At 59.1% G+C, this 55553-nt stretch carries 58 protein-coding genes and 1 pseudogene (1 of these 59 running past the window's edge); 38 read left to right on the top strand and 21 right to left on the bottom strand.

Features of this window, described 5'->3' with window-relative positions:
* Positions 1 to 123: 123 nt before the first annotated feature.
* Both HGP12_RS17590 and HGP12_RS17595 read right to left on the bottom strand, forming a co-directional pair.
* Positions 124 to 777 (bottom strand): ImmA/IrrE family metallo-endopeptidase, encoded by a 654-nt coding sequence (locus HGP12_RS17590; RefSeq protein WP_168879495.1) that lies wholly within the window; start codon positions 775 to 777, stop codon positions 124 to 126.
* 170 nt (positions 778 to 947) lie between these two features.
* Entirely contained in the window at positions 948 to 1292 is a 345-nt protein-coding gene (locus tag HGP12_RS17595) for a helix-turn-helix domain-containing protein (protein ID WP_168879496.1), read from the bottom strand.
* Between the two features lie 229 nt (positions 1293 to 1521).
* On the opposite strand from HGP12_RS17595, the gene HGP12_RS17600 reads away from it, so the two are divergent.
* Genes HGP12_RS17600 through HGP12_RS17610 form a run of 3 tightly spaced genes read left to right on the top strand, consistent with a single transcriptional unit; the run spans position 1522 to position 4012 of the window.
* A complete protein-coding gene (locus HGP12_RS17600) occupies positions 1522 to 2274 on the top strand; it encodes a multiubiquitin domain-containing protein (RefSeq protein ID WP_168879497.1) in 753 nt (250 codons plus the stop codon).
* On the top strand, positions 2271 to 3683 hold the full coding sequence (locus HGP12_RS17605; protein WP_168879498.1) for a ThiF family adenylyltransferase: 1413 nt from the start codon (positions 2271 to 2273) through the stop codon (positions 3681 to 3683). The genes HGP12_RS17600 and HGP12_RS17605 overlap by 4 nt, the downstream gene beginning before the upstream one ends.
* On the top strand, positions 3668 to 4012 hold the full coding sequence (locus HGP12_RS17610; protein ID WP_168879499.1) for a DUF6527 family protein: 345 nt from the start codon (positions 3668 to 3670) through the stop codon (positions 4010 to 4012). Before HGP12_RS17605 ends, HGP12_RS17610 begins: the two co-directional genes overlap by 16 nt.
* 6 nt (positions 4013 to 4018) lie before the next feature.
* Here HGP12_RS17610 and HGP12_RS17615 read toward each other — a convergent pair whose 3' ends face one another.
* Positions 4019 to 6241, bottom strand: coding sequence for a S8 family peptidase (locus HGP12_RS17615; RefSeq protein WP_168879500.1), 2223 nt, complete (start codon positions 6239 to 6241; stop codon positions 4019 to 4021).
* Positions 6241 to 7365 (bottom strand): ATP-binding protein, encoded by a 1125-nt coding sequence (locus HGP12_RS17620; RefSeq protein ID WP_168879501.1) that lies wholly within the window; start codon positions 7363 to 7365, stop codon positions 6241 to 6243. Before HGP12_RS17620 ends, HGP12_RS17615 begins: the two co-directional genes overlap by 1 nt.
* 160 nt (positions 7366 to 7525) lie before the next feature.
* Between HGP12_RS17620 and HGP12_RS17625 the strand changes: the two genes are divergently transcribed.
* The 3 genes from HGP12_RS17625 to HGP12_RS17635 all read left to right on the top strand — a co-directional run bounded on the left by HGP12_RS17625 (position 7526) and on the right by HGP12_RS17635 (position 10309).
* Positions 7526 to 8017: a gamma-glutamylcyclotransferase family protein gene (locus tag HGP12_RS17625; RefSeq protein ID WP_168879502.1), complete on the top strand. Its 492-nt coding sequence runs from the start codon at positions 7526 to 7528 to the stop codon at positions 8015 to 8017.
* Positions 8018 to 8344: 327 nt separating this feature from the next.
* Positions 8345 to 9136: a hypothetical protein gene (locus HGP12_RS17630; protein ID WP_168879503.1), complete on the top strand. Its 792-nt coding sequence runs from the start codon at positions 8345 to 8347 to the stop codon at positions 9134 to 9136.
* 114 nt (positions 9137 to 9250) lie between these two features.
* Entirely contained in the window at positions 9251 to 10309 is a 1059-nt protein-coding gene (locus tag HGP12_RS17635) for an RES family NAD+ phosphorylase (protein ID WP_168879504.1), read from the top strand.
* A 77-nt stretch (positions 10310 to 10386) separates the two neighbouring features.
* Here HGP12_RS17635 and HGP12_RS17640 read toward each other — a convergent pair whose 3' ends face one another.
* Positions 10387 to 11490: an RHE_PE00001 family protein gene (locus HGP12_RS17640; RefSeq protein WP_168879505.1), complete on the bottom strand. Its 1104-nt coding sequence runs from the start codon at positions 11488 to 11490 to the stop codon at positions 10387 to 10389.
* Positions 11491 to 12019: 529 nt separating this feature from the next.
* Here HGP12_RS17640 and HGP12_RS17645 point away from each other — a divergent pair.
* Together HGP12_RS17645 and HGP12_RS34825 are read left to right on the top strand one after the other, a co-directional pair.
* The gene (locus HGP12_RS17645; protein WP_168879506.1) at positions 12020 to 12631 is read left to right on the top strand and encodes a phosphotransferase-like protein; all 612 of its coding nucleotides are present in this window, start codon (positions 12020 to 12022) and stop codon (positions 12629 to 12631) included.
* Between the two features lie 1306 nt (positions 12632 to 13937).
* Positions 13938 to 14408: a transposase gene (locus tag HGP12_RS34825; RefSeq protein ID WP_409527226.1), complete on the top strand. Its 471-nt coding sequence runs from the start codon at positions 13938 to 13940 to the stop codon at positions 14406 to 14408.
* A 129-nt stretch (positions 14409 to 14537) separates the two neighbouring features.
* Here HGP12_RS34825 and HGP12_RS17655 read toward each other — a convergent pair whose 3' ends face one another.
* Positions 14538 to 15794 carry an MFS transporter gene (locus HGP12_RS17655; protein WP_168879508.1) on the bottom strand — a complete coding sequence of 419 codons (1257 nt, stop codon included), beginning with the start codon at positions 15792 to 15794 and terminating at the stop codon, positions 14538 to 14540.
* 371 nt (positions 15795 to 16165) lie between these two features.
* Here HGP12_RS17655 and HGP12_RS17660 point away from each other — a divergent pair, with 371 nt between their 5' ends.
* From HGP12_RS17660 to HGP12_RS17675, 4 genes are all read left to right on the top strand, one after another.
* Positions 16166 to 16423 (top strand): type II toxin-antitoxin system VapB family antitoxin, encoded by a 258-nt coding sequence (locus tag HGP12_RS17660; protein ID WP_168840115.1) that lies wholly within the window; start codon positions 16166 to 16168, stop codon positions 16421 to 16423.
* Positions 16420 to 16824 (top strand): type II toxin-antitoxin system VapC family toxin, encoded by a 405-nt coding sequence (locus HGP12_RS17665; RefSeq protein WP_168879509.1) that lies wholly within the window; start codon positions 16420 to 16422, stop codon positions 16822 to 16824. Before HGP12_RS17660 ends, HGP12_RS17665 begins: the two co-directional genes overlap by 4 nt.
* On the top strand, positions 16821 to 17996 hold the full coding sequence (locus tag HGP12_RS17670) for a site-specific integrase (protein ID WP_168879510.1): 1176 nt from the start codon (positions 16821 to 16823) through the stop codon (positions 17994 to 17996). The genes HGP12_RS17665 and HGP12_RS17670 overlap by 4 nt, the downstream gene beginning before the upstream one ends.
* Positions 17997 to 18447: 451 nt before the next feature.
* On the top strand, positions 18448 to 18657 hold the full coding sequence (locus HGP12_RS17675; protein ID WP_168879511.1) for a hypothetical protein: 210 nt from the start codon (positions 18448 to 18450) through the stop codon (positions 18655 to 18657).
* 43 nt (positions 18658 to 18700) lie between these two features.
* Here the strand turns inward: HGP12_RS17675 and HGP12_RS34505 are convergent.
* The 5 genes and pseudogenes from HGP12_RS34505 to HGP12_RS17700 form a co-directional block, all read right to left on the bottom strand.
* A pseudogene (locus tag HGP12_RS34505) lies at positions 18701 to 18907 on the bottom strand (LLM class flavin-dependent oxidoreductase); the annotation flags it as partial.
* 226 nt (positions 18908 to 19133) lie between these two features.
* Positions 19134 to 19505, bottom strand: coding sequence for a PsiF family protein (locus tag HGP12_RS17685; RefSeq protein ID WP_168879512.1), 372 nt, complete (start codon positions 19503 to 19505; stop codon positions 19134 to 19136).
* A 111-nt stretch (positions 19506 to 19616) separates the two neighbouring features.
* On the bottom strand, positions 19617 to 19838 hold the full coding sequence (locus HGP12_RS17690) for a hypothetical protein (protein WP_168879513.1): 222 nt from the start codon (positions 19836 to 19838) through the stop codon (positions 19617 to 19619).
* Between the two features lie 192 nt (positions 19839 to 20030).
* Entirely contained in the window at positions 20031 to 21158 is a 1128-nt protein-coding gene (locus HGP12_RS17695) for an S-(hydroxymethyl)glutathione dehydrogenase/class III alcohol dehydrogenase (protein ID WP_168838865.1), read from the bottom strand.
* 50 nt (positions 21159 to 21208) lie between these two features.
* Positions 21209 to 22042, bottom strand: coding sequence for a sugar phosphate isomerase/epimerase family protein (locus tag HGP12_RS17700; RefSeq protein WP_168879514.1), 834 nt, complete (start codon positions 22040 to 22042; stop codon positions 21209 to 21211).
* Between the two features lie 230 nt (positions 22043 to 22272).
* On the opposite strand from HGP12_RS17700, the gene HGP12_RS17705 reads away from it, so the two are divergent.
* Complete coding sequence (locus HGP12_RS17705; RefSeq protein WP_168879515.1) at positions 22273 to 23202, top strand: sugar ABC transporter substrate-binding protein; 930 nt, start codon at positions 22273 to 22275, stop codon at positions 23200 to 23202.
* Positions 23203 to 23391: 189 nt separating this feature from the next.
* The gene (locus HGP12_RS17710) at positions 23392 to 24426 is read left to right on the top strand and encodes a sterol desaturase family protein (protein ID WP_168840124.1); all 1035 of its coding nucleotides are present in this window, start codon (positions 23392 to 23394) and stop codon (positions 24424 to 24426) included.
* 182 nt (positions 24427 to 24608) lie between these two features.
* Here the strand turns inward: HGP12_RS17710 and HGP12_RS34830 are convergent, their stop codons facing one another.
* Both HGP12_RS34830 and HGP12_RS34835 read right to left on the bottom strand, forming a co-directional pair.
* Positions 24609 to 25106, bottom strand: coding sequence for a hypothetical protein (locus HGP12_RS34830; RefSeq protein ID WP_409527223.1), 498 nt, complete (start codon positions 25104 to 25106; stop codon positions 24609 to 24611).
* Positions 25107 to 25292: 186 nt separating this feature from the next.
* Entirely contained in the window at positions 25293 to 25433 is a 141-nt protein-coding gene (locus HGP12_RS34835; RefSeq protein WP_409527224.1) for a LacI family DNA-binding transcriptional regulator, read from the bottom strand.
* 178 nt (positions 25434 to 25611) lie between these two features.
* On the opposite strand from HGP12_RS34835, the gene HGP12_RS17720 reads away from it, so the two are divergent.
* From HGP12_RS17720 to HGP12_RS17730, 3 genes are all read left to right on the top strand, one after another.
* Positions 25612 to 25929 (top strand): MocE family 2Fe-2S type ferredoxin, encoded by a 318-nt coding sequence (locus HGP12_RS17720; RefSeq protein WP_168840125.1) that lies wholly within the window; start codon positions 25612 to 25614, stop codon positions 25927 to 25929.
* Positions 25926 to 27206, top strand: a complete 1281-nt coding sequence (locus HGP12_RS17725) for an NAD(P)/FAD-dependent oxidoreductase (protein ID WP_168879516.1) — start codon at positions 25926 to 25928, stop codon at positions 27204 to 27206. The genes HGP12_RS17720 and HGP12_RS17725 overlap by 4 nt, the downstream gene beginning before the upstream one ends.
* 128 nt (positions 27207 to 27334) lie before the next feature.
* Positions 27335 to 27568: a tautomerase family protein gene (locus tag HGP12_RS17730; protein WP_168879517.1), complete on the top strand. Its 234-nt coding sequence runs from the start codon at positions 27335 to 27337 to the stop codon at positions 27566 to 27568.
* On the opposite strand, the gene HGP12_RS17735 is transcribed toward HGP12_RS17730, so the two are convergent.
* Both HGP12_RS17735 and HGP12_RS17740 read right to left on the bottom strand, forming a co-directional pair.
* Positions 27550 to 28254, bottom strand: a complete 705-nt coding sequence (locus HGP12_RS17735) for an HAD-IA family hydrolase (protein WP_168879518.1) — start codon at positions 28252 to 28254, stop codon at positions 27550 to 27552. The genes HGP12_RS17730 and HGP12_RS17735 overlap by 19 nt on opposite strands.
* Positions 28251 to 29171 carry a sugar-binding transcriptional regulator gene (locus HGP12_RS17740; protein ID WP_205926524.1) on the bottom strand — a complete coding sequence of 307 codons (921 nt, stop codon included), beginning with the start codon at positions 29169 to 29171 and terminating at the stop codon, positions 28251 to 28253. The genes HGP12_RS17735 and HGP12_RS17740 overlap by 4 nt, the downstream gene beginning before the upstream one ends.
* A 228-nt stretch (positions 29172 to 29399) precedes the next feature.
* On the opposite strand from HGP12_RS17740, the gene HGP12_RS17745 reads away from it, so the two are divergent.
* The 8 genes from HGP12_RS17745 to HGP12_RS17780 all read left to right on the top strand — a co-directional run bounded on the left by HGP12_RS17745 (position 29400) and on the right by HGP12_RS17780 (position 38613).
* A complete protein-coding gene (locus HGP12_RS17745) occupies positions 29400 to 30341 on the top strand; it encodes a tagatose-bisphosphate aldolase (protein WP_168879519.1) in 942 nt (313 codons plus the stop codon).
* Positions 30334 to 31743 (top strand): ROK family protein, encoded by a 1410-nt coding sequence (locus tag HGP12_RS17750; protein WP_168879520.1) that lies wholly within the window; start codon positions 30334 to 30336, stop codon positions 31741 to 31743. The genes HGP12_RS17745 and HGP12_RS17750 overlap by 8 nt, the downstream gene beginning before the upstream one ends.
* Positions 31744 to 31970: 227 nt before the next feature.
* Positions 31971 to 32960 carry a substrate-binding domain-containing protein gene (locus HGP12_RS17755; RefSeq protein WP_168840131.1) on the top strand — a complete coding sequence of 330 codons (990 nt, stop codon included), beginning with the start codon at positions 31971 to 31973 and terminating at the stop codon, positions 32958 to 32960.
* A gap of 109 nt (positions 32961 to 33069) precedes the next feature.
* Positions 33070 to 34134 (top strand): ABC transporter permease subunit, encoded by a 1065-nt coding sequence (locus tag HGP12_RS17760; RefSeq protein ID WP_168879521.1) that lies wholly within the window; start codon positions 33070 to 33072, stop codon positions 34132 to 34134.
* Positions 34127 to 34873 carry an ATP-binding cassette domain-containing protein gene (locus tag HGP12_RS17765; RefSeq protein WP_015343065.1) on the top strand — a complete coding sequence of 249 codons (747 nt, stop codon included), beginning with the start codon at positions 34127 to 34129 and terminating at the stop codon, positions 34871 to 34873. Before HGP12_RS17760 ends, HGP12_RS17765 begins: the two co-directional genes overlap by 8 nt.
* A gap of 277 nt (positions 34874 to 35150) precedes the next feature.
* Positions 35151 to 36668 (top strand): histidine ammonia-lyase, encoded by a 1518-nt coding sequence (hutH, locus tag HGP12_RS17770; protein ID WP_168879522.1) that lies wholly within the window; start codon positions 35151 to 35153, stop codon positions 36666 to 36668.
* 112 nt (positions 36669 to 36780) lie between these two features.
* Positions 36781 to 37785: an ornithine cyclodeaminase family protein gene (locus HGP12_RS17775; RefSeq protein WP_168879523.1), complete on the top strand. Its 1005-nt coding sequence runs from the start codon at positions 36781 to 36783 to the stop codon at positions 37783 to 37785.
* A gap of 51 nt (positions 37786 to 37836) precedes the next feature.
* Positions 37837 to 38613, top strand: coding sequence for a phosphate/phosphite/phosphonate ABC transporter substrate-binding protein (locus HGP12_RS17780; protein WP_168879610.1), 777 nt, complete (start codon positions 37837 to 37839; stop codon positions 38611 to 38613).
* Positions 38614 to 38659: 46 nt separating this feature from the next.
* Here HGP12_RS17780 and HGP12_RS17785 read toward each other — a convergent pair whose 3' ends face one another.
* Positions 38660 to 39256: a nucleoside 2-deoxyribosyltransferase gene (locus HGP12_RS17785; protein ID WP_168840135.1), complete on the bottom strand. Its 597-nt coding sequence runs from the start codon at positions 39254 to 39256 to the stop codon at positions 38660 to 38662.
* A gap of 223 nt (positions 39257 to 39479) precedes the next feature.
* Here HGP12_RS17785 and HGP12_RS17790 point away from each other — a divergent pair, with 223 nt between their 5' ends.
* The 3 genes from HGP12_RS17790 to pepT all read left to right on the top strand — a co-directional run bounded on the left by HGP12_RS17790 (position 39480) and on the right by pepT (position 42947).
* Positions 39480 to 40727 (top strand): adenylate/guanylate cyclase domain-containing protein, encoded by a 1248-nt coding sequence (locus tag HGP12_RS17790; RefSeq protein WP_168879524.1) that lies wholly within the window; start codon positions 39480 to 39482, stop codon positions 40725 to 40727.
* A 245-nt stretch (positions 40728 to 40972) separates the two neighbouring features.
* Positions 40973 to 41497, top strand: a complete 525-nt coding sequence (locus HGP12_RS17795; RefSeq protein WP_168840137.1) for a DUF992 domain-containing protein — start codon at positions 40973 to 40975, stop codon at positions 41495 to 41497.
* A 217-nt stretch (positions 41498 to 41714) separates the two neighbouring features.
* Positions 41715 to 42947 (top strand): peptidase T, encoded by a 1233-nt coding sequence (gene pepT / locus HGP12_RS17800; protein ID WP_168879525.1) that lies wholly within the window; start codon positions 41715 to 41717, stop codon positions 42945 to 42947.
* Positions 42948 to 42974: 27 nt separating this feature from the next.
* Here the strand turns inward: pepT and HGP12_RS17805 are convergent, their stop codons facing one another.
* A complete protein-coding gene (locus HGP12_RS17805; protein ID WP_168879526.1) occupies positions 42975 to 43592 on the bottom strand; it encodes a hypothetical protein in 618 nt (205 codons plus the stop codon).
* Positions 43593 to 44056: 464 nt separating this feature from the next.
* On the opposite strand from HGP12_RS17805, the gene HGP12_RS17810 reads away from it, so the two are divergent.
* From HGP12_RS17810 to HGP12_RS17825, 4 genes are read left to right on the top strand one after another with little or no spacing between them, the layout of a single operon-like run.
* Positions 44057 to 44554, top strand: coding sequence for a spore coat U domain-containing protein (locus tag HGP12_RS17810; RefSeq protein ID WP_168840140.1), 498 nt, complete (start codon positions 44057 to 44059; stop codon positions 44552 to 44554).
* Between the two features lie 25 nt (positions 44555 to 44579).
* Positions 44580 to 45299 (top strand): molecular chaperone, encoded by a 720-nt coding sequence (locus HGP12_RS17815; protein ID WP_168840141.1) that lies wholly within the window; start codon positions 44580 to 44582, stop codon positions 45297 to 45299.
* Positions 45271 to 47685, top strand: a complete 2415-nt coding sequence (locus HGP12_RS17820) for a fimbria/pilus outer membrane usher protein (protein ID WP_168879527.1) — start codon at positions 45271 to 45273, stop codon at positions 47683 to 47685. The genes HGP12_RS17815 and HGP12_RS17820 overlap by 29 nt, the downstream gene beginning before the upstream one ends.
* Before the next feature lies 1 nt (position 47686).
* Entirely contained in the window at positions 47687 to 48649 is a 963-nt protein-coding gene (locus HGP12_RS17825) for a spore coat protein U domain-containing protein (RefSeq protein WP_168840143.1), read from the top strand.
* 85 nt (positions 48650 to 48734) lie between these two features.
* Here HGP12_RS17825 and HGP12_RS17830 read toward each other — a convergent pair whose 3' ends face one another.
* Both HGP12_RS17830 and HGP12_RS17835 read right to left on the bottom strand, forming a co-directional pair.
* Positions 48735 to 49037, bottom strand: a complete 303-nt coding sequence (locus tag HGP12_RS17830; protein ID WP_168879528.1) for a hypothetical protein — start codon at positions 49035 to 49037, stop codon at positions 48735 to 48737.
* Between the two features lie 30 nt (positions 49038 to 49067).
* Positions 49068 to 49286 carry a hypothetical protein gene (locus HGP12_RS17835; RefSeq protein ID WP_168879529.1) on the bottom strand — a complete coding sequence of 73 codons (219 nt, stop codon included), beginning with the start codon at positions 49284 to 49286 and terminating at the stop codon, positions 49068 to 49070.
* 281 nt (positions 49287 to 49567) lie between these two features.
* Between HGP12_RS17835 and HGP12_RS34155 the strand changes: the two genes are divergently transcribed.
* From HGP12_RS34155 to HGP12_RS17850, 5 genes are all read left to right on the top strand, one after another.
* Positions 49568 to 49789: a GNAT family N-acetyltransferase gene (locus HGP12_RS34155; protein WP_246703464.1), complete on the top strand. Its 222-nt coding sequence runs from the start codon at positions 49568 to 49570 to the stop codon at positions 49787 to 49789.
* A 51-nt stretch (positions 49790 to 49840) separates the two neighbouring features.
* Entirely contained in the window at positions 49841 to 49948 is a 108-nt protein-coding gene (locus HGP12_RS34160; RefSeq protein ID WP_246703465.1) for a GNAT family N-acetyltransferase, read from the top strand.
* Positions 49945 to 50106 carry a hypothetical protein gene (locus HGP12_RS34165; RefSeq protein ID WP_246703466.1) on the top strand — a complete coding sequence of 54 codons (162 nt, stop codon included), beginning with the start codon at positions 49945 to 49947 and terminating at the stop codon, positions 50104 to 50106. The genes HGP12_RS34160 and HGP12_RS34165 overlap by 4 nt, the downstream gene beginning before the upstream one ends.
* Before the next feature lie 95 nt (positions 50107 to 50201).
* Positions 50202 to 51161: an acetylxylan esterase gene (locus tag HGP12_RS17845; RefSeq protein ID WP_168879611.1), complete on the top strand. Its 960-nt coding sequence runs from the start codon at positions 50202 to 50204 to the stop codon at positions 51159 to 51161.
* Positions 51158 to 51886: an esterase family protein gene (locus HGP12_RS17850; RefSeq protein WP_168879530.1), complete on the top strand. Its 729-nt coding sequence runs from the start codon at positions 51158 to 51160 to the stop codon at positions 51884 to 51886. The genes HGP12_RS17845 and HGP12_RS17850 overlap by 4 nt, the downstream gene beginning before the upstream one ends.
* A 58-nt stretch (positions 51887 to 51944) precedes the next feature.
* Here the strand turns inward: HGP12_RS17850 and HGP12_RS17855 are convergent, their stop codons facing one another.
* Positions 51945 to 52133 (bottom strand): hypothetical protein, encoded by a 189-nt coding sequence (locus HGP12_RS17855; RefSeq protein ID WP_168879531.1) that lies wholly within the window; start codon positions 52131 to 52133, stop codon positions 51945 to 51947.
* Between the two features lie 352 nt (positions 52134 to 52485).
* On the opposite strand from HGP12_RS17855, the gene HGP12_RS17860 reads away from it, so the two are divergent.
* Positions 52486 to 54822 carry a glucose/quinate/shikimate family membrane-bound PQQ-dependent dehydrogenase gene (locus HGP12_RS17860; protein WP_168879612.1) on the top strand — a complete coding sequence of 779 codons (2337 nt, stop codon included), beginning with the start codon at positions 52486 to 52488 and terminating at the stop codon, positions 54820 to 54822.
* 14 nt (positions 54823 to 54836) lie between these two features.
* Here HGP12_RS17860 and HGP12_RS17865 read toward each other — a convergent pair whose 3' ends face one another.
* Positions 54837 to 55553, bottom strand: partial view of a DUF763 domain-containing protein gene (locus HGP12_RS17865; protein ID WP_168879532.1) — the 3' portion only. Its footprint extends 573 nt past the window's final position; only the last 717 of its 1290 coding nucleotides appear in the window; its start codon lies off the right edge, out of view; its stop codon occupies positions 54837 to 54839.

Genomic DNA, 55553 nt, shown 5'->3' on the forward strand with positions numbered 1-55553 from the left:
ATCGGCGACCTGTTACCGTTCAACTTCTCCGGCACCTCCGCGGCCTAATAGAGCTGCATACCGCTCCCGATACGAGGGCGATTTAGCCGTGACGAAGCCGCCAATGCGCATGGAAAATAGCGCTTACAATTCGACGACATCACCGTTCTTGTCTTCAAGTCGCAGGGTTCCAGGCCGGGACATGCGTCGACCAGCAAGTGGTACGAACTCCGCAAGCGGGCTCAATCGGTCAACATGTTCGGGCAGTTTCAACTCACCAAACCGCTTCTGGAAAAGCGGCGAGAGTTCTACGCGACGGAGCCCGGAACGCATCCCGAGAACAGGGCATATTTCTACGGGGTTGAGGACAATCACAGCGCACGGGCGCTCATTCCGCCGGACATATTCCCTCATAGAGGCATAAGCGGACGCACCAAACTTTTTGCTCAATGCGAGCGGGACTTTTATGCCGAATGCACTGTCGGCCGCCATTTCAGCGAAGCGCCCGTCTTGAAACAGGACGACCGAAGCGAAGATGTTCGCCTCGCGCTCAAACTGGTCGGAGACATCCGGCGACAGCGACCTATCGCAATCCTGAATCCAGCGAAAAAGCTTAGATTGATGTGGGATGTGCTTGTGACCCGCCTCGTGAAGCTTGAGGAAATTCTGCTTGGATTCGGCAACAGTGTCATCGACATGGATCAGATCTTCCTGAACGTCGAAGATGCCCCTCACCTTCTCGATTGCAGATTTAATGAGGCTTGCCGCCCGCTCTCCGAATTCGCGAGCGTGCCGCATGAGCGAACGCGCTCATCGGCGCGACACGAAGCTTTGCGGCATCTAGCAGGTCAGGGACCGGCGTGGGTAGCCGGTCCCATGCGCTTGCCTTGTTCAACAGATCCGTCGCCGCGCGGTGAATTGCTACATACTCACTCGCCGTGAGCGAACTGTCGTCAGGCTTCAAAGGGTCAATCCTTCTTCGAACGCAAATAACCAAGGTATCTAAGCAGTTCCGATTCCTCGGCTTGCGTTAGGTGTAATTCAGCAAAAGTCGCCGCCCTCCCGTGGCGCTCAACATCGGTACGCGTCGTCGTTATATAACCTGCTAACTCCATCAGCTTATCGTAGTCCACGCCATAAAGGTTCGCGAGGGCATAAAGGATGTTTGGGGACGGCTTCTGAATTTTTCCGTTCTCAATCTGACTTAGATAAGCATTTGAGACTTCTTTATTTGTCGCCTCTTCGACAGCGCGAAGAGTAAGCTTTCTATCTGTGCGGATTGACCCGAGATATTCTCCAAGGGTGACTTTCACGACTCTCCTCTTTCGATGACAGCGCCTCGAGCGCCGGCGCTGCCGGTGGATTTCTCGGCGCAAGGCATTTTATCTCCGTCGCTTGATAAGTCAAGCATGCGTGCTAGATGCTATTTTTATCAAGCATGCTATTTCTATGCTTGACAAACTTAGCGCGCTTGAACGATGATGCATTCACTGGCCGACCGCGGTGGGATGGTCAGTCCAACCACAAACCCACGAGGGTAAAATGCACATCATCGGAAATGAAAACCCGGCCTCCCGCATCGAGGATCTTCTCGAAGGCATCCTTGATGAGATCATCGAATTGGAGGTCTACGCCAAGGAGGGCAAGCGCCCGCCCCTCGCAAAGGGCTACCGCTTCAAGATCAACGACAAGTCGTTCGTCTGGGACAAGCCGTGTATCACAGGCCGCGAAGTTCTCGTTCTTGCCGGACTGACCCCGCCGGAGAACTATACGCTTCGCGTCAAGCTCGCCGGCCACAAGCCGCAGAAGGTGGAGCTTGACGAGAAGGTGGACCTCCGGCATCCAGGCACAGAAAAGTTCCGCGCTATCCGCAAGGAACAGACCGACGGCGAAGTTCAGGGGCGGCGCGATGCGCCGCTCCTGGACGCCGACATGGCCTTCCTGGAGGTCTATGGTCATCGCTTCGATATCGTCAAGGACGGCTCGACGTGGGCCATCCTTCATGACTTCCAGGTGCCCTCCTGCTTCGACCACAAGAGCGTGTCGCTCGCGATCCGCATCGAACAGGGTTACCCCATGACCCCGCTCGACATGCTCTACGTCTATCCCAAGCTGTCTCGCATCGACGGGCGCGAGATTCCGCAGACGCAGGTCGAACAGCCGATCGAAGGCAAGATCTTCCAGCGTTGGTCGCGTCATCGCTCCGGTGCGAACCTGTGGGTGCCCGGCGTCGACTCCCTGGAAACCCACGTCTTCCTCATCGAGGAGATTTTCGAGCAGGAGGCTTCCCGATGAACGTTACCCTCAGCATGACGGTCGACCAGCATGAAATGCTGGGTCATCATCTCTTCCCCGGCGACGGCCTTGAGGCCGCCGCCCTCCTGCTCTGCGGCGGAAGCGGTCATGGAGACCGTTACCGCCTTTCCGTTCGCGACGTCGTCTTGCTCGATCATCACAAGTGCAAAAGGCTCGACGACCGCATCTCCTGGCCGACCGACCTGATTATTCCTCATCTCGATCATGCGGAAGAACTCGGCCTGAGTGTGGTGAAGGTTCATTGCCACCCCGGCAACTTCCCGCAGTTTTCCGAAATTGACGATGTCGGTGACCGCGAGCTGTTGCCGGTGGTCCGCTCCTGGGTAGGCACCGACATTCCTCACGGCAGCATCGTCATGCAACCCTGTGGACGGCTGTTCGGCCGCTATCTTTGGCAAGGCGACGAGATGCGGTCGATGGATATGATCAGCGTTGCAGGGCCTGACATTCGGCTCTTCCCCTCAAGCGCCCACAATCGCAACTCTCCGTTCGCCCGATCTCAGGATCAGGCCTTCGGGGATGGAACGACGGCAACGCTCGCTAGACTGCGCGCCGGCATTGTCGGTATTTCGGGAACCGGCAGCCCGTTGCTTGAACAGCTCATCCGCCTCGGCTTCGGCGAAATCGTTATCATCGACCCCGACACGGTCGAGGAGCGCAATCTGAACAGAATCTTGAATAGCAGCATCGCCGATGCTCGCGCGGGCCGTCTCAAGGTCGATGTAGCCGAGGCCGCAGCGATCGCAACGGAGCTTCCGACGAAGATCATCAAGGTCCCGTCGACGTTGATGTCGCCGGCGGCGATCCATGCCCTATCGGTCTGCGATGTTATTTTCGGTTGCGTCGATACGCATACCGGGCGCTTCGCGATGAACCTGGTCTCGACATACCATATCATTCCGTATTTCGACGTCGGCGTCATGCTCGATGCTGCCGGTGATGGAGATGAGGCGGGGAGAATTCGCGACATCCTGGGCACAATCCACTACATCGTCCCCGGACGGTCGAGTTTGATTTCCCGAGACGTGATCTCGCTTCGCACCGTTGCGCAGGAAGGTCTGGCCGATTCCGATCCCGAAGCGGAAGCACAGCAGGTTCGCGACAAATATTTCCGCGGCTTGAGCGTCAGCCGGCCTGCGGTGATCAGCATCAACATGTTCGCAGCAGCCTTGGCGGTGAATGATTTTCTGGCACGGATACACCCATATCGCCAGATGCCGAACAGTGATGTAGGCTCGATAGAGTTCAGCTTGGGTCGGTTGCGTCTGACTGCAGACGAAGAGCTGGAAGATTGCGCACTCCTGCGCCCTTGGCTCGGCCACGGCAGGATTTCGCCGCTTCTTGGCTTGCCGGAACTTTCGGAGGCGCGTTCATGCCGTGGTTCCTAGATGCCGCTCAATACCTGGCGGGGACATTCCGCGTACTGCTACGCCGCCCGTACCGCGGCGTAGTCCGCGAAGGTAGCATGCCGCGGTTTGTCGCCCCGAAGACCCTCTACATTTTGAACGAAGACGGCGACCCGTGGCAGGCGACGATGATGTGCCCATGCGGATGCGGCGCTGTCCTCGAGATGAACTTGGTGCCTGACGAGAAAGCCGTCTGGCGCGCGAAGGTGGAAAAGGATGGAACAGGCACGCTCCACCCTTCGGTCTGGCGGCAGGTTGGTTGCCGCTCCCATTTTTTCATTCGTAACGGAAAGATCCGCTGGTGCGATTGATGCGGACTACCTGCGGATCGGAATTTCGACAACCGGACGCAGCGGTTCGAGCTGCGTCTGATACCGGCGAACAATCTGATCGTAGAGATCCGCGACGCGCTTTGCCTTAACGCTCACAACTAGGGCGTAGCGTAACTCGTCTTCTGGTTCGAAATCTCGGCTTTCGAGGCGGGCATTATAGTGGATGTCGAAGGCCGGATTACGCAGACTTTTTCCAAGAAAACCGACAGAGGCGTGGAGCGTGTTCTCCCATTTCCAGGCGTCCCGGCGCAGATCCCCCTCCGTCAAGCCCTTCTGGGCTTTGCCGAAGAAGCTCTGCGTATCCGCATGCATTTTCTTGTCTTCTTTTCGCTTTGTATCTTTTGGACGGAAGGCAATTTCCAAGCCAGCCCGTGTGTAGTTACCCGGATGATGGGGGTCAGTCAGGGTCTTATAGCAGATCGTCGCCGTTATCTGGACCTTGCCCTCTATTTCAGCGACCGGAACCGGGATCGGTGCCCTCACGTAGCTGCGTGCTGAGATAGTACCCTGATAGATGACGCGGACGGTGTCATCGTCGCACAACAGGATGTCGTCCATCGTTCGGGCGACCCGACCCCGACCGACTTCTTCAGCAGAAATCGATGTTTCCTCCGCCGTATGAACGAGCAATGCTCTTACTGCAAGCATGTCGACATTGGCGCCAAGATGGGCCTTCACGCCAGCGGCTATCCTCAACAGGCTCGGTGCGGCAAAGGAAGTTCCTCCGGTCACCTCGAGCTGTGGTCTTCCGTCCAAGCTTGCAACCAGGAACGGTCGCTGCAGCGAGCCGCCGAAATCGACAAGATCAGGCTTGATGAGACCTGGGCTTCGGCCAGGACCGACAGAACTATATGGCGCCCGTGCCCAAGTAGCGTCGGGGCTATCGGCGGCGCCAACGGCCATCGCGTTTACACAGTCGGAAGGCACCTGTATCCTGTTGAACCCCAGTGCCGCATCCCGCTCTCCGTCATTTCCGACGGCGATCGTTGCCAGGGTATCGTTCCTCGCAAAGCGGTCGTCCAGCACCGCGGTCCACGCGTGAACATCGTCATCTTCAATAGGAAGATTCGGCCCGAGACTGATGTTGACTAGATCGAACTGCCGAGCAAGCAGCGTCTGGTCGATCCGATAAAGCACCTCGTAAAGCCCATCCGGATCCTGACTGGGGTCGGTGTCGAGAACACGATAATGCTCAACCGGCGCGTAAGGTCTTGGAAGCGGTTTGGTCGGGTCGATATGGCCGAACAGAAACGCCGATGTGACATGCACACCGTGACGGCGAAGATCCTCATGCGAGCTGCCGACGCCAGTCGTATCGATTGGCGTGGTCCAGGCTGTTACCGGATGATTGTCTGGCACACCACCATCAAAGATGGCGACCCTGATTGCCGGATCCATTGGCGCTTCCGATGGATATTGAATCTGAGGCGAAGGGGTCGCGGCCGCCCGAATAGTTGGTCGGAGCACGCGAAGGGTCGGCATCTGCCGAAGTGCGCGGACCGCGGTAAATGTCACAATGTCCTCGGCGCGTTCACTTGGCGCGGTCAACTCGACAAAGCAAAGCCCGCCAGCATAAAAGCGGTTGTCCATTGGGGCATCGATCCCAAGCTCCGAAAGATACGCTCGGAACGCGCGAACGATTTTCTGTTCGCCAAGAAGTTCATCAGTGTGCAGCACCGCTTCAAACGTCACACTCCCCTTTTCCGGCAGATGGCCTTTCAGCTTGTCGTCTGCGTCAGGAGCACCAATTTCCTCGATAGAGATAATCCCGTTCGTTGCGGTGGACGCGTTATTCCATTGAGGCATAGCTGAGCTCCAGCTGCGCAGCGATGCCCTTGGCCCCATCACAAAGATTTCGGTGGTCAGGGTTTCTTCTGCCGGCCGTCCAAGCGATCGCTTCTGCGGCGTGATCGATCTCGTACGGCTCCCGACGGCCTCAACGCCGACTTGCTGGAAGAGCTCCTTCGGATAGAACGACTTTGCGATGTATTCCGGGTTGAGAACTACCGACAGAACTGCCTTGTCATCGGGGCATGCCGCTGCTGGCAAACTGTCGACCAGAGACACCGCACGGCTCAGCATCGGTGCCAAGCGCGAACGAGACTCGAAAAACGTGTAGGGATGCTGTTTGGGGGAACCACCTCTGACGCCTGTGACAGAAGATACAAGGCGCTCGCCTTTTCCCAGGAGAAAATTCTGCGTCGCCATCAACCACCCTTTCGTTTGCGCGGGCTTGCTTCAGCCCGCGAATGACTGCGCACGGTGTCCCGGGCGACGCCGGTTAACTTCTGCACGCTCCGCTGGGAAAGCCCACCATCAACCAACATCGTCGCAAGATTGATGCGCTCCGACTTTGACAGCTGATCGGGCGAAATGAGAGCTTGTAAATGGGTCTCCAGCGGATCACCGGAAATCGCAGCTGCCCGACGCGCACGTTCTACAGATTGCCTGATGTCACTGAATGATTGACCGTGAAGTGCAATCGAAAGGACATTCGCCCAGTGATCGGCGTTTTCATCATGGGGCTGAAGCAAGCCATTGACGAGCTCCTGAATTGCCGGTCGTTCTGGCATCGGAAACTCAACTTTCATCTCGAAGCGTCGCCAAATAGCTGGGTCGAGCAGGTCTGGATGATTGGTGGCTGCTAGCAACAGCCCAGTCGCCGGCCAATCATCGATCTGTTGCAAAAGTACAGTCACAAGCCGCTTGAGTTCGCCAACCTCGTCGCGGTCGTCCCGACGCTTCGCAATTGCATCGAGCTCATCTAACAGGAGAACGCAGTCCGCCTGCTTGGCATAGTCCAGTACTTGGCGAAGATTTGCGCCGGTACGGCCGAGATAGCTGCTCATAACCGCGGCAAGATCGAGGATCATCAAAGGCTTGCCGAGCCGTTTTGCCAACCATCTTGCGGCAAGAGTCTTGCCGACCCCGGGCGGGCCGACGAAAAGTGCGGTTCTGGTCGGATCAAGCCCTGCGGCGTCGAGTGCTTCAAGCCGACCCCGTTCCGCAATCAGCTGGTCAAGCGCCGCGGAAACCTCCGTGGCAAGCACTGGAGGATGATCGAGCTCGATCGTCTCCTCAATCTTTAGAAGATGAAGGCGCGAATCTGAATCAACCGGCATTGGGACTTCCGCCATCCGGCGCAACGGGGTTTCTTTCGAGGGCGATTCTCGCAGTAGAGCGGTCAGCGAATTGGATAGCTCGGGCTTATCCGCCCGTGTCTTGCGCGCAATGCGTTGCACCAACATCTGGATATCCTGAGCTCGACCGGCGAGAGCCAGGCGCGCAAGGCTGATGATGTCGGAATCGAGATCCGCTTTTGCCGTCGTCATGTGTTGAAATCCTCGTATGCTGGCAACCAGTCTTACCTAAAGTGGACGAGAATTCAATAGCGAATGGTAAATTTCTTCCACTTGGATTGCAAGAACCTGAAAAATATGGATTATATGATGGCCTATAGGATTGGTCTGGACATTTAAAGATGGAGGCAACATGCTCTACTTCGCCTATGGGTCCAACATGGATCCGGATCAGATGATGGAGCGTTGCCCTGACGCGAAGCTCGTTGGCCTTGGTTATCTGCCGGATCACATCCTGTGTTTTCCGCGTCGATCGAAAAACCGCGGTTGCGGCGTGTCGTCGGTCACTCCGCAGACTGGCCATGATACCTGGGGAGTGGTTTGGGAGCTAAACGACAAAGATTTTGCCTCGCTCGACATCAACGAGGGCTATCGTCGCGACAGGGAGTCGTCCGCAAACGCCTACAATCGACTAACCGTCAAGATCAATTTGAACGGGGAGTGGATAGATGCCGATACCTACCTCGCGTCGCCCCAGGAAGGCTTGCATCTCCCGAGTCTCGCCTACCTGGACCACTTGCGGAACGGCGCGAGCCACCACGATATCCCGGAGGTATATCGGACTTACCTCGCCGGACTGCCCGACGATTCCTTAAATTCAAATAGTTCCACGCCTCGACTTTGATCTAACGCCCGGAACCCCTGAAATGGCGTTCAAGCTAAAATCACAGATTATGCCCTGGTCGCTTTCCGTGATGGGGGATGTAGGGTAGGAATTTTTGAAACAATCCTCTCAAAAGATCAATGCAGCACGTAAAAATCACTCGAACTCAGCACCCGGTCGGTCATGGCGGTTTCCACTCGGGATTGATCTCGATAGTCGAGGGAAGGCCTGATGGCATCCGCACGACGAGCGACCGTCCAATCGCCAGTTTTTCCTACGTCTACGATTGTGGCTCGGAGCGAAGCGACGCCTTCAACAGCGAACTGTCCCTCTATCGTGCGGCATCCCTTGACCGATGAACAGCTCATCCCTGCTGACCCGACATCTCGTGATTTCGAAATCGGCTACTTTATTGCAGCGTCCGGTTCCTATCTACAGCTTGAGTGGCAAGCCGCTCGAGGCGACCGTTGGCGCAAGGGGGACTGGATTCTTCTCCCCTATGTTCATCCGGTTGTTGATCCAACCCGCAAGCGGTTTTTGACGGATGTCAAGAAGGCGATCGGCTTACGCGGAAGCGACAAGGTCAAGCTCGCGGAACGGCTGCTCCAAAAACTGCGGTCTGTCGAAAGCGCCAAGAAGCTTATCGACATCTATAGCCGGCATTTTGCAGGAGGTCACAATTCGATTTCCATGTCCCTTTATTCGGGGCCATTGTCCAGGCGCTCGGAAGAAGGCAGGGATCCTACCAATTTGCCCGGCGGATGGCATTCTTCTCTCGAAGAGCCAGCTTATGGTCGGTTCTTTTGGCGGCAGGGCGGCAGTGGCTGGTTAAGCACGGGCGACGCCGCACTGCGCCAGGATAAATGGCGACGACCTTGGCAGGAATTCTTTGGTTACTTCGGGGAGCGCATTGCTGTCATGACCTTGCCGCATCACGGCTCAGCAAACAATTTTCACTCCGATATTGTAGACTTCAGCGGTTTGCAGTTCGCGCTTGCAACCACCGTCGAAGCCCGAAACCGAGTTGCCCGCCTCAGAGAGACGCTCGGCGAGGTGGAAAGCAAAGGCATCCGCACCCGCGTCATCGATGACGAAAGATTGGCTCGCTTTACCGTCACCTGCGAGCGGAGCATGTCTTGAATGTTCTGTGTGAAGCCAAACTGAGCGCTTGGCTGATGCGTCGCAGTCAGCTTCGGCCCGATAGCATAAATCGCGCCGCTAAACCCTTTGCCGCTTTAAACCGGAATCAATGATATGGATAGTTTCTCGTCTGACGAAATATCTGCAGAGCCCTCGGAAGAAATATATGTGCCCGACAATGTGGTTGGGCCGTTCATGCCGGTTACGCAGCACGACATCAATTTTTTCAATGATCTTATCGCGCAAGAAGTGGACTCGGCCTACACGTCGAGTATCTGCTGCTGCGATGCCTGCTACGACGACTTTCAACGCTACTGGCCGGGCGTGGCGTACCGGGAAATGGAATTCCAGACGCAGTCGATGAGCCTGTTCTGGTTCATCGAGTATTCGCGGATTGTTGACTGCTACACTCCGACCGAACTCTCTACGCTCCGGCATTTTGTCGAATGTTCGCGCTGTCACGAAAACATTGCGGGCAATATGTGGCTGTACGAGCATCGGTTCAGTGACGCCGAAGAGTTGGAAGAAGCCATTGAGGAACTGACGGTGCTTGGAAGGCGGACGCCTTTTCTGATCCTCGAACATGAGCTTGCAAGGCAGCTTCTGGAGGCGATCCGCCAGCATGCCTCGACAGTCTCGCCCGCGCCACTTCCTCAGCTTCTCTATAGGGCGAGAGCAGCCGCTAGTATGATAGAACTCGGCCAGTTGCCGAGTGAAATCCAATCCTACGGTGCGGCGCCGCCTGAATATGTGGCCGAAGGGCGCTTCAATCATGCCGGCTCGCCAATGATTTATCTAGCAAATACGGCGAACACGGCTCTGAGGGAAATTGGCGAGCCTGACAAAGATTTCAACGTCGCCGCACTGGCGATCGATCAGCCGTTGAAAGTTTTCGACCTCGTCGACATCGAGGAGGAAATTTCATCCTACGAGCTTTTCGGAGCTGTCGCCAACTCCGCTTTGCTCGCGGCGCCCCGTACAGGCAAGGGTTGGCTGAGGCAGCAATATGTCTTTTCGCGCTTCGTAGCCGACTGCGCAAAGTCAGCCGGCTTCGACGCTATTCGATATGGGTCGACAAAGGATCCTTCGGGCTGGAACTACGTGTTGCTGGAACCCAGCGAAAGCGTCGCCCGGCTCGTAAGCTGGGAGGGTCTACGCTCGAACTTCAGATAGGCCTCAGCCTTTTGCAGTTCTAAGATTGTACATCGAGAAGAAGTTGGCTGCATCGATCAACAAGTTCATAGCCGCAACTACATCACACCCCACGCCCGAAACCTCCCCCTCCCCGTCATCTCGCGCAGGCCGAGTTCCAAAACGATCCGCCGCGCCGCCTGCGGCGTCACCTCGAGTGTCTTCGCCACCATCCCGGCCGACACGAGCGGTTTCGCCATCACCAGCTCGACCAGTTCCGGCAGTTTTAAAGACGTCCGGCGTCCGTCCAGCTTTCGGTCCATCATCGTCTTCGCCAGCGTCAGCCGGTCATGCTCCTTGAGGCCGATCTCGGCGGCCGCCAGAAGCCCATGGGCGATGGCGAGCAGCCGGGTTTCGCGATCGCGATGCCGGCGCCGATCGACGGGAATGGTTTTCAGGCCGAGATTGATTGCCGCGAGGTGCGCGCCTGACGTGATGCCGGCCTGGCGCAGGATCGACGCCGCCAGCAGCCGACCGAGCCAAGGGGCGTGCTGAAGGACGGACTGCTCGTTCCAGGCATCGAGGGCGACGATCGCCTGCAGCACCGCCGGCAGGTTTTCGGCCTGGCGCAGCACGCCGCGCCATTCGTCGAGCCGGGCATCCTCGTCCCAGTCGAGGTCATAGACGAATGGATCTCGTTCGCGAGTATCCGCACGCCCCGGCCGCTTCGCCTGTTCGATCGCCGCTTCCGAACGGGCCAACACCGCATCGATGGCGGCATAGTCGACGCCGGGAAGCCCTTCGGCTTCGTCGATGTCTCTCCCCTCACCTTCTGCATTAGCCGTTACTGCGGACCGAACGACCCCGGCCGGCTCCGAAGCCTCAGCGCCGACCGAATTGATGTCCGACGTCTGTCGCAAAGTTCGAATACCCTCTGCGGACAAGGCCCAGTCCGGTGACTGGCCAGAAATGCGCCGGCGGGTGCGCAAGACGTCGCGGGCGATTGTCAGCTCGTGGGTGGGCGTGCGGATATCGCGGGTGGCGTCGTGGAGGACGAGGTCCTCGAGATGGACAAGCTCACCGTCGATCCACAGCGACGCGCACGCGTCGGCAAAGTGGGATCGTTCGATCCATCCGTGGCCGACCGGCGAACGGGCGATGCGCTCGTCGAGACGCGTCAGCGCGACACCGGCGTCGAACGCCGGCCGCATCAGGGCTGTCATGGTAAGTGGAGCAGATTTTCTGGCAATGCAGAACCGCCTGCCATGCACAAGCAGCTTCCAATTGCGATGGACAGTGAGATCTGCTTATTTAAGATCAGAATTTACAAGTGGCTGGACAACAAAAGGCTGCGTTTGAGATGGCCCCTTATCTGCTATTATTTTTCATCTTCGTCACATGCGGCCTCGTCAATATGACACGCCCTCGAAACTCCATTCGACCAGTAAGTGATCGAGACATCGAAAACGCTTACAAAGAAGCCTTCAAAATTGAATCCAAGGAGACGGCAGAGCGCCGAAAGCTCATAAGCCTGCTTCTGGTGATTGCATTGCTAGTCGACATGCTCCTCATCGTGTGGCTAGTTCACTTCGCCTAATAAAGTAGGCTTGCTAAACGCGAAAGGTCCGCGGATGCGTGGGGTAGCTTCGTCTCCCGAATTATGTGGAAAATTCTGGAAAGCGCGGCGGCCATTGCTGCATCGGGAAAATCCCCTATTGTTTCTCTGCGGATCATGGAGAGGCTAGCCCCATTATGCGTGTTTTCGTTTTGCTGATGGGTTTTCCTGGCGTCGGAAAGCTGACAATTGCCAATGAGTTGAGCGCCCTCATTTCCGCAAAAGTCATCGATAACCATTGGTTCAATAACCCCATATTCCGCCTCCTAGACGACGACGGGACCACGCCGCTTCCAAAAGGGATATCGGAATACACCGGGAGGATCCGACAAGTCGTCCTGGACGCAATTGTTGCTTACAGCCCTCCGTCAACAAACTTCATCTTCACCCAAGCTCTTACCGAAAATGACGAGCGTAGTGTTCGCACGTTTCAACAGATCGTCGATGCCTCACAGCAATGCGAGGCTCTAATGGTGCCCGTCAGATTGCTTTGCGACGAGGAAGAACTGGTGCGGCGCGTCTCCACGCCCACACGTCGGGATCGGCTAAAATCTATCGACACACGAGCATCCAGAGAGAGAAGCAGCAAAGCTCGTGTCCTCAAGCCTTCGCATCCATTTATCCTGGATTTGGACGTCACGTCCAAAACCGTGGAAGCTAGCGCAATAGCAATCCGGCAGCATATAGTTCGGGTGACCGTCGGCGACTCCGGTTCGCCCCCGACGGCAGATGCGGCCCTCTTGCAATAGGTCCGATATGCCCTCGTGGGATTATTTTCCATCGAGCAGCTCCAGAGAAACGTGCACAAAGGTATTCTCCAGGGGCGAATTGTTGTTCCGGGGATTCCGCCACAAGGGCAAATCATGATTCAGTCTGGGGATGGCAAAGAGACGGCTCCCCGCACCTGAACATGCCGACACGCTGTCGCTGAAGGCGTTGCGTAGTCTGGTGACTGGCCTTTTGGAGCGGGCTGAACAGGCCGAGGCTCGCCTCGAAAAGCTTGAAGCCGAGAACGCGGAGCTGTGGCTGGAAAATACCCAGCTGAAGGTTGAGAACCAGCAACTGCGCGACGAGATCGCCCGGCTGAAAAACCTGCCGCCAAGGCCGCCGTTTCGCCCGTCCGGCATGGATAAGGCGACCGACATCAAATCTGGCGACAAACAGGTGGGCAAGAAGAAGCCGCGCGGCCCGAAGCTCGATATGAAACGGGTCAGCCGGGAAGAGGTTTTACGTGCAGACGTTCCAGCCGGCTCGCGGTTCAAAGGCTATAAAAGCTGTTTCGTGCGGGAACTGGTGCTGTCGGCCGAGCTTGTTCATTACCGACGCGAATGCTGGGTGACTCCGGACGGCAAGACGGTGCTGGCACCGCTGCCCGCGGGGATCATGGGCGGCTATGGAGCGAACCTCAGGCGGTTTTGCCTGATGCTGCACGCGCAAGGACAAGTGACGACTGGGCGGCTGACCACGCTGTTGAACGATATCGGCGTCGAGATCTCCAAGCGTCAGGTGGTGCGTCTTTTGACGAAGGAGCTGGATGGGTTTGTCGCCGAGGATTCGGCGGTCTTACATGCCGGCCTTGTCTCGGCCCCTTATGTTACGGTCGACGACACCGGCGCCCGTCACGCGCACGGTAACTTTTATACGACACAGATCGGCGGCGAGCATTTTACCGTCTTCCGCACGACGAAATCGAAATCACGGCTGAACTTCCTGTCGCTCCTGCGCGGCAACTATCAGGACTATGTCCTCAACGACGCGGCGTTCGCCTATCTGGAAGACCGCCGTGTTGACCCGGCGCTTGCTGCCGAACTGCGCGGCGTCGCGCAGCGGCACTTTTGTAACCAGGTGCCGTATATGGAATATTTGGCGCGCAGGGGTGTCGACATTTTTGACCGTCAGGGGATCGGTGTCTTGGCCGAAGCAGGCCTCTGGGGGTGTATCCGCCATCATGGGCTCGTGGGCGACGTGGTCATCGTCTCCGACGATGCCGGTCAATTCCGGGTCGGCAATCATGCTCTGTGCTGGGTCCACGGGGAACGGCTGTTACAGAAGCTGATGCCGGCAAAACCAAAGGAGGCGCGCGCTGTCAGCTTCATTCGCGACCTTGTATGGCGCTTTTACCAGGCGCTGAAGGCCTGGAAACAAAAGCCGTCACCGCAGGCCATCCCGGCTTTCCGACGACGGTTTGACCGGATCTTTACCATGCGCACCGGCTATAACGCGCTCGACGCATTACTGGTGCGTCTTCACCGGCGCAAAGACGAATTGCTGAAGGTGCTCGAGCGGCCGGAAATCCCGCTTCATACCAATGCCTCGGAGAATGATCTGCGAACCTTCGTCACCAAGCGCAAAATCTCCGGCGGCACGATGTCTCGTGACGGCCGGATTGCCCGCGACACCTTGCTCGGCCTGATGAAGACCTGCAAGAAGCTCGGGCTCTCCTTCTGGCACTACCTCGGCGACCGGCTCGGGATCCCAGGCCAAGTCATCTCGCCGCTTGCAAGCATTCTTGTGGCAAAGGCCTGAGAGCTGCGATCTGGCAACGGGCGTTGTAAAATATCCGACGCGGTCACCTCGGGATGCCTCTGCATGCAGATCATCGATATCATGGATTTGCAGCTCCCCACTCCAAGTTCCACGCTGGCTCTCGCCGTGTTATTCATCAGCGACCAAGTCATTCGTCTTGTCCACACGCCGCCTGACGACGAGCAATAAAAGTGCCAAGCAGGCGGTGGCATAGCCACTAACCAGATAAGGTGCGGCTATTCCAGCAACTTCCGCTATTCCGGCCCCTAGCGGAGGCGCAGCCATCATCGCCGCGGCGCTGAGCCCTTCACCTACTGCGGTAACTCGCCCCAAGAGTTCCAGTGGGGTCTCCCTCTGCAATACCACTCGATAAGGCACGAAAAAGCCGGCGCTGGCCAAACCCGTGGCAAAGAGGAGTACACAAAAGACGGTGGCCGACACCATGACATCGCCGCGCCCGACGTGCCCCATGAATGCAATTAGCAGCCCTCCGACAAGCCCCGATACGATCATCAACTGAAAAGGATCGCGTTGCCCAAAAAATTGTCCGAGAAGCAACGCACCAACCACTCCACCAGCGCCTGCGCATGCCACGGATGCTCCCAGCAGGGCGCTGGAAAATCCGATTTCTTTTACCAACAGTGCAATGAGTCCATCATATAGAAATATCAGAAAATAACCGAACGCCATCGCGACAATGGCGGTAGCGAGGACCGGCCTACGGCGAATATGCACGAGGCCATCGATAAACTCTTGGCTAAACCTTCCCCGATCCTCCGTCGCGCGATCCGGCCGCAGGCCGCTAGGCAAACCAAGGAGGATCAACGCTGCTATCAGTGACAAGCCAGCGTTCAGCAAGAAAATCTGTTGCAGCTCGAGGAATACGGTCAAGATCCCGCCCAACGCTGGGCCGACAATCTTGGTTAGTTGGTTGATTACGTGGCTGAGACTATTCGCCGACAATAATCGATCTGGAGGAGCAAGAAGCGGAATTGCAGCTTGCTTCGCGGGTGTGAACAGAGCGTCAGCGCTGGATTTAATGATAACGCATATAAGGAGCGCCACCAGATTTGGCGCCAGAACAAACGCCGCCGTTGAAATCGCGCGTATAACGTTGCTAGCAATCAGCAGTGTTCGCTGATCAGCTCTATCCACCAGAACGCCAACGGCAGGGGCCAGAACGACATACGGCAACGCGAGTGCCAATGTTAGGCTCGCAACGCCTATGGGTCCAAGGTGCCATTGGAATGCCACAAGCGCGCTCAACGCCACAAAGTCCAACCAATCGGCGAGATCAGACGGAATCTGGGCGAGGAGCAGTCGACGCAGTTTCGGCATAGTGAGCGGAGCGAGGCTATCAGGAAATTGCTTCAACGCGATCACCATCTTTATTGATGTTCACCATAAGGCCCCCTCGCCACGTGCTCCGGGCATCTCCTTACCCGCCGCGGCCAATCATGGTAGAAGATAGGGCACGGCACAACTGCTCAAGGTCAAGGCACTGCCACCGGATTTGCCCCATTTACCCTCATCATTGGGTAGCTTTTCCTTTGTTAACCATATGAATTAACGCTGCTGTTTCCTGATAATGAATCGAAATCGGCGTTTGCTTCCGTTCGTCATACGGAATTTTTCTATGTCTATAACTATCGATAGTATTCAAGTATCGATAGTGAGCCATCTGACCATCGAACCTTGCTATCTTCGCCACAAACACCTATCTTAGCGTCATGTCATCCGTGCCAGGAGCGCTCAAAATGTCCGAACCGCAGCTTTCCATCCGCAGCAGCAAGGCACGCGATCTTGCGCACGCACTGGCTAGACGCACGGGCCAACCGATTAACAAGCTCGTCGAGATCGCGCTCGAGCACTACGATCAAGAACTACGGCAAAAGCCGGCACAGACGCCAGCCGATACGCTTTGGGAGTTAATGGCGGAGGGCCGACGGTCCGTGCCATCCGGCACCACCTCCGCCCACGATGATCTCTACGACGAAAACGGTTTGCCGAAATGATCGCCGTCGATACGTCGGTGATTGTGGCCACGTCACTGGGAGAGCCAGAAGCTGAACGATTTCATGCGCTCGTCACCCGTAGGGAAGTCGTCATTGGCTGGCCGACCTTGCTTGAGGCACGAATGGTGCTCAGCGGCAAGAGCTTTCCCAACGCTGCAACCATCATTTCACAGCTCGTGGCGTTGCCAAATGTGACCGCGGTGGCCTTTGGCGAGCGGCATTATTATGCTGCCGAGAAGGCCTTCGACCTGTTTGGTAAAGGTCGCCATCCAGCCGGCCTTAATATGGGCGACTGCTATTCGTACGCCGTTGCCGCGATTGCCAAGGCGCCCTTGCTATTCAAGGGGAATGATTTCGGGCGGACGGACGTGAGATGTCATCCCGCGTCGGTTACCCAATGACAAGCAAGGCTATCGTCGGCGCCTCGCCCGCCGATCCGGTCCAAAGCCGCGCCGAAGAACTGGACGCGCTCGACGCCATCCTGCCATTCGCCCGCCGCGATCAGCTGGCAACGCTGCTGACGGACGACGATATCGCCACCCTCAAACATCTGGCCAAGGAGGGCATGGGCGCCAATACGTTGCGCGCATTTGCCTCCGATCTCGGCTACCTCGAAGCCTGGTCCGAGCTGTCGACCGGCGCTCCCCTGCCCTGGCCGGCGCCAGAAAGCCTGCTCCTGAAATTCGTCGCTCATCATCTCTGGGATCCGGTCGAACGCGCCGAGGATTCTTCTCACGGCATGCCTGATGACGTCGAGATTGGATTGCGCGCCAAAGGCCTGCTGCGTGTCGAGGGCCCGCACGCGCCCGATACTGTCCGCCGGCGGCTGACCTCCTGGTCGATCCTCACCCGCTGGCGCGGATTGACGGGATCTTTTGCTGCTCCGTCTCTAAAGAGTGCATTGCGGCTCGCAGTCCGCGCCGCGGCGCGGCAACGCCGCCGCAAGAGCAAACGAGCGGTCACCGCTGACGTTCTGACAAAGCTGCTGGCCACCTGTAATGGCGAGCGCCTGGTCGATCTCCGCGATCGCGCCCTGCTGCTGACGGCCTTTGCCTCCGGCGGCCGCCGGCGCTCCGAAGTTGCCGACCTGCGGGTCGAGGATCTGATCGACGAGGAACCGGTGCATGCAGATCCGAAAGACCCCGCCTCCCCTCTCCTACCGTGTCTCACCGTCAATCTCGGCCGCACCAAGACAACAACGGCCGAAGACCAGGTACATGTCGTTTTGATTGGTCGACCGGTCGAAGCACTGAAGCGTTGGCTTGTGGAGGCCAAGAGCGAGAGCGGGCCGCTCTTCCGGCGGATCGACCAGTGGGGGAATATCGACAGGCGGGCGCTGACGCCGCAGTCGGTCAATCTGATCCTGAAAAGCCGGTGCAAGCTGGCTGGCTTGGATGCAGAGATGTTTTCGGCGCATGGGCTGCGATCGGGCTATCTGACCGAGGCGGCGAACCACGGAGTCCCGCTGCAGGAGGCCATGCAGCAGTCGCTGCATAAGTCAGTGCCGCAGGCTGCGAGTTACTACAACAATGCCGAGCGGAAAAACGGGCGAGCGGCAAGACTGGTGAGCTAGGAAATCAATCTGGGGCGAGCACATGCGGTATTCGACTGGCCAGCCTATACTGGTAGGCGATTATGTTATGGTCAATGGTATGGCTGGGATAGTTGCGTGTCGAATTGGCACGCCGCCGCTTATTGGCCATAGGTGACCGCTGCGCGGTTGGCGATGGCGGAGCCGTGCGGCGCTTCGTGTGGCATCTGACGGAGACCGAGAATCTCGATGTGACGCTGCCTGCTGACAAGGTATTGGCAAATATCCCCACCGAGCAGCACCAAAAACTGCAGGACGCGGTACGCAATCACGCCCCATATCGAAGAAGGTCCTGGTGCTCCATTCATCACCATCAAATAAGCCACACTCTCGAAAATCGATATCGGGAACCGAGACTAGAGGTAAAGAGTTTGGCCTTTAACCACCAAACTGATTGGCGGTTCATCGAAGCACAAACCATAGGAGAATACCGATGATCAGTGAAGCCGATCGTGATCCGCGTCATCATACGCAAAAGATGCAAACGCGCCTGCAGGAAACCATGGATCATCTGCGGGAAGACCTTCAAAATGTGGACGAGCCGCAGTTGAAGGCCATGTTCGAAACCGCAGCAGAGGTTCTAGGGGGCCTAAAAAAAGCCTTTGGCGACTACGAGAAGAAAAACGAGGCTGCATGGAAGTAGCCCATCCCAATCGGCAGAAGTGCTGGTTCGCATGAGATGCGCTTTTGGCGATATGAAGCGGATGCCGCAGAGGCAGCACGATCGCGCCCGTTGCCCGGGCGATCCTGGATGTCGAGACCGCCAAAGCTTCGAGAAAAACCCATGGACCGGCATGGCCGATCGGATCGGGATAGCTTTCGCTATTGAAGGGAACGTCCTTCACCCATAAGGCGTCGAAACCCAATCTATCCGCTTGAGCGGCAACCCCCAGCTAAGGGGTTCTCTCCTGTGCCGGCAGAACAATGCCGAATGAAAGCCGACCTGGATGGAAAAGCACCTTACGCCCTGACTCTTGTTGCCTCTGGCAGGGAGATAAAGCGACGTGCCGTCGCGAAAAAGGGCCAGCGTCGGGTTTTACGCGGCAGCCTGGCATGGTCGGCCTGTAGAGGCTGACCATGCGTGGAAATGGCATTCCGATCGAAGCTGGTGTCGGCAGCTCAGCTTGCGGCGATGCACTGCTTGACGAAATCGCGCAGAGCCTTCTTTTCCAGACCCTTGGTCGTGCCTTGATCATGGCAGGTCTTACGCTTCTCCAGAACCGGATACTTCTGCTGCAAGCAGCCTTTGACTGCATCCTTGCGTGCCTGGCCCTTGAGGCCCTGCCCTATCGCATCTTGCCGGCAGGCCTGCCGCGCCGTCTTGATTTCATCCTTCGACGGCATGGTCGAGGATGGTGCCGCAGTGGCGGGAGTCGTCGTAGAAACAGGCGTAGCGCTCGTCGCTGGTGTCGTCGTCTGCGCGAAGACCACTGTTGCGGATGACAGGACAAAGAAAGCGGCGACGGCCGCATTTAGCAGCTTGCGGGTCATGGGCATATCCTTTTGGCTGAAGGCCATTCATGTTCAAGCCGCCGGCCCACATTGCGAGGGCGGCGTCCTTCTTGAACGATCGCTGCCACCTTATCCGTCGCTACAAACCTATTATTTTCTCACCGACCTGGGCCGCACTTCCTCTGCTTGCCAGAAAACAAGACGCGCTGAAGGAGGATCTTTGAAATTGATCGTTTGCATATTCGTGCGGATCAGCCGGCGAAATCGCGAGGCGTTACGTGCGCCCCAAACGCTGAGGAAGAGCTCTCCCGTTGCATCATTCTTAAAAACGACGGCTCCGCCGAATATGGAAGAAAGCCCGGCTTCGCCCATGACGCCTCCGCCACCGAAAAGCGCAATGACGTAATCCCGCGGAGCAACGGTGACGAGCGTCGGGCTCCGCGGAACAAACTGCTCACTTCGAAAAATATAAACTGGGCAAACGAATTCCCTCATGTCGCAAGCATAGGCTGAGCCTACTTTGCTACAAGTCCTTCAGGAAACTTAGCCGATTTCGTTTCTTTGTCAGTACACCACGACGCCCCTGACACTCTTTCCGGAGTGCATGAGCTCAAATCCCTTGTTGATGTCTTCGAGCGGCATGGTGTGGGTGATCATGGGATCGATCTCGATCTTGCCTTCCATGTACCAGTCGACGATCTTCGGCACATCGGTGCGGCCGCGCGCGCCGCCGAAGGCCGTGCCCATCCACGAGCGGCCGGTCACCAGCTGGAACGGCCGCGTCGAGATCTCCTGGCCGGCGCCGGCAACGCCGATCACCACCGACTTGCCCCAGCCGCGATGGCTCGCCTCCAGCGCCTGGCGCATCACCTTGGTGTTGCCGGTGCAGTCGAAGGTATAGTCGGCCCCGCCGATCTGGTCGGCGCCGCGCTTCGTCATGTTGACGAGATAGGGAACGATGTCGTCGCCGACTTCCTTCGGATTGACGAAATGCGTCATGCCGAAGCGCTCGCCCCAGGCCTTCTTGTCATTGTTGAGATCGACGCCGATGATCATGTCGGCGCCGGCCAGCCTCAAGCCCTGGATGACGTTGAGGCCGATGCCGCCGAGACCGAAGACGATCGCCGTTGCCCCCATCTCCACCTTGGCGGTGTTGATGACCGCGCCGATGCCCGTCGTCACGCCGCAGCCGATATAGCAGATCTTGTCGAAGGGGGCGTCGGGATTGACCTTGGCAACGGCAATCTCCGGCAGCACGGTATAATTGGCGAAGGTCGAGCAGCCCATATAGTGATGGATCTTGTCCTTGCCGATCGAGAAGCGCGAGGTGCCGTCCGGCATCAGGCCTTGGCCTTGCGTCGCGCGGATCGCCGTGCACAGGTTGGTCTTGCGCGACAGGCAGGACGGGCATTCGCGGCATTCGGGCGTATAGAGCGGAATGACGTGGTCGCCCTTCCTGACCGAAGTCACCCCCGGTCCGACATCGACGACGATGCCGGCGCCCTCATGGCCGAGGATGGCCGGAAACAAGCCCTCAGGATCGGCACCCGACAGGGTGAAATCATCGGTATGGCAGATGCCGGTCGCCTTGACCTCGATCAGCACTTCGCCGGCCTTCGGCCCCTCAAGCTGAACCGTCATCACTTCTAGCGGCTTGCCGGCGGCAATGGCTACGGCGGCGCGAACGTCCATGAAAATCCCTCCAAAATCAATAGTCTACAGCTTGTATCTCGCGTGATTTGTTAGCGTGATATCCTTGCCCACAAATCAAGTATTTCCTGCCTCATAAGCAGGGATTCCTCCCAACGGTCGGTGGTATCTTCGCCGTCGCGCCCCGTAATGGCATAGGGTTTCGGTCCCAATTCGCAGGTGAAGGCGAGCGTCGCGTCCTTGTCGGCGCGTTTTCGCCAGCTCTTGAAGCCATATTCCCACCAACCGAGGAAAAGATCGACCCATGGCCTATGGTGCGGAAAGGAGATCTCGATTTGGACCTGCTCGCGCGAGGCGACGCGGCCGTGGAAGGCCCAGGAACTGTCCAGAATCCGGTGGATGAGCGCATGGTTCTCTTCGGATACCGGCCAGGCGAATTCACGCCCGACGAGGAAATGGGAGATGTCGCCCAGCAGCCGCAGTTCAGGCAGCCGATCGAGCAGATCGAGCGTGAAGAACAGATCCGTCGTCATCCGGTCCCGATGCGTCTCGATCCAGACGTCGATACCGGCCTCCTCCCCCAGACGCTGCCAGCCTTCCAGCAACGGAATGCAATCCTCCAGCCGCCGCAGCCGCACGTCAGGCTGCAGACAGATGTGATGGACATCGTGTTCGGCGGCGACCTCGAGCACCGGCTTCAGATCGTCGACAGTCTTGGGAAAGCACTGACCTTCCGCCTGCAATCCATGCTGCTTGAGCAGACCCGCGACGCGGGAAACGACGTTACGGTCGTACCAATGGGTGCTGATGCCGTTAAAGCCGGCGGCCGCGATCTTTTCGATATTCTCTTCCAGAGAAAGCTCCGGATGTCGAGCACTGCGACGCTCCATGGACCAGAGCGACTGGAATATGAGCAAGTTTTGCATAGGTCCTCCCGTACCGGTGGCTTGCTCAGATCACGAATCCGAAGCCTTTACCAGTCGCCGCGGTGATGGCTTTTGATCATCAGCGCGTTTCATTGCAAAGCGGATGTATTCGCATGTCGCGGCGGTCGCGGCGTGATGGTTTTTCATCAAAATACTTTCGGACGCCGATTGGCTTCGTCGGTAACTCTTCCCGAGCGGTCGCTTGGGCCGCTGTTTCCTGGGAGGAGAACATGCTGAAGTTTTTGAGTGCAAGCGCGCTTGCGCTGGTACTGTCGTCGCAAGCTTACGCCGCCGATCGGATTGGTGTTTCGATGGGCTACCTGACGACCAATTTCCAGACCTTGGTCGCCAATGGTATGCAGGACTACGCCAAGACCAAAGGCCTCGACCTGCAGGTGGTGGATGCCGCCAACGACGTCAACAAGCAGCTCGATCAGGTGCGCAACTTCGCGGCGGGCGGCGTCTCGGCCATTATCGTCGACCCGGTGGATTCGGACGGCACGCCGGCCATGAGCAAGATTGCACAGGATGCCGGCATTCCGCTCATCTACGTCAATATACAGCCAACGGATCTGTCGACGCTCGGAAAGAAGCAGGCTTTCGTTGGATCGAATGAAACCGAATCCGGCACGCTGCAGACGAAGCAGGTCTGCCGCATGCTCGGCGGCAAGGGCGATGTCGTCGTCATGGTCGGCGACCTCACCAGCCAGGCGGCACGTCAGCGGACACAGGACGTGCATGACGTGCTGAAATCAAGCGAATGCAGCGGCATCAAAGTCGTGCGCGAGCAAGTCGGCAACTGGAGCCGCGTCGATGGCGCCGATCTTGTTTCGAACTGGCTGACCTCCGGACTGTCGTTCCATGCCGTCATCGCCAATAACGACGAGATGGCGCTCGGCGCGATCTCAGCGATCAAGAATGCCGGCGGCTCGACCGACAAGACGATCGTCGCCGGCATCGACGCGACGCCGGACGCACTGCAGGCAATGAAATCGGGAGACCTCAAGGTCACCGTGTTCCAGGACGCCAAGGCTCAGGGCCGCGGCGCCGTGGATACGGCCCTGAAGGCAGCCAAGGGCGAGCAGATCGACAAGGAAGTCTGGATCCCCTTCAAGCTGGTGACGAAGGAGAACATGGTTCAGTTCGAAAGCCTCAACTGAGCAGGGAGGCGTCGGCAACTTAGAGCACCATTGCCGGCGCGGAAATGAGAGGCTGCCGGCCTCCCCTTCCCTGATTGTGGCCCGGCGAACGTCCCGTCGCCGTGAGCAAATTTCATCAAATCAATGCTGTCGTTTCGAACCGGCGTCGCTGACACTGACCACATAGTTCCACTCACAGGGAAGCACATCATGGACGACACGCTCTACGGCAGGCGCGACAAGCGCGGCGACTGGAAACCCAACAAGCTTCTACAATATCCGCCTGTTTTCATCTGGCCGGCGAAACCGGCCGCCTTCCTGAAATGGTTCTTCGGCTATCCAGGCTATCTGATGCCCTGGAATGTGGTCTATGCGATTGTCGCAACGCTGCTGTGGCTCTACGCGACGCCCTCCATGGAGACCATGAAGACGCTGGCGCCGGCCTGGATCGCCTATCTTCTCCTGCGCAATGCCGCACTGGTCTTCCTGTTCTTCGGCGCCTTTCACCTGCGCCTCTATATGCAGAAGAAGCAGGGCACGAGCTTCAAATACAATAGCAAGTGGCCGTCGAAGGATAATTCCGCCTTCCTCTTCAGCAATCAGACCGTCGACAACGTGATCTGGACTTTCGCCAGCGCCGTACCCTTATGGACGGCCTTCGAAGTGCTGACGCTCTGGGCTTTTGCGAACGGCATCATTCCCTATGTCGGTTTTGCCGAACACCCGATCTATTGCACCGTCATCATGCTGCTGATCCCGGCGTTCCGCGATCTGCACTTCTATCTCGTGCATCGCCTGATCCACTGGCCTCCGCTGTACCATACGGTCCATAAGCTGCATCACAACAACGTCAATCCCGGCCCCTGGTCCGGGCTCGCCATGCACCCGGTCGAGCATCTGTTGTATTTCTCGGGCGTGCTCATCCACTGGATCGTACCGTCCAATCCGATCCATGCCCTGTTCCATATGACGCATACCGCCCTTGCGCCCGCGCCCGGCCACGCCGGTTTCGACAAGATCGTCATCGGCGAGGATGCTGGGATCGATACCCATGCTTATGACCATTACCTCCACCACAAGTTTTTCGAATGCAATTATGCCGACGGCGTCATTCCGCTCGACCAATGGTTCGGCACTTTCCACGATGGCTCGAAAGAAGCCGAGGACCGCATGAACAAGCGCTTCATGGAACGCGCCAAGAAATATGCTGAAAAGCAGGCGCGCCGCTCCGGCACGCCGGGCTAGCGGAGAGGCAAAGCATGGCCGGGCTCCTCCGTTCGGGACAACGATCTCAAGGACTTGCCGAGGGAGCTCCGCGCTCCATATGCGACGATTGGGCTCTCCCCCCGCCACCGGTCGAACCGGCCGTTGATGACGGGAAATGCCGGAGCCTGCGGCCCTCCTTCCGCAGGCTCCGGCCCTGTCACTTAGGGGTGACTTGAGGTGAGCCCGATATTTTCCACCGTATAGGTCAGGAACGGTACAGGGTCCTTGTTCACAGGTAGATCAATGATCCCCATCGCGAGAGAATCGTATTCAGGGCGCGCCTTGCCTGGGGTTTCAGGCGCCTGATCGAAAACGAGCGTCATCAGGCCCGATGCGATGAAGTGGCGGGTTTCATCGTTGAGCTCATGCGTTATCCAGACGAGTTCCCTTCCCCGTTGCTCCTGAAAGCGCTGAAGCACCGAGCCGACACCGAGATTGGCGCCGCCGGCATTGTAAATACCGATAGTATCCGGGCAGCGGTGAAGCGCCTGCGTCATCATCTCGGCGGACTTCACGTCGTCATCCCGGCCGGTGAGATAGGAGACGATCTGGACGACCTCGACGCCGGCGGCGCGGGCCTTTCTGAGGCTCTCACGGATTGCCGGATGATCGACGGCCGCAACGATCAGGCCGTGGCGGCGAATGCAGCTATTGGCCACATGCGCGGCGAATTTCTCGGGATCATTCTCCTCAAGGAAAGTCCGATGGATCGTGATCGAGCTATCCGACGAAGCGGCGATCCGCTCGAAGGCTCGGTTGAGCCTGCTGAAGAACGGCGATTCCGGCCTGACCAGGATCACCTCGATGCGGATCGTGCCGCGATAGAGGCTTGGAATAAGCCCCTTCTAGCCCAGCCGCTTAGCTGCCAGCACCACCTTTTCCGCCGTTTGCGGCCTGACGCTGCCGCGCTCGTTGAGAACGCGCTCCACCGTTGCAAGGCCAACGCCTGCCGCCGCCGCGATATCCACCAGACGGTTCTTTTTCATTCCGCTCCTCCTTGAGGAAAAATGATCATAATCGGCGTGGAATGTGAAGGGCAATCTCGCGCATGCTTGGAACCAGCCGGGAGGAGAAAACGATGCGCGATCAAGGCGCAACGTCAACTTGCTCCCAAGAGTTGGCGACGGTTTTCGCGCTTTGCGAGATTGCAATGAGGAGGAAGAAATGACCACATGGGTTGATGCATGTGCTGCCAGCGAAGTCGATCAGGAGGATGTCGTCCGCTTCGATCACTCCGGACGAACCTTCGCCATCTATCGTAGCCCCGACGACGAGTATTTCGCGACCGATGGCCTTTGCACGCATGAAAAGATCCATCTGGCTGATGGGCTCGTCATGGACGACATCATCGAGTGTCCGAAGCACAATGGCCGCTTCAGCTACAAGACAGGCGAGGCTCGCGGCGCGCCGGTGTGCGTCAATCTGAAAACCTACCCGGTCAGAGTGGAAGGCGATCGTATCATGATCGGGATCGAGGCATGAGCAGCGATACGGGTATCATCATCGTCGGTGCCGGGGAATGCGGCGCACGCGCCGCGTTGAGCTTGAGGGAGAATGGCTATCGGCAGGCAATCACCCTTATCGGCGACGAGGTTCATCTCCCCTACGAGCGGCCGCCTCTTTCCAAGCAGGTTCTGCTCGACGAAGCCACGCCGCAAGCGTCGGCCGTTCTCAGCGATATCATGCTCGGCGAGCGGGCGATCCGGCATATCATCGGCGCATCGGCGAGCGACATAGACATCGTGGGGAAACAGTTGGTCCTCTCGGATGGCCGGGCACTGCCCTATGACAAATTGCTGCTGACGACAGGCGCCGCACCCCGGCGATTGTCGAACGCACCCACCAGCGGACGCATATTTTATCTGAGGACCTTCGACGACGCGTTGGCGCTTCGTTCCAGGCTGCGGGCCGATATGCACGTCGCCGTGCTTGGCGGCGGCTTCATCGGCCTGGAGGTCGCCGCCTCGGCGCGCAGTCGCGGAGCCAAGGTAACGGTCATCGAGTCGCAGGAGCGCATTCTCAAGCGCGGTGTGCCCGAGCCGATTGCCGAAACGATGACTGCCCTGCATCGGCGTAACGGCGTCGTCGTGAAATGCGGCGTGACGGTTCTCGGGCTCGAAGCGGACGAACAGCGTGTTGCCATCTTCCTCTCCGAGGGAGATATGATCTCGGCGGATGTTCTGGTCGTCGGAATCGGCGCGCAGCCGCGCATCGAGCTTGCCGCTCAGGCCGGGATTGCGGTCGACAACGGCATTGCGGTCAACGAGCGCCTGGAGACGTCGGTGACGGATATCTATGCCGCCGGTGACCGCTGTTCGTTTCCGCATCCCCTATACGGCGGACGCCGGCTGCGCCTCGAAGCCTGGCGCAATGCGCAGGATCAGGGCATCCTTGCAGCCGCCAATCTGACAGGCGCGGCGCGCAGCTATCAGGCCGTTCCCTATTTCTGGTCCGACCAATACGATCATACGCTTCAGATCGCCGGCCTCGCCGATGAAGGACAAATGGTCGTTCGACGGGACCTTGGCGACGGCGCATTCATCCTGTTTCATCTTGATGGCGAACGGCGGCTGGTCGCCGCAAGCGGCGTCGGTCCCGGCAATAAAATTGCCAGGGACATCAAGCTGAGCGAGATGTTGATCGCCAAGCGCGTCATTCCGCCGATCGAGGCTTTGGCGGCCAGCGTGAACCTGAAGTCTCTCTTGCCAAACGCAGCGCAAGAGATCGCTGTTTTGTCAATTCATGAGCAGACGACATAAGTGCTTGCCGTCTTCACTCCCTAATTGCGCAGGCTAACCTCACTATATCTCTTTCTGCCCTGACGGGCTGGCTGTGACGTGGTCGTCGCATTGTTGGACCGGCAGCATCGTCTACGAGGAGAATATTGATGCCCCATGTGATCTTGAAAATGGTGTCGGGACGAACCGAGACACAGAAGCGAACCGTGGCTGAACGCCTGACCAGAGTTATCGTCGAGACGCTCGGCGTCGATGACGACTCGGTGTCCGTCGCGATAGAAGACGTCGCCATGGCCGATTGGACTAAAAGTGTCTATGTCCCGGATATTCAAGCCAAGCCCGACACAATCTATAAGAAGCCCGGTTATGACCCATTTCCATAAGGTGGACGGGTCGGCATATTTGAGAGAGGCTTTCCAGAGAGACGCAGAGCGCCGCCCGAGCCGATGTCCAGAGCGAGCCTCTCATAATCCTCAACGCTCGGATGCCGCGTCAGCAGCGGTGCCCGATGGGTCGCGCTGATGACGAGCACGGAAGCACCTGACGCTTCCGCTGCCTCTATGCCTGCAAGTGCATCCTCAAAAACAAGACAGTTTTCAATAGGTTGTTCCAATGTTTTCGCAGCAAGAATGAAGCAATCCGGTGCCGGCTTGCCGCTCTGCACATCCTCGCCGGCGATCAGAACCGGCGGCCAGGGGAGCCCGGCTGCTTTGAGGCGAACCCTCGCTAACTCTCGCGGAGCGGAAGTCACGATCGCCCACCGGTCTCGCGGCAGGCTTTTCAGGAAGTCGATGGCGCCCGCAATCGGTTCGACGCCGGCAACGTCATCGATTTCGGCCTGCGTGAGGATTCTGGCCTCTTCGGCGGGATCGATCCCCGACAGGCCAAGCCGGGTAATCGTCTCGATCGCCTTGCGGCCGTGAACGGTCGCCAGCAGACTGACGGCGTCGACGCCGCGTCTCTCCGCCCATGCGGTCCAGACCCGTTCGCCGTTCGCAATCGAATTGAGGACGGTTCCGTCCATGTCGAACAGGAAGGCGCCGAATGAGCGGTCGTCAAAGCGCATCATGATCGATCCTCGGCTTTTTGATTGGATGACAGGCGATCGAGAATGGCTTGAGCGGTGTTGGCGTCGGTGACCAAAGCATTGATCATTCCCGATCGGGCCGCTCCAATGATGCCGCTTGCCTTACCAGGGGTCGCTGCGACCGCGATACAGAGCGGCACCTTGCGCAATTGCTCGGGCGAGGCCGCAATCATGCCCTCCTCTCCATCCCAATGCAGGACTTCGCCGGCCTCGGTGACATAGTGGCGAAGGACGTCGCCGGCGGCATGGCTCAGCGCCTTTTCGCCCGGCAACGCCGTTTCCGAAGGGTTTGCGGCATGCGTCAATCCGACACCGACGATCGCTGCATCCAGCCTGTCCCAAAGGGACGTCACCTGTTGCACGGTAGGGTCACCCAGAAACGCGTCCCGGAGTTCGGCCGAGGAAATATACGGCGCATGCAGGAAGTGCGGCACGCCTCCCATTTGGGCTGCCGCCTGGCGCACGAATTCATTGATCTGGAAGTGTGGAGCTGCCTGCTGCATGCCGCCGTTCAGCGCGACCGTGACAATGCCGGGCAATTGCGGCAGGCCGGCCAATGTCACCTCGCGAACCGCCCTTCCCCAACCAATGCCCAAGGTCGAACCCGAGCGCAGGCCGGCCTGTTGCAGAAGTGAGCCGACCGGTGCGGCGAGCGCGCTCAGCACGTTTGACGACGACGCATCGATCACGGCGGCGGTGCGCAATTTCAGGCCGTCGATCAGCGCGGCACTCAGATCCTCCGCGGGTGAAAGATCGATCACCTCTATCCTGACGATCCCGATCGCCCGGGCTCGCTGCAGCAATCGCGAAACCGTCGCCGTCGATAGACCCAACTTCCTGGCGATATCCACCTGCGACATGTCGGACTGGTAATGCAATTTGGCGACCGTATGCAGCAAAGCGCGATTTGCCGCAGCCTCCTGCGATTGAGACGAATTCAGGTTGAAATTCCTTTCTGCAATGTGTTACAGATACGGCACTTGAGGAGTTATCGCTTAAAAAGGCCGGTTTCGCAACGTTTATACCGCGCATGAGAGCCCTCAATTTCAAGAGCAATGCCCTCTTCGGGGAGTGGAGAAGGCGTGTGCGGATGGGTGCCGTTTCGAAGCGGCTGGAGGAAGAATCATATGACGAAATTGACGACAGCGGAGATGCGCGGCTACCAGCAGATTTGTGGTAGCGACGGCGCCATGATGGTGATTGCCTGCGATCAGCGCGGCGGCATGCGCAGCCTTCTGGCCAAGGACCCAGCCGAACAGGCAGCCATCTCAGACCAGGTGCTGGGCGACACGAAGGCCGATATCGCCCGCTTCCTGGCAAGCAAGGCGTCCTGCGTGTTGGTCGATCCGATCTGCGCCGTGCCGGCGCTGGTCGATGACCGCGTTCTTCAACGCGATACCGCGCTGCTGATCGGCCTCGATGCGTCGGGCTGGGATACCTCGCCGGAGGGCTATCGTCTGTCGAAGCTGGTTCCCGGCATTTCCGCGCGCCGCGTGCGGCAGTTAGGTGCGACCGGCGGCAAGATCATGGTCTATCTGCGCTCGGATCGCGATGCGGCGAATGTCCATAATATGCAGATCCTGAAGCAATGCATCGAAGACTTTGCTCACGAAGATCTTTTGCTTGTTGTTGAATTCCTGACCTACAAATTCGAGGGTGAGGACGAGGCCGAGCATAAGGCGAAGCTGCCCTCTCTGATCGTCGGTGGCAGCAAGATCTGCCTGGATCTTGGCGCAAAAGTTCTGAAGATCCCCTATCCGGGATCGTCGGAGGCCTGTGCCGAAGTCACGCGCCTTGCGCGCGACGTGCCGTGGGCAGTGCTGTCGGCCGGTGTCGACCATGCAACCTTCCTGACGCAGGTGGAGGATGCCATGCGCAACGGCGCCTCAGGCGTCATCGCCGGCCGTTCGCTGTGGAAGGATTGCATCTCGCTCGACCGTTCGGTGACGAAAGATCGGCTGGAGACGGTCGCGGTGCCAAGGCTTCGCGAAATCCAGGCCGTCATCGCAACGCACTTCAAGGGCGCAGGCTCGCACGGCGCTGATCAAAGGCAGCGCGCCCATGGCTGACATCGCCATCGGCGTCGATATTGGCGGCACGAATATTCGTGCCGCCCTCGTCTCCGCTCGCGGCGAGATTCTTGCCAAACTGTCGGAACGAACCCCGACCGATCCCTTGCAGGTGCTGGAGCGCGTCGTCGCAATGGCACGCGAACTCGACAGAGCCGAAGTCTTAGGGATCGGCGTTGGCATACCCGGGCGGGTCGATGTCGACAGTCGCGAGATCCTGTCCGGCGGCATCCTCAACCTCGCCGGCCTCGACTTCGTGCGGCGGATCGAGGCAGCCCTTGGAAAGCCGGTCGTCGTAGAGAATGATTGCAGCATGGCGCTGATTGCCGAAATGCGGATCGGTGGCGCCAAGGGCTATCGGAATGTCGCGATGTTGACGATTGGGACGGGCATTGGCGGCGCTGTCGCCCAGGCCGGGCGCATTTATCACGGACACAGGGCAGCCGGACAGCTCGGCCACATCTGCGTGTCTCAGGACGGTCCGCCCTGCCCTTGTGGCCGGCGCGGTTGCGTCGAAACCTTTAGTTCCGGAACCGCGCTGCGGCGTCACATCGCCGAAGCGGGATTGTCCGTTGTGACGATCGGGGAAATTTTCAGCATGGCAGCCGATGGAGACGAGACAGCGGTGCGCGTCTTGCGCCAATGGGCAGTCCCCTTGCGGGCTGCACTCGACAATATCGCGGCAACGATGGATCCCGAAGTCATCCTGCTTGGCGGCGGGCTCGGCTGCGACGCGGCGCGCGCGCTTGCAGACCTGCCGGCGGTAGCACCTTGGTTCTGCCCCACAATATTGCCGGCGAAACTTGCCGACGATGCCGGCGTGATCGGCGCAGGCCTGTCGATTTTCGTCGATGAAGTCGCGCAGGGAAAACGGGCCGTCCTGGTCAACGGCGTGCCGGCCTCTGGGAAAAGCCGTCTTGCCAAGGCTTTGTCCCAGCGAACCGGCTGGCCGATCCTGTCTCTCGACGGTATCAAAAACCCCTTTCTCCAGCATATCGGACCAGTCGACCGCGACTTCAACCGGACCCTGGGAAAGGCGAGCTATCAGGCGATCTGGTCTGTCATCACGCAGGCTCCGGCCGGCTCGACCTTCATCGTCGATGCCTGGTTCGGTTTCCAGCCGAAAGCCCAACTCGAAAGCTATATCAGCGCCGCGAAGATCGGGCATGTCGCCGAGCTATGGTGCAAGGTGCCCGGGCCGGTTGCCGGCGAGCGTTACGCCGGCCGACTGGAGCATCGATTGCCAGGCCATCCGGGTGCCGAATATGTACCGGAACTGATAGCACTTGCCGATCGGGCCGAGCCGATGGGCTGCGGTGCCGTGATGACGGTGGACCAGACCAAGGAGCCGGACATGAACGCGATCCTGGCCTGGGTTTGGCGTGTGTTCGACCGCGAATAATAAGTCGCCGTCCGGGATGGACGGGACAAATGCGTGATGATGCCGAACGTCGTGCGACGCTATGTCTCCCGGCGGATAATGATATTGCGGCTACCATCGAATTGTTTAAGTATATCAATTGGGTAAAAGAAATTCCTTGCAGAAAAAAATTGCTTGACGCGCCGTGGTAACCCACTGATTATCGCTGTGCCGGACAGGGGAGGTTCGGTCTCAAGAGGAGGAAAATTATGGAGCGCCGCTCATTTCTTAAGGCTTCGGCCGTGGCATCGCTCGCGACAGGTGTTGCGGCCGTCGCCGGCACCACCAGAGCAGCAGACAAGAAGTTTACGATTGCCCTTATTCCGGGTCTGACGACCGATGCTTTCTACATCACTATGCGCAAGGGCGCCGAGGCCGCGGCCAAAGCCGTCGGTGCGACGCTGGTGTTTCAAGGCGGCCCCGATTTCAACCCGGTGACACAGGTGCCGGTTCTCGACGCGGTGATCGCCAAAAAGCCCGACGCTATCCTCATCGCTCCAACTGACAAGGATCAGTTGGTCCAGCCGCTGAAGAAGGCCGAGGATGCCGGCATCCCGATCATCACCGTTGATACCTTCATCGGTACGGGCGTGTATCAGACGGGCAAAGGCGATGCCGATTTTCCGCTGGCCTACATCGCTTCTGACAACCTGCTCGGCGGCGCGATTGCCGCACGAGCGCTGGCAAAAGCCGTCGGCGAAAAAGGCAAGGTCTACGTTTCCAACGTCAAGCCCGGTATTTCAACCACCGACCAGCGCGAGCAGGGCTTCAAGGAGGAAATGAAGAAGTATCCGAACATCACCGTTCTGGAGACCCAGTACAACGATGACGACGCCAACAAGGCGGCATCGCAGCTGCAGGCGGTCTTTGCCCGCAACTCCGATCTTGACGGTGTCTTCGGCGCCAATCTATTCTCCGCCCTCGGTGCCGCCAACGGCGTGCAGCAGGCTGGCCAAACGGGCAAAATCCGCGTCGTGGCCTTCGATGCGCCGACGTCGATCGTGGACAACATCAACTCCGGCCTCGTCGATTTGGCAATCGCACAGCACCCGGCTGAAATCGGCTATTTCGGCGTGATGGCAGCCTATGCGCACCTGACCGGCAATTCGATCCCGACGGCGATCGGCACCGGCTTTACGGTCATCGACAAATCGAACGTTACCGACAAGAATGTCGCGAAGTTCATCTACTCCGATTAGTCCGGAGATAGTCTGTGCCTCGCCGAAGGGCGAGGCACATCATCCAACGATGATAGAGCGAACGGCGCCCTAAGCTTCGCGCCTTCAACGCTTCAGTTTGGACCAGTCCATGACAATCGACAATGCAGAGATCCGCAAGGCGGATCACCACGTGGCGCCTCAGGCGGACCACGGCGACCAAGCAAAAACCTTCCTAAATCGCATCGCGCAATTGCGCGCGTGGCTCTTTCTTGCCGCGCTGATCGTTGCTTTCGAGATCTGGGCGCGGATCGATTTCGGCGGCACCTTCATCGGCTCGAGCTTCAACTGGCAGTCCGTCGCGGTCTTCGCGGTGGCGCCGCTGCTGCTAGCGATCGGGCAGACCTTTGTCATCATTTCCGGCGGCATCGATCTGTCGACCGGCTTCATCATGGGCCTTGCCGCCGTCGTCGCCGCGCATATCGCCACTATCGCCGGGCTCTACATGCCCCTGCCGATAGCGATGGTATTCGGCATTCTCGTCGCCATGCTGGCCGCCGCAGTCCCCGGCTTGATCAACGGTCTGCTGATCTCCCGTCTCAAGGTTCCGCCATTCATCGGCACGCTTGGCATGTTCGGCGTCGCGCGTGGCACGGCCTTCCTGATTGCCGGCGGCACCACCGTGCCGGTCAAGAATTCTTATTTCGCCGAACTCGGCAATGGGCGGTTCTACGGCGTGCCCTATCTCGTCATCGTCACGCTCGTCTTCGTGGTGATCATGCATTACCTGCTGAGCCAGACACGTTTCGGCCAGCATAACTACGCCATCGGCGCCAATGCGCAGGCCGCGCGCCGCGCCGGCATCGACATCAAATCCCACCTGCTGCGGCTCTATATTCTTTCGGCCGTCTGCGCAGGCTTGGGCGGCGCGCTCTATGCGGCCCGTTTCACCGCGGGCGCGGCCCAGGCAGGCGAGCCTCTGCTGCTCGATAGTGTGGCTGCCGTCGTCATCGGCGGCGCGAGCCTGTTCGGCGGTTCCGGCACGATCGTCGGCACCATTGCCGGCGCGCTTGTCATCGCCGTCATCCAGTACGGCCTCGTCTTCATGAACGTGGAGCCGTTCTGGCAGTTCATCGCCGTCGGCATCGTCATCATCATTTCGGTGCTTATCGACCAGGCTCAGCGCCGGTTCAGCGGAGCGAAACAGGATGAATAGTGCAACTCCCCTCCTCGAGGTCCGCAATCTCTCGCGCTATTTCGGCGCGGTGCGTGCCCTCGACAATTGCTCCATGGTCGTGCGGCCCGGTGAGGTCGTGGCGCTTGCTGGCGATAACGGTGCCGGCAAGACGACGATGATCAAGGCGATCTCCGGCGTCTATCCGCCAACCGCGGGCGAAATCCTGATCGAGGGCAAGCCCGTCACCTTCTCGTCGCCGCAGGATGCGCGCGAGAAAGGTATCGAGACGATCTACCAGGATCTGGCGCTGGCCGACAATCTGACGATCGGTTCTAACATCTTCCTTGGGCGCGAACCGATGAAGAAGCTCTTCGGCTTTCTGCCAGTTCTCGACCGGAAGGCCATGGCGGAAGCGGCGCGCAAGACGATGGCGGAGCTCGATTTCCATGTGAAGCGGCTTGACGCACCGGTCAGCAACTTCTCCGGCGGCCAGCGTCAGGCGGTCGCGATCGGACGCGCGGTTTATTGGAATGCCCGCATTCTGGTCATGGACGAGCCGACGGCGGCGCTCGGCGTGCCGGAACAGCGCAAGGTCGTGGCCCTGATCAAGTCGCTGAAGGCGCAAGGGCGCGGCGTCATCTTCATCTCGCACAACCTGCAGGACATTTTCGCGGTCTCCGACCGTATCGTCGTCCTGCGGCGCGGGATCGTGGCCGGCGAACGCAACATCGCCGACACCAATCACGAGGAAGTCGTCAGGCTCATGATCGGCGGTTAAGCCGTCATCGAACCAATTCCGTTCAAATCAAAGTGATAGCGATAACGTCTGATCGCTATCACTTTTTTGTTTGCATCAGGCCCCTTGGCGCTGCCTGAGCTTTTTCCGGCCGAATATGCCTCGCAATGAGATAGCGTGTTCTTCAATCGATATGACTGTCGCCGGCCACGTGCCGTGCTATGCGTAATATCTGCTATTCCGACGACCAATATCGCCTGGAAGAGCGTTCCGGCGAAGATCGCGGGATACCGAGCGCACGTCTTTGAGGCAAGCAGGAATGAGCAGGACGGATAATATCGTATCCTTCAACGGAGCGCCCCCGACGGCCAACGATATTGCTGCAATCGCGCGGCGCAACGCCAGGATCGCGATTTCGCCTGACGTCAAAGACAAGATCGCCGCCGCCCGCGCTGTCGTTGAACGCTATCTGGCGGCGGACCGGCCCGTTTACGGCTTGACGACAGGATTGGGCGCGAGCGTCGACACTCGCCTCGCGACCGACGACCTGATCGCCTTCCAATTGCGCGTGCCGCAGGCGCGTGCAGTCGGGGTCGGGCCAGCGTTGCCGCGCGAAGCCGTGAGAGCAATGATGGCCGCGCGCATTGCAGGGATGGCGGCAGGCGGCTCCGGCGTGTCGCTCCCGGTTTTCGCTGGTCTCGTCGCTGCTTTGAATGCCGACTTTCATCCAGTCGTGCCATCGCTCGGCTCGATCGGTGCCGCCGATCTCGCGCCTTTGGCGCATATGGCACGGGCTCTGTTAGGAGATGGCGAAGCCGAAGTGGATGGTACGATGATGCCCGCATCGGACGCTCTCTCGAAAGCCGGCCTGAAACCGCTGCCGATCGCGCCAAAGGATGGTCATGTACTCGTCGTCGCCAACAGTCTTTCGGTCGGCAAGGCCTGCCTTTGCATCGAGGATATTGAGCGGCTGTTTGATTGGTCGCATGCGGCTGTTGCGCTGAATTTCGAGGCCTTCCGGGCGAATGTCTCGGCCTTCGACGATCGCGCGCTGGCGGCCCGGCCGGCCTTCGGCCAGCGCGAGGTGGCGGCGAGATTTCGCGAGGTGCTTTTCGGAAGCTCTCTCCTCATGGATGGCGCGGCGCGGCGTCTGCAAGACCCTTTGAGCTATCGCTGCGCTCCACAGGTATGGGGCGCCCTTCTCCATGCGATCGGCGAGGCCCGCGCCGCGACCGAGATCGAACTTGCAAGCTCGAGCGACAATCCTGTCGTGCTGGCCGACGAAGGGCTTATCCTGTCGCATGGGAATTTCGACATGACGGCCTTCGCTCTGGCATGGGAGCGGCTCAGCCAGGCAATCGCTCATTGTGCAGCGGCGACCGCCTATCGAACCATGAAGATTATGTCACCAGGCATATCGGAGCTGCCGCGCTTCCTGACGCCGCTCGGACAGAGCAGAACCGGTTTTTCCACCGTGCAGAAAACGGTCTCGGCACTCGAAGCCGAGATACGGCATCTGGCGATCCCGGTCTCGCTCACGCCCATTCCCGTTGCGGACGGCCTCGAGGATCAGGCATCCATGGCACCGAGCGTTCTGTCTAAGATCGAAGCGATGATTGAGCGGTTTCGCTATCTCGTGGCTATCGAGCTTGTCGCATCCGCCCAGGCCGTCGAACTGCGCGGTGTAGCGGGCGAGCTTGGTGGCGGGACGCAGCACGCCTATCGAAAAGTGCGCGAAATGGTCGCGCCGCTGGAGGAAGATCGTGCGCAGGGGCCTGATTTTCAGAGACTGTCGGAATTCATCATGAATGCCGATGCCAAGGAGACGAATTCTTGATCGATATGGCGGCAGAGTGGCCTGCTCCGTCACCTCGCGTTTCCGCAGGCCGCCCGTGCGGCCCTCATTATTCGATAGACCGGAGCGGCCGTGAAAGGCCTGGAGAACGGCAATGCAGGAAATCTGGATCGACTATCTGAATGCCATCGACGCCAAGGCGCTGGCGCTTTCCAACGACGAAATTCTTGACGCCGTGACCAAGGCACTCGATGCGCAGGGGCGTGGGGAGACCGTCATCGAGCCTCGCGTTCACCTCGTGCCGGAGAGTTCCGACAAGGGCCATTTCAACGTGCTGCGCGGCTATGTGAAGCCGCTCGACTACGCCGGCGTCAAGGTCGTCGGTGATTTCGTCGACAACTACAAGCAGGGCCTGCCCTCGGAAATGGCGGTTCTCAATCTGTTCGATCCCCGCACCGGCGTGCCGAAGGCCATCATCGATGCGACAGCCATCACCGACATGCGCACCGGCGCCGTCACCGCCATCGGCGCGCGCCATCTCGCCCGCAAGGACAGCAAAATCCTCGGCCATATCGGCGCGCGCGGCACCTCCTATTGGAACGTGCGGCTGCTCGATCATCTCTTCGATTTCGATGAAATCCGCGTGCATTCGCGCCGTCCAGAAAGCCGCGACGCCTTCGCCGCGCGGCTGGAGAAGGATCTCGGCAAGAAGATCGTCGTGACGGACAATTGGGAGGATTGCCTGAACGGCGCCGACATCATGATCGAGGCGAGCCGCCTGCCGGAGCCGACGCCGCTCTTCAAGACGGCATGGGTCAAGAAAGGCGCCTTCGTCGTTCCCTACGGCACGATGAGCGCGCTCGAATTCGACCTGACCGATATCATGGACAAGGTCGTGGTCGATGACTGGGGGCAATGCGGTCCCGGCCGCCCCTTCGGCGCGCTGCGCCGTCATGTCGACGAGGGCAAGGTGACCGCCGAAACACTGCATGCCGAGATCGGCCAGATCGTTTGCGGCGCTAAACCCGGCCGCGAAAGCAATAACGAGACCATCCTTTTCTGGCATCGCGGGCTCAGCACGACCGACGTCGCGCTCGGCGCGGCGATGGTCGAAAAAGCAAGGCGCATGAATATCGGCCAGCGCCTCCGGTTCGCGTGACGAGCCATGACAATGTCTCCCGCCCCTGTCCCGCCCATTGCCTGTTCGCGAATGTACAATCTGAGCCCGAAAATATCTGGGCTTTGGGATTGTCTTTTTCGTTGGCTTGCGGATCGGTCTCACGTCGAACTGGAGATTATAACCCATGCCGCCCCGGCGCCGCTTTCCGAGCTATGGACGCGGCTGGACATGGGCGCCGTCTTCATGTGCGGCTTTCCGTTCTCCAGACTTGCGAAAGCCGAGCGTCCGCTGCCGCTTGCGGCGCCCGTTTCGCTGGCGGACTGGGCAACTGGGCAGCCGGTCTATGCCAGCCATATCGTCGCCGCGCGTGACAGGCCGCTTGCGGAGGCCGATCTTGCGATGGCGCGCTGGGGTTGGACCGTGCGCGACTCGCAATCCGGCTACAATGCGCCACGCGAATTCTTTGCAGCCCTTGCCGATGGACGGCCGCCAAGCGAGACCTTTGGCCCGCTCCTTAATCCGCGCGGCGTGGTCGAGGCGATCCGCTCAGGCGCCGTCGATGTCGGTGCGATCGATGCCTATGCCTACCAGCTGCTGGAGATGCACGAGCCAGAAACGATTGCATCATTGCGGGTCGTCGCCACGACCAAGCCGGCGCCCTTCCCTCTGCTGGTCGCCTCCCGACAGCAATCCCCCGAAATCGTCGCCTCGCTTCGCGCCGTTCTCCTTGGCGCACACCAAGACCCGCAGGGGCGCGATATCCTTGGGTCACTCGGCCTGGCTGCGTTCGCGGAACCGGATATTGCCGCGTATGAGCGGCTGCCGGCGCGAGCGCGTGCCGTCGATGAAGCTCTCGGGACCTGGTGAAGTTTCGGGCGAGCCTTCGTCGCTTTCGCTCAGCGAAAGGAAGCGTTCAATAGGCGGCACATCCCGTGCCGACGGCTTGCTTCAGCAGTTTGCCGGCGGCAACACGAAGGCATTCCTCGAACGCGGTCAGATCCAGAAAGAGCTGATCCGTCGCGACCTGGCGCGTTATGATGATGCCGTCGCGGGCCGCGATGCCGCCGTCGAGCATCAGATTGTCGGCCATGTCGAAATTTTCCAGCGCCATTCCGTCGGGACCACGGTGCCGTCCGTCCGGACCGAGGCGAACGTCGCCACCGTAGAGCCCGCTCACACGCTCGAAATGGTTTTCGGTGCAATTGGAAAATGCGAATGCCGGGCAGCCGCGTGCGCACATGAAGCCGAGCTCGAACGCCGTGCCGACATCCGCCGCAATACCGCGATACGGCGTCAGGTTGGCGATGATGAGATCGGCACTCGACATCAGTGTCTCGTTGATCGCGCTGATGGCAAGACCACGCTGCCGGCGGGTCTCCGTCTCCGGCACCACCAGATCACCGGGCGAAACGGGTGTAAATCCGTAGCTGCGAGCCAAAGCGATCTTGCGATCGAGGATTTCCCTTGCGTTGGGAAGAAAGACTTCGGGCCCTGCCAGATATGCTCTCAATAGCTTTGCCTCTCGATACGATATTGCACCGCGGGAATTGCGGAACCATATGAAGCCCTATGGCCGATTCAAGCCTCTTCTGCCATAGCCGGAAACATAATTTACGAAAACGCGAAATAGAGGCGATTGCCGTTCCCGGCCGCTGGCGAGGCGCGTATAGTCGCTCAGGATCGAATGACGCCGACGGCCTGCGGCAGGTGACGGAATTTGTGGGGTATAGGAAATGCAATCTTCCATTGAGGCAATTGCCGATTCATCACATGACGACCGAGGCATCTGGCCAACAAAGCAAAGCAAGATTCTCGATTGGCTGATGAACGATGTGCGCGACCAGCGTTTCATCGACAACATCCTCGTCGAACTATGCGAGAAGCTGTTGGTCGCTGGGATTCCAGTCGCGCGATCGACCATGCATTTCAGGACGCTGCATCCGCAATGGGCCGGCGCACGGATCCTCTGGCGCACAGGCATGAAAGAAGGCGATATTGCGACGTTCAGCTATGGTGTCGAGAACACGCCGCAGTTTCTGGCAAGCCCCATCAACGAGATCTTCAACGGCGCAACCGAGGTCCGCCAAAATCTCGAGGTTTCCGACGGGAGCCAGTTTGCCTATCCGCTCTATAGGGAACTACACGCGGAGGGATTGACCGACTATATCGCTTGGCCGATTTATCACACCCTTGGTAAGCGCCATATCGTCACCTTCGCCACGGATATGCCGGGCGGCTTCACCGAGGCGCACATCACTGTGCTCAGGGATTTGCTTCCAGCCCTGACCATGGTGACCGAGATCAGGTTGAAGAACATCATGGCGCGCACGCTGTTGCGCACCTATGTCGGTCCGCATGCCAGCGAACAGATCCTGGCAGGCGCGACGACACGCGGAAGCGGCGCTACGGTGGGCGCGGCCATTCTTATCTGCGATCTTCGCGACTTCACGAACATCTCCGACATGTGGCCACGAGACGATGTCATTGAACTGCTCAATGGCTATTTCGATGCCATGGTCGAGCCGATCGAAAAGCATGGCGGCGAGATCCTCAAGTTCATGGGTGATGGGTTGCTCGCCATCTTTCCGTTGAGCGATCCCAATGCATGTCACAATCTTCTTCTCGCCATCGGCGAGGCGCAGGCGGCCGTGGGAGTACTCAACGAGGAAAACCGCAAGCATGGCCGCGAAGTGCTGCGCTACGGCGTCGGAGTGCATGTCGGCGATGTGATGTATGGCAATATCGGCTCGCGCACCCGTCTCGATTTCACCGTCATCGGCCCGGCCGTCAACATTGCCTCGCGGCTGGAATCGCTGACCAAGGAGGTCAAGCGGCCAGTGCTGTTGTCGAAGGCATTCGTCGATATGGCCGCATGCCGGCGCGACATGGAAAGCCTTGGCTCCTTCCCTCTGAAGGGTCTTGGCGAGCCGGTCGATGTCTACGCCTTCGCTGCAAAGGAAAGGTTGCCGGAAGCCAGCTGATCGCCGTATTAAACTGCCCGGCGGAGCGGCGATTTAATACGGCGCGACTCAGTCGGTTGCAAAACGTGAAATGACCGGGGGTGCCGCTGCGGATCGAGTTCCCTATATTGTGAAGTGGATCATGACGATAGCCGCCTTATTTTGGGGATCGTTCTGCGCGTACGTACGTTTAGTAAGGGTTGATTCTATCGGCTCGACCACGAGGGTGCCTGCCACCCTATAATACTCTGACAAGGAGAAAACAGATGAGAAAAATTTTGACCCTGGCGTTTTCAGCTGCATCTTTGATCGTTGCAGGCACGGCGGTGGCACGGGCGGCTGACATGCCGACGAACTATCGCGAAGAAGAGCCGGATCAGCGCAACGGCGTGAAAATCGGCTACCTCGAGTGCGAAATCGGCGGCGGTGTCGGCTATGTGCTCGGCTCGGCAAAGGAGGTGGATTGCACCTTCCATTCGACGGTTGGACGCGAGCGCATCGACCATTACACCGGTGCGATCCGCAAAATGGGTGTCGATCTCGGCTTCACGACCCGCAGTCGGCTCGTCTGGTTGGTCTTCGCGCCGACAGCCGGCTATCATCATGGTTCTCTGAGCGGCCTCTATCAGGGTGCCACCGTTGAAGCGACGGTCGGTGCCGGCGTCGGCACGAACATTCTCGTTGGCGGCACTTCCGGCTCGATTCATCTTCAGACCGTAAGCGTGACGGGGCAGCTCGGCCTGAACGTGGCCGCGACCGGCACGTCGGTTACGCTGACCTCGGCCGAGTGAGCTTTCGGTCACAGCTTGTTGCATGACATGGCCGCTCCCGCCTGGCGTTGGAGCGGCCGTTGTTTTTCGTGCGGCGCTTTAGCTAGGGGCAATTCCAGGAAAGGCGTGCAGCGGTTTTCCTGGAATTGCGGAAAACACGAGGATAGAGCCTTTTCGCGAGTCGAAGAAAAGCGGAAATGCTCTATGCCAAACTCAGCAATTCATTGGAGCCAGGTTCATGACAGATACCGTCACCGATCGCTTTCTTCGTTACGTTGTCATCGATACGCAATCGGATCCGACCTCAAGCGCGCAGCCTTCCACCGAAAAGCAGAAAAATCTTGGCCGCGTGCTCGCCGATGAGTTGCGGTTGATTGGCCTTGCCGACGCACATCTCGACGAGCACGGCTATGTCTATGCGACCATTCCATCGAATGTCGACAAGCCGGTTCCTGTGATCTGCTTCTGCTCCCACATGGATACGGCGCCCGATTTCACCGGCACGAACGTCAAGCCGCAAATCCTCAAGAACTACGACGGCGGCGATATCCGTCTCTCTGGCGATCCGCAGCAAGTCATCCTTGTCGACGAGCACCCTGCCCTTAGCGATCAGATCGGCAATGACATCATCACTTCGGACGGGACGACGCTGCTCGGCGCCGATGACAAGGCAGGCCTCGCCGAGATCGTGACGGCCGCCCAATATCTCGTCGACAATCCGGATATCCGTCACGGCACCATCAAGCTTCTGTTCACGACCGACGAGGAGATCGGACGCGGCGTCGACAAGGTCGACCTGAAGAAGCTTGGGGCACAATTCGCCTATACGGTCGATGGCGAAACGGCAGGCCATATAGAAGATGAGACTTTTTCGGCCGACAGCGTCGAGATCGTTATCCAGGGTGTCGCCATTCACCCGGGCTTCGCCAAGGGGAAGATGGAAAATGCCATCAAGATCGCCGGCGCGATCATCGACAGGCTGCCGAAAAACATCGCCCCCGAAATGACCGCGGACCGGGAGGGCTTCATTCACCCCACCGGTGTCAGCGGTTCGATGGAGAAGGCCGCGCTCGGCTTCATCATCCGCGATTTCGACGAGGCGGGTCTCGCGGTCAAGGAGAATATGCTGGAGCAGATCGTCAAGGATGTCATGGCGACGTATCCAGGTTCCTCGCATACATTTACCGTCAGGCAGCAATACCGCAACATGAAACCAATCCTCGACCGCCACCCGCAGATCGTCGAAAATGCCGTCGAAGCCATCCGGCGGGCCGGTATGACGCCGGTGCGCGGCAGCATTCGTGGCGGCACGGACGGTTCCAGGCTCTCGTTCATGGGCCTGCCCTGCGCCAATATCTTTGCTGGCGGACATGCCTTCCATTCGCCGCTGGAATGGGTCAGCCGCCAGGATATGGAAAGAGCCGTAAAGACGCTCGTTGAATTGGCGAAGATCTGGGCGGAACGTGCCTAAGCGTTTCCGAGAAGGGTATTTCCTGCTCTACCAATCTATGCGTGCGACGTCGTCGAGCGCCTCTCGGCCTCGTCGCAGCATCGCACCGGGCGCATCCACCGCCCTGGTCAATATTTGGCGAGCACCGGCCAGTGGGTGAAAGCCAACCCGCTCCTCCACAACGGGAGACGGATCATCGTCCCCAGCCAAGGATGGCTTCGCCTCGGCATATTGCGGATATCCCGAGATCAGCGGATCGCGTGTTTCGCATTGCGGCAGGCAGCGATCGAAACGTTCGACGTCACCGGATGCTGCGACGCTCGTCTTAATGGCATCGGTGCGCGAGGCAGTCTTCTTGGCCGGAGCGCTGCTTTTCGCAGCGGTGAGAGGCGACGGCTGTGGAATCGGCACCGACATCACCTGTTGGGCCGCGCCCGCATCCACCACGACCTGCAACCCATTCGTCGCGACATGGTCCAGCAGCCCGCGGCTGCTGATCGTAATTCGACCGCTATCATCGATAATACGCATGGCACGCTCAGTCGGAGCCGTCTGAACAATCATGTAAAGAGCACCAACCACCGTGCCGCAAACCGCAAGACCGGAACCCAGCCGCCGGGTCGTCTCGCTTTGGCCATTCCACCATCTCATAGGCTGCGCATCCATCGATCGCTCCTTAGGACAAGATCTCGCCTGCTCATTCTGACTGGAACTGTGGCGCGGCTTTTACCGAAACATGGCTAATTGCGGGCCTTTTGCAAAAAAATGTTGATGGAGGCGCTGATCCAGGAGGAAAGACCGGCAAGTCACGGGCTTCCTCTTCTCGAACTTTGATCCAGACGAATCACCGAGCTTTCCCAAGAGCATGATTCGCGGAATATGAAGCTTGTATTCCCGCTGCCACTATCCGGTTTCGGCGATCATTGAGTTCACCTTGCGTTAACCATATTTTTCAAAACTACAACTCATATTCAGGTAATCGTTGAATAAAACGAAACTATACTCAGGAGGTATCCTTTCAATACTGTAACGCTCTCGTCCGCCTTTTTCTGCCTCATTGCCAGCAAGGCATATATGTGATTACTTTATCATATTCTGATGCGTAAGGGGTGTGCTGAGGGGGAATACGAATGCAGAGAATGCTGCACGGCGCTGTCCTTGCTGCTATCACGATGATCGCAGCGGCGCCGTCCACGATGGCCGCCACCGCGACGGCCAATATGACGGTCCGCATTACCATCCAGGCGCAATGCCTGATCCAGAGCGCCAACGATCTTGATTTCGGTACTAACGGCGTCATCGCTGCCAATATCGACCAGGCCACCACCATCGGCGTTCAGTGCACGTCGGGGCAAACCTACAATATCGGCTTGAGTGCCGGCGCCGGCAGCGGAGCGACGACGGCCGTACGTGTGATGACCGGGCCGAGCAACGCAACGATCAACTACGGCATTTATCGCGACGTTGCCCGTACGCAGACCTGGGGCATAACCATAGGCACCGACACCGTCACCGGCACGGGCAATGGCGCGGTCCAGAACATAGACGTCTACGGCCGGGTGCCGCCGCAGACCACGCCGGCTGCGGGCGTCTACACGGATACAGTGGCGGTTACCGTTACCTACTGAAAACCCGTCAATTGAGGAGGATGCCATGCAACGCATGTTGCCATGCATTGCCGCGTCTACGCTTTTTTGCCTCAGTGCTCACGGCATCAACGCGGCGTCCCTGCGCGTAGCACCCACCAGTCTCGAACTCGTCGCGCCGGCCAGCGCGACTGTTTTGAACCTCGGCAATGACGGGGACCATCCCATCAATGTGCAGATACGCGTTTTCAAATGGAGCCAGGCGGACGGGATAGAGCGCCTGGAACCGACGAGGGATGTTGTCGCCAGCCCTCCTTCGACAAGGATGAACCCGAACGGTCAGTATGTCGTCCGAGTGATCCGAACGAGCAAGGCGCCAGTCAGAGCGGAAGAGACCTATCGCGTCATCGTCGACGAATTGCCGGACGCGTCGCGGACACGGGCCGGCACGGTCACGCTCATCATGCGTCAATCCATTCCCGTCTTTTTCAAACAAGCCGATGCGAAGGCGCCCGATGTCTCCTGGAGCGTCGCCCGTCAAGGCAGCGGCCTCTTTCTGGTCGGCAGGAACAATGGCGGCAGCCGCTTCCGGTTGTCGAACCTCACCCTGGCGCAAGGAGGGACGAAGATCAGCGGCCGCAATGGGCTGGTCGGATACGTGCTCGGCGGTGCGACGATGCAATGGCCGATCGGGGCTGCGAAGTCCCTTTCCGGGAGCACGGTAACGCTGCATGGCCAGAGCGATCTTGGGCCGTTCGATGCAAAAGTCGCCGTTAATCAACGGTAGCGCCGGTGCCGCTCTCTTATACATCTGTCTTTCAGTTTCGGTGCTGCGTGCTCAAGAAGTGCCCAATCTGCCGGCGGTGGCCGCGTCCGCAAACGAGCCGGCCGGCAGCCGCGACATCTACCTGGAAGTATTCATCAACAATACGTCGATGAAGATGATCGGTAATTTCAAACAACGCCCGAATGGCTCGATTGCGGCCGCTGCTGAGGAATTGCGCGAGGTCGGCATAAAGCCTCCGGCTGATGTTGCCGACGACACGCCGGTCGAACTCGGCGCTCTGCCCGGCCTGTCATATCAGATCGACGAAGAGACCCAGCGGCTCTATGTCCAGACGACCGACAAGGGCCGTGCCCCGCATGTCATCGACGTCAAACGGCAACAGGAAAGCACGATCCCAGCACCCCAGGCAGGCTACGGCGCCGTCCTCAACTATTCCCTCTATGCGAGCTCCAACAGCCTCTTTGAAGGCGGTTCAAGCCTGTTCCAAGGCATATCCGGTTCGTTCGATGCCCGTCTCTTCAGTCCCTACGGATCGCTCAGCCAATCCTTCCTGGCCGGCTACTCCGACGGCAGCCTCGATGGCATAACCCGCCTCAACACGACGTGGAGCTACTCTGACCCGAAAAGGCTTCTTACCTATCGCGCCGGCGACATAACGACGGGCGGCCTTTCCTGGACCCGGCCGGTCTATTTCGGCGGCATCCAATTCCAGCGCAATTTCGCGCTGCGTTCCGACCTGGTGACCGAACCCTTGCCTGCGTTTGCCGGCAGCGCCGCCGTCCCTTCGACACTCGATATCTACACGCAAAACGTGCGCACCTATTCGGGTGATGTCCCTGCAGGTCCGTTCGAGGTGACCAATCTTCCCGTCTTTTCCGGCGGCGGGCAAGCGACCGTGGTGTTGCGCGACAGCCTGGGGCGGGAGACGACGCAGACCTTGCCCTTCTATGCGTCCAATTGGCTTCTGCGCCGTGGTCTTCTGGATTTTTCGACCGAACTCGGTGTCCCGCGACGAAACTTCGGCACCGAGTCCGACGATTACGACGGCCGGATCATGGGCGTCGCCACGGCTCGCTATGGATTGACCGATTGGCTGACGCTGGAAGGGCATTTCGAAGGTGGAACGGATCTATTGAATGGCGGTGTCGGGGCCGCCTTCCCTCTCGGCGCCTGGGGTGTGGCATCGGTTGCCGGTGCGGGGAGTAAAAGCGGCTCCCGCACCGGGACGCTTGTGAATGCCTCGTTTGAGCTGAGCTACGACAGGTGGGCGCTCTATGCGCGCATGCAGCGCGCCTTCGACGATTACGACGACATAGCATCCGTTTCCGCCAGACCGACGGCGGGCACGGCGGGCGAATTCACCATATTCAGCGCCGGCGTACCGCGCGCCATCGATCAGGTCACCCTCAGCGTACCGGCGCCGCTGGATCTTTCCAGCCTCAATCTTTCCTACACCAGGCTTGAAAATTCGGACGGAAGCAAGAGCCGCATCGCCGGGCTTTCGTATAGCCAGACGTTCAAGCGCGCGACGCTCTACGCCACGGCCTTTACCGACCTCGATGAACGAAGCAATTTCGGCGTCTTCGCCGGCCTTTCCATTCCCTTGAGCGACAGCGTCACAGCGAATGCGGGCATTCAAAGCGGGCCGAACGGGCTGGATGTGGTTGCCGACGTTTCCAAGCCGCTGCGGCAGGAGGATGGCAGCGTCGGCTGGCGGCTGCGTACGTCCGAGGGCGAGGATGCCAACCGGGAGGCTGCGATCGGCTATAGAGCGTCATTCGCTGAGTTCGAAGCCGGCGTTCAGCAGCAAAACAATCAGGCACGGGCGGTCGCGCGCATGGACGGTGCCATCGCCGTCGCCGGCGGCGGCGTCTTTGCCACCAACCGGATCGACGATGCCTTCGGCATCGTCGACGTCGGCGCCCCGGACGTCGAAGTCCAGCAGCAGAACAGGCCGATCGGCAAGACCGGCCAGAGTGGGCGGATTCTGGTGCCGAACCTCAATTCCTACGAACCCAATACCGTTTCCATCGATCCCAAGAATCTTCCCGTCGATGCCGATGTGCCGGCAACCCGGGAAATTGTCGTCCCGGCGGATCGCAGCGGTGTCGTCGTCAAATTCGGCGTGGCGGAAGCGCCGCAGGCGGCACTTGTGACCATCAACGACAAGAACGGCGTGCCCCTGCGGGCGGGGTTGAGCGGCACATTACAGGGATCGGATGAGGCGTTTGTCGTCGGCTATGACGGCCAGGCCTATATTCGCGGACTGCATGCGCGCAACTCGATCGACGTCTCGCTGGAAGATGGAACGAGGTGCCATGCCGAATTCGCCTACAAGCAGCAACGAGGCGCGCAGGTGACGATCGATGATGTCAGGTGTTTTTAGGATGCTGCGATCGATTGCCCTTCTGCTCGTCTTGCTGCTACCTTCGCTATGCGCCGCACAGAGCTGCAGCTTCACCGCAACCGATATGAACTTTGGCGCGGTCGATACCTTGTCGGGCACTCCGGTCAATTCAACATCCACAATAAATGTAAGTTGTTCCGGGGGAGTCCTGGACCTGGGCAAGCGACTCTTGATTTGCCCCAATATCGGCGCCGGCAGTGGTGGAGCATCCTCGTCGGCAGCCCGCCAGATGGTGAACGGAGCAAGTTCTTTGAACTATCAGCTCTACTCCGATTCCGGCCGGAGCGTGATCTGGGGATCGAGCAACTGGTCCTATCCGTCACGGGCACCGGCCTACGCGCTGACAATGGCCCTGTTGAATGGGTCATTGGTCGGCGCAACCGGCAGCATGACGGTCTATGGCTCGGCGCTGGGAAGCCCGCCGACGGCGGCGCCTGGCGCTTATACATCGAGCTTCACCTCCCCCGACACCTCGTTCTATTACAGCTACAGCAGCGCCACCAACTGCGCATCGCCCTCGGGAACGGTGGGAACGGCGTCGTTCAGCGTCAATGCGAGCGTCGCCGGCAACTGCCTGGTCAGCGTCCAGAATATCGACTTCGGCACGCAGGGCGTGCTGCGAACCAATGTCGACGCCACAGGTTCTGTGACTGCGACCTGCACGCCGGGCACGAACTATACGATCTCCCTGAATGGCGGCACGGCGAATGCCGCACCGACGGCGCGCAAGATGGCAAAAGGGGCCGAGACTGTGACTTACGGCCTCTACAAGGATACGGGTAGGCTGCAGCCCTGGGGCGATGCCAATACGCCGGGAAGCACCGTCGCTGGAAGCGGAACAGGTGCCGCTCAGCCCCTGACGGTTTACGGCCGCGTACCGCCACAGACGACGCCATCTCCGGGAGTCTATACGGATACGGTGGTGGTCACGCTCACCTATTGACGCGAATTGCCGGCGGCGAGCCAATCAACCGGCGTTTTCGCCACATGTCTCCGCTTCGCCTTGCCAAGCAGCCGCTACGGCAGATCTAGTTCTGAACGAAAGCCGCGGGCATAAAATTGGCGCGGGCGGAGTAGTGCGGCTGGCCGACCACATGCGATATCACCAGCGCATAGACCAGGATCGAACCCAGGACGATGACGATGCCGTTCAGCGGAAAACTCATCTTCGACGCTGCACCGGGTGATGCTTCGGGATTTATGCCAGAGCGCCTTTTCGCGGCTGGTTCCACGCTCGCGAAGGGAAGCAACAGCTCCCTTTCCAGGCGGGCTTGCGCATCAAGATGCTTGCCATGTTTGCTCGTGGGCCGGAACTGGATGACTTCGCCCATGTTTCTCGCGGTCCCTTTTACCGCTTGCTGCTATTCGCCATTGTCTTGGCTATCGTCGACATCGGCGTAATCGATGCGAACCACGACCTTTTCGGGTCGTTGATCATCGTGCGGAACGATCACGCTCACAATACAGCGATTGTCGCGCGGCTTGACGGACAGCAGGCGTCCCTTCGTCTTCGACAGGACTTCGTCCACCGCGTTCGAGCAATCCTGGATTTTGTAGGCGATCTGATTTTGCCCCGCCAATCCGGAGCCTGCAACCGAAATTCCCGCAAGTATCGTTAGGATCCTGAACATTGGCGCACTATACGCCAAGGACGGCAGGGAGGCGACCGAAGTTCGCAGGAAACCTAGGCTATCTGCGTCATCTTTTCGTTGCGTGTGGCGAAGCTGCCAAGAACAAACATTGCCCGGAGATGATGGACTTTCCCGTCCAATTCACGGATGGAGAAGCTACCGATTTGCGGTCATCGCGCATGCGCAGGCATGCGCATCATCCGGCCAATCAACTCGCAGCAAGGAGCAGGTTGCTTACCCTCGAAACCTCCCCGCTCACTCTCCGGCCCTGGCTGAACAGCGATCGTGCTCCATTTGCCGCCATCAATGCGGATGCGGAGGTTCGGCAATATTACTACCCGAGCTTGCTCGCGGCCGAGGAAACGGACGAGCTGATCGATGAAGCAGCCAAGCAACTGGCCGGGAAGGCTTCGGCTTCCTGGCCGTCGAACGGAAAGCCGATGGCGCGCTGATCGGCGGCGCCGGTCTTCACGTCCCGGATCGGAGGTCCAGGCAATTTCCCGTTGGAGATCGGCTGGATTCTCGGACGTGCTTACTGGCGGCAAGGCTATGCGCCGGAAGTCGGCTGCCGCTGCCTGGAGTTCGCCTGGCGGCTCCAGGCCGAAGCGTGATCGGCTACACCTCGTTCATCAACCATCCGTCGCGCCGGGCGATGGAAAAGATCGGGATGATCCATGTTGAAGGCGGTGATTTCGACGACATCACCGTGCCGTCTGGCCATGTCCTGCGGCCGCATGTGCTCTATCGCATCGATCGCCCGACACGATAGACCCGCAGATATATAGGAGCGATCTGGGAGGCAAGCACGAGGGGCATGCAATGTTCGTCCTTGCGTTGCCGACCCTTTCACGCGACACATTTGCCATGAGTGTACCGACAGCCCATCCCTTCGACTTCGATCCGACCTATGGCCTGCAGCTAAGCCAGTTGCAGGCTATCGAGATACCGGAAGCCCCGCCCGGCTTCGACGATTTTTGGCAGAAGCGCTACAAAGCCGCCATTGCCGTCGACCCGCAACCGAAGTTTCGCCACAGCAGGTTGCGTCACGACAACTGGCATGTTTTCGATATCAGCTATATGTCGACAGGGTCGTTTCAGATCAACGGTTGGTTGCTCCTTCCTCGCAATAGTCAGGTACGACGCGGCCTAGTCGTCGGACATGGATATGGAGGCAGGGACCAGCCCGAGTTCGATCTGCCGCTCGAAGAGACCGCTGTTTTGTTTCCCTGCAGTCGCGGGCTTTCTCTAAGCGCCCGGCCGCCGATTCCCTCGGATGCGTCGAGGCATGTTCTGCATGGCATCGAACATCGCGACACCTACGTCATCGGCGGCTGCGTCGAAGACATCTGGCTTGCCGTTTCGACCTTGGAAACTCTTTACCCGTGGCTTGCAGGCCATATCGGCTATAGCGGCATCAGTTTCGGTGGCGGCATCGGGGCACTGGCAATTCCGTTCGATGCAAGGATCAGACGTGGCCACCTCGTCGTCCCGACCTTCGGCCATCGTCCGCTATGGCTGACCTTGCCGACCGTGGGCAGCGCGCAATCCGTTCAGGCCTATCAGAAGCAACATGGCAGCGTTCTGGAAACCCTGCGCTTCTTCGATGCAGCGATCGCCGCAAGCCGGATCACCGTTCCGATGCTCGTCGCGCCTGCCCTCTTCGATCCCGCCGTTGCGCCGCCCTGCCAGTTCTCCGTCGCAAATGCGCTACAGAAGTTTAACGAAATCTTCATTCTGGATGCCGGCCACTTCGATTATGCTGGCAGCGAGGAGCAGAACGCGATTCTGCGAGACAAGGTCGGGCGATTTTTCAAGGTGCTATGAACCGCGAATATCTGCGCTGGTACAGCCCGCGGCTGGATCGAGACATGGAGCTGCTGGTGTTCGGCCATGCCGGCGCCAAGGTTTTGGTGTTCCCCACGCGCGACGGTCGTTTCTGGGAATATGAGCAGATCGGCATCGTTGCCAGCCTCGCCGACAAGCTCAATGCCGGGCACCTTCAGCTCTATTGCATCGAAGGGCTGGCCAGCGAAACCTTCTACGGTGCTCATCGCCACCCGGCCGAGCGCATTCGCAGGCATAACGCGTTCGAGGACTATATCCTGAACGAAGTCCTGCCGCTGATGACGCAGAAGAACGCGCATGAGTGTACCATCGTCCATGGCTGCAGCCTCGGCGCCTTCCAGGCCGCCAGCCTGGTCTTCCGTCACCCTCACCTTTTCCGCAAACTGGTGGCCTTTTCCGGCCGCTACGACCTGACGATAACCGTCGAATCCTTCGCCGATTTGTTCGACGGTTACTATGACGACGAAATCTACTTTCACATGCCGACACACTTTCTGCCGGGGCTAGCCTGCGATTGGCGATTGGAGAAGCTGCGCCAGATCGAGATCGTCATGACGATCGGAGATGCTGATCCCTTCATCGACAACAACCGCCATCTGAGCCGCCTGCTGGCGGACAAACAGATCAATCATCGACTGCATGTATGGAATGGACGCGCTCATCGAGCCGGCGCATGGCGCAGAATGGCGCCGCTTTACATCTGATCAGGCGACCGACGCCGCCAACCCCGCATGTGGCGAGGTCGCATGTCCCAATGGGATATCAGGCAAGTCCGGCCGGGATTGGCCGCAAAGCCTTGCGGGCACCGTAGTCCCGCTCATGAGACTTGCGATGCTGCTGCTCGGAGCTTACGGAGAACTCAACCAGAATGCGCTCCATCATGCCATCCGGATAGGTTCCGGTGTCGGCGGTCTCGACTTCCGACTGGGCGGTAACGATCTTCAAATTCATCTTTAGTCCTCCGGCTCGGCACGGAAACCCTTGATTCCAATGTTTGTTCCATTAGTATCCGCATAATTGTTAAAAAATTAACTACGTCCGTTAATCAATTCGGACGACGCGGTATCGAACTTGAATGGCCGGCCGGATTGGAACATTCTTGCAATCCTGGCATTCAATCTCTGATGGATTGGGGAGCTTGATGCATCGATCCAAATCACTTTGGAAACGGCACTGGATGCTGCCAGCGAAACAACCGACATCGATTTCGACTTAAGATCGGCCTCGGACTCCGTTTGGAGCCCGAGTGTCTTTTGCATGCCTTCGATCAATCACTGTCCAATCGGCGGATAGACTGGAACGGATCATGGCCATCATCACTTCGATCATTCTCGCACTCATCGGCCTGGCGCTTGGCAGCGGCGGACTTTGGCTCGTACTGCTCGGCGGAAGTTTCTTTTATCTTCTAGCTGGCCTCGCCTTTCTCCTGACCGCCATCCTGCTTGCCATGCGCAAGGCCGCCGCTCTTTGGCTCTATGCGATTTTCGTGGTTGCAGCCCTTGCCTGGGCGATATGGGAGGTCGGTTTCGACTGGTGGCAGCTCGGTCCGCGCGGCGGCCTCATCATTCTGATCGGCCTATGGTTGCTGACGCCCTGGATCCGGCGCCCCCTCGGCTTCCGCAGCCTCGACGGGGTTCACTACGGAGCCAATCCCTGGCCGCTTGCCATTTCTCTCGTCATCGCCATCGTCGTTGCTGTCTATTCGATGACGACCGATCCTCACGATCTAGCCGGCGAATTGCCGACGACCGTTGTTTCGAATGCCCCGATGGGCGGCGATGTGCCTGACGGCGAATGGCACCAATATGGCAGAACCTCCTTCGGCCAGCGCTATTCGCCGCTTGATCAGATCAATCCGCAGAACGTCGCCAATCTCAAGGAGGCCTGGCGTTACCAGACCGGCGATGTGAAGCGCCCCGACGATATCGGCGAGACCACCTATCAGGTGACGCCGCTGAAGGTGGACGACACGCTTTTCATCTGCACGCCTCACAGCCTGGCGATTGCGCTCGACGCGAAGGACGGCAAGGAAAAATGGCGTTACGACGCCAATGCCGGCATGAACCCCAACCGACAGCATCAGACCTGCCGTGGCGTCTCCTACTATCACGACACGGCCGCCGCAGCCGGAGCGGCTTGCGCCGACCGTGTCTATCTGCCGACCTCGGATGCCCGGTTGATCGCGCTCGACGCAGCCAGCGGCAAGGTGTGCCCGGGCTTTGCCAATCAGGGCACGCTGCATCTCGAGGCCGGCATGAAATACAATCCCGCCGGCTATTATTATTCGACGTCGCCTCCCGTCATCGTCGCCGACAAGATCATCATCGGCGGTGCGGTCAACGACAATTACTCGACCGAGGAGCAATCCGGCGTCATTCGCGCCTTCGATGCCCGGACCGGCACGTTGCTATGGAACTGGGACTCTGGCAATCCGGACCATACGGCTCCCATACCCACGGGACAGACCTACACCACGAACTCGCCGAACAGCTGGTCGGTTTCCAGCGCCGATGAGGCGCTCGGGATGATCTACGTCCCGCTCGGCAATCAGACGCCCGACCAGCTCGGCATGGGACGCAGCGAAAACGTCGAACGCTTTTCCTCCTCGGTGGTGGCACTCGATATCAATTCCGGCCAGCTCAAATGGGTGCAGCAATTCGTCCATCATGACCTTTGGGACATGGACGTGCCGGCCCAGCCCGTGCTCCTCGACCTGACCAAGGCCGATGGCAGCGTCGTTCCCGCACTGGTCGCCTCGACCAAGCAGGGCGACGTCTATGTGCTCGATCGCCGCACAGGCGCACCGATCATTCCCTTCAAGGAGATTCCGGCACCGGGCGGCACCATTCCCGAGGATCATGCCTCACCGACGCAACCGATCTCGGACCTGACTTTCTCGCCGCCGCCGCTCAAGGAAAAGGATATGTGGGGCATCTCGCTGTTTGACCAGCTCGCCTGCCGCATCTCCTTCCATCAGCATCAATATGAAGGCCGCTACACGCCGCCGTCGCTGCGTGGATCCATCATCTTCCCCGGCAATTTCGGGACCTTTAATTGGGGCAGTGTGGCCGTCGATCCGGAACGGCAGATCATGTTCGGCATGCCGACATACCTGGCCTTCACATCACGGCTGGTGCCTCGCGCCGAGATCCCGCCGAAGGGCGCAGGCGACAAGGGCAGTGAGCAGGGCCTGAATCGCAACGAGGGTTCGCCCTATGGCGTCTATATGGGTCCGTTTGTCAGCCCGCTCGGCATACCCTGTCAGGCGCCACCCTGGGGCTATGTCGCCGGTGTCGACCTGAAGACCGGCAAGATCGCCTATAAGCATAAAAACGGCACCGTGCACGACATGACGCCCTTGCCGCTGCCCTTCAAGGTCGGCGTTCCCGGCATCGGCGGCCCGATGATGACCAAGGGTGGCGTCGCCTTCCTCGCCGCCGCGGTAGACGATTATCTGCGAGCCTACGATGTCACAACAGGCAGGCAGCTCTGGCAAGCGCGTCTGCCGGCGGGCGGCCAGGCAACGCCGATGACCTATACGGCAAGCGACAATAAGCAATATGTCGTCATCGTTGCCGGCGGTCACGGTTCCGTGGGCACGAAGCCGGGCGACTATGTCATCGGTTATACGCTGCCATAGGCCGACAATTTTGGTTAGCTTTTCCGGGAGCGTAAGCGGTCGGATTCGATGTGATCACCATCGGAATCGGAGGGCGGTTCCCAGCCGAAAACGCTGCGGCCGCCATAGGAAAAAGCGCGGTCGAACTCGCCGGCAACGATCTCCTTTAGATCGGGGCCGGTGACATAGCGCTCCAGCATTCTCGACTGATCATCCAGGCGCTTGAGAGCCGACAATTCCTCGTCGCGACCGAGGCGGCCTTTCCTGACAGCTGATTTCATCACGCTTATCGTCTCGTCATAGACTTTCAGCGGCACCGGAAAAGGATGCCGGTCCTTGCCGCCATGCGCGAGCGAAAAGCGCGCCGGGTCGGAAAAACGGCAGGGTGCGCCATGCACGACTTCGGCGACCATCGCCAAAGCCTTGACCGTTCTGGCGCCGACGCCGGACGTCAGCAGCAATTCCTGGAAATCGACCGGGCCACGGTCGGCCGCGGCGGCAAGGTTTCCATGCAAACGCCGCATGTTCACATCTTCCTCGCGCACATCATGATGTGCCGGCATGATGAGATAGGGCAATGTCGGCTGAAGCTCAACTTTATTGTTTGCTTTAGCTTTCCTCTCCAGTGCATTGAATTCACGGATAATTCCATCGGGGCCGATCGAGGCAAGCAAATCGAGCTGTTCGCTGCGGGAGCGCTCCGCGCGTCGATCGGCGAGATTGATGATCTCGCCCTGTTCGCGCCCTTCGAT

Origin of the sequence: Rhizobium sp. P28RR-XV, from assembly GCF_012641385.1 — a bacterium.
Classification (GTDB): domain Bacteria; phylum Pseudomonadota; class Alphaproteobacteria; order Rhizobiales; family Rhizobiaceae; genus Rhizobium.

What these genes read in the sequence shown, in the direction of transcription:
- HGP12_RS17780 (WP_168879610.1), top strand. Translation starts at nt 37,837, where the DNA reads ATGTACAATCTGAGCCCGAAAATATCTGGGCTTTGGGATTGTCTTTTT.
- HGP12_RS17600 (WP_168879497.1), top strand. Translation starts at nt 1,522, where the DNA reads ATGCACATCATCGGAAATGAAAACCCGGCCTCCCGCATCGAGGATCTT.
- hutH (WP_168879522.1), top strand. Translation starts at nt 35,151, where the DNA reads ATGAGCAGGACGGATAATATCGTATCCTTCAACGGAGCGCCCCCGACG.
- HGP12_RS17730 (WP_168879517.1), top strand. Translation starts at nt 27,335, where the DNA reads ATGCCCCATGTGATCTTGAAAATGGTGTCGGGACGAACCGAGACACAG.
- HGP12_RS17850 (WP_168879530.1), top strand. Translation starts at nt 51,158, where the DNA reads ATGAACCGCGAATATCTGCGCTGGTACAGCCCGCGGCTGGATCGAGAC.
- HGP12_RS17845 (WP_168879611.1), top strand. Translation starts at nt 50,202, where the DNA reads ATGAGTGTACCGACAGCCCATCCCTTCGACTTCGATCCGACCTATGGC.
- HGP12_RS17610 (WP_168879499.1), top strand. Translation starts at nt 3,668, where the DNA reads ATGCCGTGGTTCCTAGATGCCGCTCAATACCTGGCGGGGACATTCCGC.
- HGP12_RS17705 (WP_168879515.1), top strand. Translation starts at nt 22,273, where the DNA reads ATGCTGAAGTTTTTGAGTGCAAGCGCGCTTGCGCTGGTACTGTCGTCG.
- HGP12_RS17685 (WP_168879512.1), bottom strand. Translation starts at nt 19,505, where the DNA reads ATGACCCGCAAGCTGCTAAATGCGGCCGTCGCCGCTTTCTTTGTCCTG.
- HGP12_RS17700 (WP_168879514.1), bottom strand. Translation starts at nt 22,042, where the DNA reads ATGCAAAACTTGCTCATATTCCAGTCGCTCTGGTCCATGGAGCGTCGC.
- HGP12_RS34825 (WP_409527226.1), top strand. Translation starts at nt 13,938, where the DNA reads ATGCCGGCAAAACCAAAGGAGGCGCGCGCTGTCAGCTTCATTCGCGAC.
- HGP12_RS17615 (WP_168879500.1), bottom strand. Translation starts at nt 6,241, where the DNA reads ATGGCGACGCAGAATTTTCTCCTGGGAAAAGGCGAGCGCCTTGTATCT.
- HGP12_RS17675 (WP_168879511.1), top strand. Translation starts at nt 18,448, where the DNA reads ATGATCAGTGAAGCCGATCGTGATCCGCGTCATCATACGCAAAAGATG.
- HGP12_RS17710 (WP_168840124.1), top strand. Translation starts at nt 23,392, where the DNA reads ATGGACGACACGCTCTACGGCAGGCGCGACAAGCGCGGCGACTGGAAA.
- HGP12_RS17670 (WP_168879510.1), top strand. Translation starts at nt 16,821, where the DNA reads ATGACAAGCAAGGCTATCGTCGGCGCCTCGCCCGCCGATCCGGTCCAA.
- HGP12_RS17830 (WP_168879528.1), bottom strand. Translation starts at nt 49,037, where the DNA reads ATGGGCGAAGTCATCCAGTTCCGGCCCACGAGCAAACATGGCAAGCAT.
- HGP12_RS17640 (WP_168879505.1), bottom strand. Translation starts at nt 11,490, where the DNA reads ATGACAGCCCTGATGCGGCCGGCGTTCGACGCCGGTGTCGCGCTGACG.
- HGP12_RS17745 (WP_168879519.1), top strand. Translation starts at nt 29,400, where the DNA reads ATGACGAAATTGACGACAGCGGAGATGCGCGGCTACCAGCAGATTTGT.
- HGP12_RS17790 (WP_168879524.1), top strand. Translation starts at nt 39,480, where the DNA reads ATGCAATCTTCCATTGAGGCAATTGCCGATTCATCACATGACGACCGA.
- HGP12_RS17855 (WP_168879531.1), bottom strand. Translation starts at nt 52,133, where the DNA reads ATGAATTTGAAGATCGTTACCGCCCAGTCGGAAGTCGAGACCGCCGAC.
- HGP12_RS17760 (WP_168879521.1), top strand. Translation starts at nt 33,070, where the DNA reads ATGACAATCGACAATGCAGAGATCCGCAAGGCGGATCACCACGTGGCG.
- HGP12_RS17755 (WP_168840131.1), top strand. Translation starts at nt 31,971, where the DNA reads ATGGAGCGCCGCTCATTTCTTAAGGCTTCGGCCGTGGCATCGCTCGCG.
- HGP12_RS17795 (WP_168840137.1), top strand. Translation starts at nt 40,973, where the DNA reads ATGAGAAAAATTTTGACCCTGGCGTTTTCAGCTGCATCTTTGATCGTT.
- HGP12_RS17660 (WP_168840115.1), top strand. Translation starts at nt 16,166, where the DNA reads ATGTCCGAACCGCAGCTTTCCATCCGCAGCAGCAAGGCACGCGATCTT.
- HGP12_RS17805 (WP_168879526.1), bottom strand. Translation starts at nt 43,592, where the DNA reads ATGGATGCGCAGCCTATGAGATGGTGGAATGGCCAAAGCGAGACGACC.
- HGP12_RS17750 (WP_168879520.1), top strand. Translation starts at nt 30,334, where the DNA reads ATGGCTGACATCGCCATCGGCGTCGATATTGGCGGCACGAATATTCGT.
- HGP12_RS17695 (WP_168838865.1), bottom strand. Translation starts at nt 21,158, where the DNA reads ATGGACGTTCGCGCCGCCGTAGCCATTGCCGCCGGCAAGCCGCTAGAA.
- HGP12_RS17605 (WP_168879498.1), top strand. Translation starts at nt 2,271, where the DNA reads ATGAACGTTACCCTCAGCATGACGGTCGACCAGCATGAAATGCTGGGT.
- HGP12_RS17665 (WP_168879509.1), top strand. Translation starts at nt 16,420, where the DNA reads ATGATCGCCGTCGATACGTCGGTGATTGTGGCCACGTCACTGGGAGAG.
- pepT (WP_168879525.1), top strand. Translation starts at nt 41,715, where the DNA reads ATGACAGATACCGTCACCGATCGCTTTCTTCGTTACGTTGTCATCGAT.
- HGP12_RS17720 (WP_168840125.1), top strand. Translation starts at nt 25,612, where the DNA reads ATGACCACATGGGTTGATGCATGTGCTGCCAGCGAAGTCGATCAGGAG.
- HGP12_RS17590 (WP_168879495.1), bottom strand. Translation starts at nt 777, where the DNA reads ATGCGGCACGCTCGCGAATTCGGAGAGCGGGCGGCAAGCCTCATTAAA.
- HGP12_RS17625 (WP_168879502.1), top strand. Translation starts at nt 7,526, where the DNA reads ATGCTCTACTTCGCCTATGGGTCCAACATGGATCCGGATCAGATGATG.
- HGP12_RS17725 (WP_168879516.1), top strand. Translation starts at nt 25,926, where the DNA reads ATGAGCAGCGATACGGGTATCATCATCGTCGGTGCCGGGGAATGCGGC.
- HGP12_RS17620 (WP_168879501.1), bottom strand. Translation starts at nt 7,365, where the DNA reads ATGACGACGGCAAAAGCGGATCTCGATTCCGACATCATCAGCCTTGCG.
- HGP12_RS17690 (WP_168879513.1), bottom strand. Translation starts at nt 19,838, where the DNA reads ATGGGCGAAGCCGGGCTTTCTTCCATATTCGGCGGAGCCGTCGTTTTT.
- HGP12_RS17815 (WP_168840141.1), top strand. Translation starts at nt 44,580, where the DNA reads ATGCAACGCATGTTGCCATGCATTGCCGCGTCTACGCTTTTTTGCCTC.
- HGP12_RS17735 (WP_168879518.1), bottom strand. Translation starts at nt 28,254, where the DNA reads ATGATGCGCTTTGACGACCGCTCATTCGGCGCCTTCCTGTTCGACATG.
- HGP12_RS17655 (WP_168879508.1), bottom strand. Translation starts at nt 15,794, where the DNA reads ATGGTGATCGCGTTGAAGCAATTTCCTGATAGCCTCGCTCCGCTCACT.
- HGP12_RS17820 (WP_168879527.1), top strand. Translation starts at nt 45,271, where the DNA reads ATGCAAAAGTCGCCGTTAATCAACGGTAGCGCCGGTGCCGCTCTCTTA.
- HGP12_RS17645 (WP_168879506.1), top strand. Translation starts at nt 12,020, where the DNA reads ATGCGTGTTTTCGTTTTGCTGATGGGTTTTCCTGGCGTCGGAAAGCTG.
- HGP12_RS17765 (WP_015343065.1), top strand. Translation starts at nt 34,127, where the DNA reads ATGAATAGTGCAACTCCCCTCCTCGAGGTCCGCAATCTCTCGCGCTAT.
- HGP12_RS17825 (WP_168840143.1), top strand. Translation starts at nt 47,687, where the DNA reads ATGCTGCGATCGATTGCCCTTCTGCTCGTCTTGCTGCTACCTTCGCTA.
- HGP12_RS17810 (WP_168840140.1), top strand. Translation starts at nt 44,057, where the DNA reads ATGCAGAGAATGCTGCACGGCGCTGTCCTTGCTGCTATCACGATGATC.
- HGP12_RS17635 (WP_168879504.1), top strand. Translation starts at nt 9,251, where the DNA reads ATGGATAGTTTCTCGTCTGACGAAATATCTGCAGAGCCCTCGGAAGAA.
- HGP12_RS17775 (WP_168879523.1), top strand. Translation starts at nt 36,781, where the DNA reads ATGCAGGAAATCTGGATCGACTATCTGAATGCCATCGACGCCAAGGCG.
- HGP12_RS34835 (WP_409527224.1), bottom strand. Translation starts at nt 25,433, where the DNA reads ATGAAAAAGAACCGTCTGGTGGATATCGCGGCGGCGGCAGGCGTTGGC.